Here is a 57671-nt window from a genome sequence, read left to right on the forward strand (position 1 = left end):
GTGAGCGCAGGCCTTATAAGCCACGCACGGAAGGCGAGAAGCCTTTTGAGCGGAAGAGCTTCGGGTCGGATACCGGAGAGAGACGTCCTTACAAGCCGAGGACGGAAGGCAGCGGTGCAGGCAGCCGTCCACCGTTCCGCAAGAGCGGCAGCGACTCGGGCCCCCGGAAGAGCTTTGGTGCAGGAGCTGGCGAGCGCAGGCCATATAAGCCACGCACGGAAGGCGAGAAGCCTTTTGAGCGGAAGAGCTTCGGCTCGGATAGCGGCGAGAGACGTCCTTACAAGCCGAGAACAGAAGGCAGCGGCCCAGGCAGCCGTCCGCCATTCCGCAAGAGCGGCAGCGACTCCGGCCCCCGCAAGAGCTTTGGTGCAGGAGCTGGCGAGCGCAGGCCTTATAAGCCACGCACGGAAGGCGAGAAGCCTTTTGAGCGGAAGAGCTTCGGGTCGGATACCGGAGAGAGACGTCCTTACAAGCCGAGGACGGAAGGCAGCGGTGCAGGCAGCCGTCCACCGTTCCGCAAGAGCGGCAGCGACTTCGGCCCCCGGAAGAGCTTTGGTGCAGGAGCTGGCGAGCGCAGGCCATATAAGCCACGCACGGAAGGCGAGAAGCCTTTTGAGCGGAAGAGCTTCGGCTCGGATAGCGGCGAGAGACGTCCTTACAAGCCGAGGACAGAAGGCAGCGGTGCAGGCAGCCGTCCCCCCTTCCGCAAGAGCGGCAGCGACTCCGGCCCCCGCAAGAGCTTTGGTGCAGGAGCTGGCGAGCGCAGGCCGTATAAGCCGCGCACGGAAGGCTCCGCGCCCCGCCGAGAGGGATCCGGCGAACGTCCCGCGAGCCGTGGAGGTTTCGGCAGCAAGCCGGGCTTTAAGTCGGCAGGTTCGCGACCAGCCTTCAGGTCCGGTTCGCGTCCGGCGGGCTCCAGAAGCGGATCGCCGACTCGCAGCGGCGGCTTCTCCAAGCGTCCGGGTGGCGCATTCAAAAAGAGCCCCGGCGGCGGCTTTAAGCGCAAACCCCGTGAGGATAAGGGCGAGTGAGTGCGCAGCAGGAAACTGCTTTGTCAGGATCGGGCCGTCGGCTCATCGTAGCTATCGACGGCCCGGCGGGCGCAGGCAAGAGCACTGTTGCCTCGCGTATCGCCCGTCGCTTTGGCCTGCTGAACCTTGAAACCGGGGCCATGTATCGGGCTCTGGCCTTCAAGGCGCTGACTCATAAACTTCCTCTGGATGATGCCCATGCGCTTGAATCGCTGACGACAGATACGGTTATCCGCCTTGAGCCGGGTGGCGATGGCAACCGGGTGTTGCTGGACGGACAGGACGTGACCACGACGTTGCGCCAGCCTGAGATTACGGAGGCGGCTTCGAGGGTAAGCGTTCATCCGGTGATCCGTCGCTGGATGGTGGAGCAGCAACGGTCGCTCGGCGCCGAGGGTGGAGTGGTGATGGAGGGACGCGATATCGGTACAGCGGTCTTTCCGGACGCCCAGGTGAAGATTTTCCTCGATGCGACACCAGAGGCGCGCAGCGAGCGGCGGGCCAGCCAGACGGGCGCGGCCTCCGCAACCCAGACGCTCGAAGAAATTCGCCGCCGGGATGAGCGCGATCGCACCCGGGCGGAATCTCCTTTGAAGCCTGCCCCGGATGCAGTGGTGATCGATTCGACGTTTCTGCCGCTCGAAGAGGTATTGGCGCGGATCGAGGCTGTGGTCCAGCGGCGTTTAGACACGAGCTTGTAGGGAAGTACAAACTTACTGATAACCAATCAGTACTTTCTATCGATTTTATTCCCCGGCGTTCCCTGCCGTTAGGAATCCCTCCCGTTATCCACTGCATCCACATCATTAATCAGGAGTGGTATTTAAGCGGATATTTTCCCAGGGCCCCTCAAGTCCGCCTAGTTATTAGTTGTTCAATAAAAATACTGAATAGCCCTCAGCTGCTCCTGATTATTTGTAATGGGAGGCAGTACCTACAATGAAATATCCCTCGCTGCGCGCGACTCTGTGCGCATCCTCGCTGGCTTTTGTCTTTATCTTTACTTTCTTATCTCTTCCACAAGCTCATGCGCAGGCGGTTTTCGGCACCATCGTGGGAACGGTGACAGACTCAACCGGCGCAGTCATTCCTAACGCCACGGTGACCGTGACGGACGTCGCCAAGGGCATCACCCAGACAGTCCAGACGAACGCCAGCGGCAACTACTCCGTCAGCCGCCTCATCCCCGATACCTATGAGGTGAAGGCTACCTCTCAGAGCTTCGCACCGGCGGAGGCCAAGAATGTGGTGGTCACAGCGGACAGCTCCCCGCAGGTGAACTTGACCCTGCAGGCGGGTGGTGGGGCGCAGACAGTTACGGTAACGACGGCGGCTCCGCCGCTTAATACGGATCGACCCGAGGTAGCGCAGTCGCTCGATCAGCGCCAGGTGCAGAACCTGCCCAATCTCAACCGGAATCTTACCCAGTTCACCCTGCTAACGCCGGGCGCCCAGCGGTCTTCGTTCAGCATTGCGCCGACGGAGAACCCGCAGGGGACGATCGGCACCGAGATCAACGGCAGCAACTACGGAACCCAGGGCTTTGAACTGGATGGAACAGACAATCGCGAGCCGGTACTGGGAATCGTGGTGATCAACCCGACGCTCGACTCAGTAAGCGACATGAAGATCATTTCGCAGGATTATCCGGCGGAGTTCGGCGGCGCAGTTGGCGGCTTTATCGTGGCGCAGACGCGGTCAGGGAGCAACGCCTTCCACGGGGATGCGTTCGAGTATCGTCGCAGTGACGCGCAGCAGGCGCGCGACCCGTTTACGCAGTTCCAGCCCGATGCGGTTACAGGGCGGTATATTCCCAGTTCGCTTTATAACCAGTTTGGCGGATCATTGGGTGGCCCGATCCTCAAGGACCGAGCCTTCTTCTTCATGGACTACCAGGGGCAGCGTCAGCGGATCGGCACTTCGCTGCAGCAGAATGTTCCTTCGCTTACGGTTCGCAATACCTGCCTGAGCGGAACGGGCACCTGCGACCTGAGTCAGTATGCCTCGACCATCTATGACCCGACGACGAAGACGACTTATGCAGCCAACGCCGTCCCGGCCTCTGCGCTCACTCCGCAAGGCATCAACCTGCTCAAGGGGCTGCCTGTCCCGAACACTACCGGCACCAACAACGGCACGGTGAACAACTATGTCACCTCTGGCAATGGCACGGACAACGGCGATCAGGCGGACCTGCGGCTGGATGCGCAGGTAACGCAGCGCATGCATGCCTTCGGGCGCTATGACTATTCTCTCTTCCGGCTCTTTGGCGCGCCGGTGTTCGGCGCAGCGGGTGGAACGGGCTTTGGTCTGGGCAACACTACCGGCAACGATGAAGGACAGAATCAGAGCGTCGCGGCTGGATTCGATTATGCGATTAACCCCAACCTGCTGACAGATTTCCGGTTTGGATTTCTGGACTATCACATCTCTGAAAACAAGTTCGACGTAGGCACAACACCTGCTCTTGCGGCGGGTATTCCGAATCTGAATACGAGCCGCGCCGACACCAGCGGTTCGCCCACCTATAACGTAGAAGACGGCAGCATCAGCAACTTCGGCAACCAGGGTTGCAACTGCCCTCTGCTCGAGAGCGAGCAGGTCTTCCAGATCGCAAACAACTGGACGAAGAATGTTGGCAACCACAGCATCCGGTTTGGGGCTGACCTGCGCTATGCCATGAACCTGCGTAACGCAAGCGACTACAACCGTGCAGGGCAGCTGAGCTTTGGCAATGGCAGCACGGGCTCCGGCATCGCCTCAGTGCTGCTGGGCGCTGTCGATACCTTTCAGCGCTTCGATGTCTACAGCCAGACGGCAGCCGACAGGCAGAAACGCGGGGCGCTGTATGCGCAGGATACCTGGCGCATCACGCCCAAGCTGACACTCGAGTATGGGCTGCGATGGGACCTCGTCTTCCCGGAAACGGTCAACAGCCCGGGACAGGGAGGCTTTACCGACCTGAACACCGGCCTTGTTCGCGTGGCGGGCGTGGGTGGCATTGGAACGAATGCCAATGCCAATCTGGACATGACGGATCTGGGTGGCAGGCTTGGGCTTTCCTATCAGCTCACCGACAAGACGGTGCTGCGGGCGGCTGCCGCACAGATGTATGACGATGATGGTTTTTTCGGCACCATCTTCGGTAGCGTGCTGGTGCACAACATTCCCGTGTACAACACGGAAGATGTGACCTCCGGCAACGCAACGGGCCAGTACAGCTACACCTATAATTCGCTCCCTGGCCGTCCTGCTGCTTATGTCATACCGGCCAATGGACTGATTCCGCTGCCCAATGGCGTGAATACTGAGGTTCGCCCGAACACGCTGATTCTGCCCCGGGTTGACCAGTACAACGTCAGCCTGCAGCAGCAGATAACCAACGACACGACCTTTACCCTGGCGTATGTCGGCAACCTGGCGGAGCGAATCTATCCGGGTGAGACTTATGGCTTCAACGTGAACGAGCCCTTCCTGCCGGCACCTACGACCAACCCCGGACAGCAGGCCTTCGAGCTCTCACAGCGCAATCAGCGACGGCCGTATTACAACCGCTTTACCCACCTCTACAACGGTGGCGTTGTGCAGTGCTGCAACCAGGACATCACTTCGACTGCTCCTGCTGCACGTGCAAACTACAACGCGCTCCAGGCGACCCTTGAGAAGAGATTCTCAAGCGGATTGCAGTTCACCGCCAACTACACCTGGTCGAAGGCAATGAACTACAACGGCACCTACTTTGCGCACAATCCGCGGGTGGAGTACGGGCCGAACGATACCAATCGGACGAATGTGTTTGTGATGAACGCCGTCTATGACCTTCCATTCGGCAAAGGCAAGATGCTGATGAGCAATGCGAACCGGTGGGTAAACTATGCGATCGGCGGCTGGCAATTGGCGGGGGACACGACATGGGAGAGCGGCCTGCCGTTCACGCCTACCTATGCCGAGTGCGGCAGCGATCAGGACATAGACTCGAACTTCGGCAGCCCGGGAACATCGAGCGATTGCCGCCCGAATGCGCTCGTAGGCGGAAAGACCTTCGCGATGGGAACCGGCTCCTTCGATGCGGCGAGTCACAGCATCCGCTATTTCTCTCCGGTAGGTGCGCTGACCACGCAGGGCGCGGTGTCCGGGCCATTCCAGCGGCCGCAGTTCGGCTCCATCGGGAACATCGGGCGCAACGTCTTCCGCGGGCCTTCTGACTATTTTGCAGACGCGTCGCTGTTCAAGAACTTCGCGATCACTGAGCGGCTGCAGGGGCAGTTCCAGTTTCAAGCCTTTAACGTGTTTAACCACACGCCCCTTGGCCTGCCGAACTCGACCAACTCCCGCTGCGTTGATTGCAGCAACGGTGGCTTGATTACTGGCGTAGATGGCGCGGTGCAGGGCGCGGGAATGCCCTACATGCGCCAGCTGCAGTTCGGAGCGAAGCTGAGCTTCTAGCTCGCAGCAGCGCAGGGAAAAGCAACCAAACTCCCATGTGGCACCTCACCCATACGCAGTGTTTCGCGAAGGGCGAGGTGCCGTCTTTTTTAGGCTGATTGGATTGCCCGGGTGATGGTCTGGTAGGTCTCTTCCGGCAGCGGCGGCATAGCGCCAGGTTGAGAGGCTACCCATGAGCCCCAGCGATTGCCTGCTTCATTGAGCGCCGCGAGCGGAGCGCCCTGGAGGTAGTAGCAGACCAGCGCGGCCGTAAAGGCGTCGCCTGCCCCGACCGTATCGGCTACCTTCGCGGCAACGCCGTGATGACGGTGATGCTCGCGTGGAGTAACAAGCAGGCTGCCATGCGCACCCATGGTGACGCAGACCATGCGCAGGGGGAATGCCGCCAGCAGCAGGCGAGCCCCTGCCAGCAGCGCGGCTTCATCCATGCGCGTCTCGTTGCTCAGGCCAGTCAGCGCGAGAACCTGCGGCATCTCAGCATCGTTAAGCTTGACGAGCGTTGCGAGTCGGAGAGAGTCCCGCAGCACACTCGCCGAGAAGAATGGCTTGCGTAGATTGACGTCGAAGACGCGCACGCAGCTTTCACCTGTCGCGGCAACGAAGCTGCGAATAGTCTCCCGGGCCCTCTCGGAGCGCTGGGCAAGCGTGCCGAAGCACACGGCATCCGTACTGCCCGCAAGAGTGCGCCATTCAGGGGTCAGTTCAAGAAAGTCCCATGCGGCCGGCTCGTGGATGACATATTCAGGCTGACCATCCTCGATGGTGACCGACACGCTCCCAGTGGGATAATCAGCGTCAGTCTGCAGGAAAGTGGAGTCGACGGGCGTTGTCTGCAACAGAAGGCGAGCCGCATTGCCTAATTCATCGGCGCCGATGCGGCTTGCAACTACGCCGCGGTTGCCGAGCCGCGCCGACATGACGGTGAAGTTAGCTGGAGCGCCCCCCAGCTGGCGTCCCTCATGGAGCAGATCCCAGAGCAGCTCGCCAATGCCTACGATCAGCTTCCTACTCATTTCGCTCCTCGCGTCTCTGCCAGTAGATGTTCCATCTCAAGATAGGCTGCGTTGGTCCAGCCAAAGCCGACGACGTTTGTCTTGTAGCCGGTCGCTACCTCGACATGCGATGAGCTGTTGGCTACGTCATACTTCTCGCGAATGGTGTGATCTCGGGCGAAGTTTTCCCGGATGGTTTGCGTAAACTCCTGGGAGATCATGCGGGCGTCGGCTACGTCGCCGCTGGCAAGCAGACCTGCGGTGGTGATCCACATGGGGGGCGCCCAGCCGAAGGGCAGATCCCACTGAACGCCTGACTCGTAGGTGCTCATCGCCATGCCGCCGGGATGGTTGAATACATGCACATTACCATGCAGCCCCTTGATCTGCTGCTCGTTTGCCACACCCGCCCATAGCGGAAAGAAGGTCGTCAGATACTTGTAGGTCGAGCGTCGATGCGCGACGTAGTCGTAGTCGTAGTACATGCCATCGGCGGCGTTCCACAGATACTTGTTAATGGCGGCCTTGCGAGCGGCTGCTTCCTGTTTCCAGCGCGCCGTCTCTGCCGGCTTGCCAAGCTTCTCCGCCATCCAGGCGAGATCCAGTTCGTACTTGTAGAGCAGGCTGTTAAGGCAGACGGGAGCGTAGTGATGCGTGGAGCCGTCGAACGGCCCGAAGCGGAAGCTCGGATCGTAGCCGGACTCGCGCATGGCGCGGTCGCCCTTGTAGAAGTCATGCGAGAGCCAGTGTCCATCCACATGGGCACGTGCACAGACCGCAGAGATGCGCGGGTTGCAACTGATGATTGCGAGTTTCGCCTGCGCGGCGGCGTTCGGCTGATCGGGAGCGCTCACGAGATACTCCGGATGATCGCGCGGGTGCTTGAGCAGCCAGCGGATCACGTCAGAGTAATAGGTTGTGTCGTCATCCTCCTCCGGTACCGGACCATTGCCGATGTCGTAGTAGCGCGCCAGGCCCGTGTCTCCTGCCCGGTGGATATCGCTGGTCCAGAGCGCATGATCGCGCTGTGCGAAAGAATAGCTGCGAGCCAGCCACTGCTGGGCTGCCTTCGGGTCGCGCTGCAGCTGAGCCTCGTAGACATCGCGGATCATGGAGGAGAGAAACGGAGGCTGGGAACGGGTGAAGTAGTAGGTGCGATTGGCGTTCAGAATGCCGCCATAGTGCTCAATCTCAAAGAAGAAATTCTCTACCATGCCTTGCGCCAAGTCGACGTGGCCATCCCGCAGCAGCCCGAGGATGATGAAGTAGCTGTCCCATCCGTACATCTCATTGAATCGTCCGCCGGGTACGACATACTTGTTGGGCAGATAGAGGAGCCCCGCGACAGGCACATCCGTAAGCTTTAACTCGCCGAAATGGGTGACGACGCGAGGCAACCGCTCCACATCGACCTTGCACTGGGAGCTGAGCGCCTGCACGCTGGCGGGCATAGGCAGATCCTTGGGCAGATAGAGGACCGGCTCCGTTGTGAGCTTGGGATCGGTCAGCGAGTGGCAGTCGGTCATGGAACGTGACAGAGTGCCCCAGGCCTCATGGATGTACTGGTCGATATTGGCTGCAGGCGGTTTAGAAGGAGGAGGCGTGTTGATGGGGTTCTGCCCAACAGCCGCCGTCGCGACCAGCAGAGTGAAGACGATCGACGAAGAACGCAAAAAATCAAGTCGTAGCATGGAATTAGCCCTGAGCAGGAATCCTAAACCAACGCAGGGGCGAAAAGCTGCCTCTAAGTTACGGTTACCTCGGAGTCACGAGATTGTCTTGCTCTGCTCCCGGCACCGCAAAGGTAGATCCCTCGCTTTCCATGGAAAGATAAGAGGTTGGAGTACTTGGCATCGGAAGAAGAAATGGCGCTTGCACTGCGGGGTGGTGGTAACGGAAAGCCGCCGCGCTGGATGATCTGGACAGGTCTATCATTGGCTATTCTGGCTATTGCAGCCCTTGTCGGGGCCGACATCATGATGCGCCGTGCAGAACCTCTTCTCAAAAGCCGCCTGATCGATACGCTGGAAACGCGCTTCGACAGCCGTGTGGAACTCGACAAATTCGATGTATCGGTAATGCATGGTTTTGAAGTATCTGGCAGCGGCCTGCGCCTTTATCCCCGGTATCTGGATCGGGATGAACCCAACTACTCCGTCGCGCAGTTCTCCTTTCGGACGCCGTGGATGCAGCTGCTTCGAACGCCCATGCACATCAACCGCATTTTCGTTTCAGGGCTGAAGATCAGCATTCCTCCCAAGAGCGTCCGCAGGCGCGCTCCCAAACACAACGTTGATCGAAAGCACAATCGCATCAAGATCGCTTTCGGCGAGATGTTGATCGAAGACATGACCCTGCTGATCGAGACTGAAAAGCCTGGCCATAAGCCGCTAGACTTCGACATCCAGCATGTGCAGCTGACCACAACCGGACCGGGAAAGCCGCTCAAGTTTGAGGCTATGCTTGTGAATGCCAAGCCTGTGGGGAACATTGTTTCCAAAGGCTATTTTGGGCCGTTCAATGCGGATTATCCAGGGGAGACGCCGGTGCAGGGTGACTATGCCTTTCGCGATGCGGACCTGAGCACCACCAAAGGCATTGCCGGCATTCTCTCTTCAAACGGAAGCTATCGCGGCTGGCTCAACAACATCACCGTTGATGGCGAGACGGATACGCCGGACTTCCGTCTCGATACGAGCAACCACCCGGTTCACCTCAAGACGCAGTTCCATGCGATCGTGGATGGAACCAATGGCGATACCTACCTGGAGCCCGTCACGGCACAGTTTCGCAATACGCATCTCACCGCAAGCGGCAAGATCGTCCGCGCGCAAGATCAACCCGGCCATCACATCACGCTCGATGTCGTACTCGACCATGCCCGTATAGAAGATCTGCTGATGCTGGGCGTGAAGACGACTCCGCCGGTAATGAACGGAGCGGTGCGCATGCGCACGTCGCTGGACCTGCCCCCGGGCAAGATTCCGGTTTCAGAGAAGATCAGGCTTAAAGGTCATTTCGACATCAGCGACGCGTTGTTTTCCAGCGAGAAAATTCAGAGCCGTATCGATGAGCTGAGCCTGCGGAGCCAAGGCAAACCGAAGCTGGCCAAGCTCGATGAAGGCGCGGATATTCGAGCCGATATCTCCGGCTCGTTCGCGCTGGCAGCGCGAAAGCTATCCCTGCACGACCTGGCTTTTCGCGTTCCCGGAACGGACGTGAGCCTGGATGGCACCTATTCGCTGGATGGCAAGGAATTCGACTTTCACGGCCGGGCCCGTCTGCAGGCGAAGGCCTCTCACATGGTGACAGGCTGGAAGGCGCTGATGCTGAAGCCGGTCGATCCATTTCTGTCGAAAGATGGCGCAGGGACAGTCGTTCCCATCAAGATCACAGGAACTAATTCAGCACCGAAGATCGGTCTTGATTTCGGACATAAGGATAGCGACTGATTCACCCTGGGCTTGAGAATGTGTTAGTTTCGCTGGCGGAGCCTTAGATAGATGTACCCGTACTTTTTCAGGGAGGGATTTAAAAAAATGACACAACTTACAAAGCGTGCATCCATGGCGCTGGCTGCAATGTTGCTAGCGACCGGCCTGCTCGGCGCGCCGCAACTTTTCGCGCAGACGCATGCTGTCGCCACCACCGCGACCCAGAATGCTGAGCCATGGTGGAAGCACGCCGTTATTTACGAGGTGTATCCGCGCAGTTTCCAGGACACGAATAACGACGGTATTGGGGATCTCAACGGAATTACGCAGCACCTCGACTACCTGAAAGTACTGGGCGTGGATGCGATCTGGCTTACGCCTATCTATCCTTCGCCGCAGGTCGACTTCGGCTACGACATCTCGAACTATGAGGCCGTTGATCCTCAGTACGGCACGATGAAGGATTTCGACCACCTGGTTGCGGAAGCGAAGAAGCGCAACATCCGCATCATCATGGACCTGGTGCTCAACCACACGTCAGACAAGAGTCCATGGTTCATCGAATCGCGCAGTTCAAAGACAAACCCGAAGCGCAACTGGTACATGTGGCACGACGGCACCGCGCCTGGCCCGGGTCATCCGCCTAACAACTGGCAATCTGACTTCGGGCACTCCGCATGGGAATACGATGCGAAGACCGGCCAGTACTACTACCATAAGTTTTATATTCAACAGCCGGACCTGAACTGGAACAACCCGCAGGTGCGTAAGGCGATGTACGGCGTCGAGCGCTTCTGGATCAATCGCGGCGTGGATGGCTTCCGCCTCGATGCCATCACGACCCTCTTTGAAGATCCGAAGATGCGCGACGATCTGCCCGTGCTCGATGCGAACGGAAAGCAGAAGATCAACGAGTTTGGCGATCCGCAGCTCAACGATACGATGACCAACAACCTGCCGGAGGTGCATGACGTGTTGCGCGAGCTGCGCAAGGTGAGCGACAGCTACAAGGGCCGTAACGTTGTGCTCATCGGAGAGACATATCTGAACAACATTGGCGATCTCAAGAAGATGTACGGCGCCAATGACGATGAACTGAACCTGCCGATGGATATGCAGATCGGCTTCATCAACAAGCTCGATGTGGGGCTCTTCCGCCAGCGCATCAACGAGGCGCAGACTGAAATCGACGGCAACCTGCCGCTGATCGTTTTCGACAACCACGATAATGAGCGCTGGGATCGCTATGGCGACGGCACCCACAACCAGGATATTGGCCGCGTGCTTGCGACCATTCTCTTCGCTACCCGCGATACGGCAATGATGTATTACGGCGATGAGATAGCCATGGTCACCACTCCTCCCACGCGCAAGGAGGACGTGAAGGACCCGGTGGGCATTACCGGGTGGCCTAAGAACAAGGGCCGCGATGGCGAACGCACGCCGATGCAGTGGAATGATGGACCGAATGCCGGTTTTACAGGGCCGAATGTGAAGCCCTGGCTGCCGATCCCTCCGAGCTACAAGCAGAGCAATGTCAAGACCGAGGTTGCTGACTTCGACTCGATGCTCAACTGGTACAAGGAGCTCATCACCCTGCGCCGCGATAATCCTGCCATTAAAGACGGCAAGAACATCATGCTGAACACCAGCGATAACAACGTCCTGTCGTGGTTGCGCCAGGCTCCTGGCCAGCCAGCGGTCGTGGTGGCCTGCAACTTTACCGCGCAGCCGCAGAAGGTCAGCTTCGACCTGTCCTCGCAGGGCATCACCAGCAAGCAGGCCAAGACGCTGATGAAGACGCCGGGCTCAAGCGATCCGGCCTCACTCGACAGCGTTAACCTGCCGCCGTTCGGTGTTTATATCGGTCAAGTACAGTAATCGCCAGATGAGAACGGGTGCCCCACTTAAGCGCAGCTTCTCGGCGTTAGAGTGGGGTTTCCCGGCTCAGGGCTAGTTCAGCGCCGGCATTGCAGCGCTGCTCAAGCAGGCGGCGAAGCTCTTCCTTCTGATCCTGGGTGAGCCCTCTCTTGGGAATGACATGCATCGTGCGCTGCGGTCCCTTCAGCACGAAGACCAGATCACCCTCCCGCCACTTTTTGTAGCCGCTCCACGGACGAAAATCCATCCGTCTCTCGCGGTTTTCAAAGCGGACTCCATCGCTGTCGACTGACAGGACCCGTGGTGAGCGCTCGATCTTTTTTCTCATAGCCGGCTTGTGCAGCCCGGGCCGCAAAGAAGATACGGTAGCCGAAGACAGCCGCCAGTGCGGCAAAAAGCAGCCACTGGGCATGCCCTTGAAGCCGCGGATCGGCCGCGATGGCTGACAGCACTATGACGGCAGAGACGGCCTGGATTGCGAGCCTTCCCTTGGACGGATGCAGCGTCTGCCTGAGCCGCGCACGGACGCTGCCGCGGAGCAGCCTGGGGACGAAGAGAGTATTGGATTCCTGCAGTTCCTCGACCGTAACCGGTCCCTGGATTTCCATGCCAGAAACCATAGCACAGCCAATGGCGAAGGCCATCGGCTGTGCTATGGTGCGCCGACCTTATCCAGCCGGAAAGCTGCCGCCTGGAAGTCGCCGCGCAGGCTGAGAGCAATGCCGTGATTCATCCAGTAGGCGCCGCTTGCTGTCTCGGGAAGCGGTGCTGCCATCATGCGCGCTGCAGCGCCATCTGGTTGAGAGCTGATCCAGTGAATGCGGTATTGAGCACCAGGGTCGAGGCCGTGGAGGAAGATGGAGGGAAAGGGATAGCCGAACTGGCTGGAGTGAAGGAGTGCGAAGACCACGGCCTGGCTGCCATTCTGCGCGACCGATTCCGTCACGGAGTGCTCGCTGTCCTGCTGTGGAGAGATCAGGCGGTAGAGCCTTCCGTGCTGCACGGTTTCGCGAATTTCCTTGTACTCGCCGATCAGTTGCTTTGCTGTTGCGAAATCTTCCGGCTGCCACTTGTTCAGGTTCGCGCCCACGCCCAGCGAACCCTGCATCGACGAGAGAAACCGGTACTCAACAGAGGTGGTACGGTTGTTGACCCAGTTGGGCGAGTCCGTCACCCACGCCATCATTACGCCAGGGGTGTAGGCGTAGGTGAAGCCGTCCTGAATACTGAGCCGGTCGAATGGATCCGTATTGTCCGAAGGCCATACTTCATCGGTGTAGCGCAGAATGCCGAGATCGACACGTCCACCGCCGCCTGAGCAGGATTCGATCTCAAGCCCGGGATGTTTTGCACGCAGCTCCTGAAGAATGGAGTAGAGGTTCTGGGTGTATTTCACATAGACCTGCTGCTCGTCCTCCGCACCTGCCGCGGGCCATCCCGGCTCTGACCAATTGCGGTTGTAGTCCCATTTAAGAAAGGCAATATCGTTTTCGTTGAGCAGCTTGTCGAGGAAGCCGTAGACGTAGTCGCGCACATCCTGCCGCGCCAGGTTGAGCACCAGCTGGTTGCGGCCCTGCGTGCGCGGGCGTCCGGGAAAGTTGAGCACCCAGTCAGGGTGTTTGCGATAGAGATCGCTATCGGGGTTGACCATCTCGGGCTCGACCCACAGGCCAAAGTCCATGCCGAGAGAGTGGACCTTGTCAATGAGGGGCTTCAGTCCGTGGGGAAACTTCTGCGGGTTTACGTACCAGTCGCCCAGTCCGGCGTGGTCGTCTTTGCGCTGGCCAAACCAGCCGTCGTCCATTACGAAGCGCTCCACGCCGATGGAGGCGGCCTTCTCGGCGAGCGCCTCCTGGCCCGCTTCGTTTACGTCAAAGCCTGTCGCCTCCCACGAGTTGTAGAGTACGGGGCGGGGGCGTGGATGGGGCGCCTGCGGCAGGATCTTCGTGAGCTCAAACCGATGCAGCAGCCGGGACGCTCCACCCACGCCATGTTGCGTGAAGCCGCCATAGAAGACCGGCGACACCAGCTTCTCGCCCGGCGCCAGCCTGTAGCTGAAGTCGAAGGGGTTGTAGCCGCCGGTGACGCGCACCTGGTTGAGCGCGTCCTGCTCGACAGTGATGCGCCAGGAGCCGCTCCAGGCGAGCGCGCCAAACCATACATCCCCGGTTTCTTCATTGCCGGTGCTGCCGCGCTCGATGGCGAACCAGGGGTTGTTCTGGTGGCCAGTCGAACCGCGTCGGCTCTCCAGCACACGCGCGCCGGGATGCACGGCCTCGTGCTGGACGTGGTCCTCTCCTGCCCAGCGGCCTGTCAGGTAGTAGAGCGAATAATCTGTGCCCTGCGGCAGAGCCCAGGTGGCTGCCGCCGCCTGCATGATGGTCAGGGGCTGCCGGGTCCGGTTCTCAATCTCGGCAGAGCGGCCAAGGATTCCAGTGGACGGATCGATTTCGTAGTGAAGGGTTACGAACACGTCGCGCTCAACATCCTTGAGAACCAGCGTCAATGAGTCGCCGTCAATGTGGTGTGAGACGTAGTGCAGCACCAGGTCCCGATTGCCGTCGGGGAAGGTTATCTTGAGTGCCGGCTCATAGTAGAGCCCGGCGCCCCATCCTGCGAACTCCTGCGGAGTTGTGCTTGTCGGCATGTCAAACGAGGCGACGCCCGAGTTGGTGTGCGCGGCCGGCAGGGGATCGCCTTTGGCAAGCTGCGCTCCCCAGTAGAGAGGCTGGACCTCGTCGAGATCGTTGACTCCGAAGGCGTAGGTGATGCCGCCCCCGTCGAGGCGGAAGACGCGCGTCTGCGCGTCATAGCTGATCTGGTTCCGGGCTGGCTGGGCGAAGGCCGCGCCGGAGGCGAGGGTCATAAGCAGGAGGGTGTTGCAGAGTCCGCGCAATTGCATAGGGTGCCATCTTACCGCGTGCGGAGTTACATTGTTCAAGCGGAGAATATTGACCATGCGATTTGCGTTTCGTTTGCTGCTCACCCTTCTTGTCCTGATCCCGGCCTCGCTGATCTTTGCTGCGAGCGCACCCATGAGCGGACCTTTGACGGTCTATTTCATCGATGTTGAGGGCGGCCAGTCGACGCTCTTCGTTACCCCGGACAAGCACTCCCTGCTGGTCGATACGGGGTGGCCGGACCACAGCGACCGCGATGCCGACCGCATCGTGGCGGCAGCGAAGGACGCGGGTCTGGAGCACATCGACTATGTACTGATCACCCACTTCCACGTGGACCACGTGGGCGGCGTGCCTCAGCTCGCGTCGAAGATCAAGATTGGCACCTTCATCGACCATGGGGTCAACCGCGAAACATCAGACGCTGCGACGGAGAAGGGTTACGAGGCCTACAAGGCGCTCCTCGCGACCGGAAAGTACAAGCGCATCACTCCCAAGCTCGGCGACACGCTGCCGATTCCGGGACTGCATGCTGTCGTAGTCAGCGAAGACGGCAATCTGATCCAGAAGCCGCTGCCTGGCGGAGGAGAAGCGAACCAGTACTGCGCCAGTTCGCCGGAAAAGCCGGCCGACCAGACCGAGAATGCCCGCTCGCTCGGTATCGCGATGACCTATGGCAAGCTGCGCATGATCGACCTTGGCGACCTGACCTGGGACAAGGAGCGGTCGCTCGTCTGCCCAGCGAACAAGCTGGGACACGTGGACATCTACATCGTTTCGCACCACGGCTGGGACCATTCGAGCAGCCCCGCTTTTGTCGATGGCCTTGCTCCTCGCGTTGCCATCATGGATAACGGCGAGACGAAGGGCGGGTCGGCTTCGACGCTTGATATTATCCGCAAGTCGCCCCGTCTGGAAACTCTGTGGCAGCTGCATGCCTCAGCCGAAGGGGGAGCAGCGCACAACACGCCGGACCAGTACATTGCCAACCTGATGGGGCCGCCCGATGTTGGGAACTATCTCAAGCTCACGGCCATGCAGAATGGCAGCTTCTCCGTCTACAACCCGCGTACCAGGGCAACGAAGGACTACGCGGCGAAGTAAACTGGAGACTCAGGAGAGTCTCCCCATGATCCGGAGCTATCAGGGCCACACGCCCGTCATTCCCGCGAGTTGCTACGTCGATGTATCGGCACAGGTTTTGGGCGACGTGACCCTCGGCGAACACTCGAGCCTGTGGATGAATACAGTCCTGCGCGGCGATGTACATTCGATCCGCGTCGGTGCGCACTCCAATGTGCAGGACTGCGCCGTGCTGCATGGCATGCGCAACACTTATCCGGTCATCGTGGGGGACTGGGTGACGATTGGCCACAATGCCACAGTGCACGGCTGCGTCATCGAGGATGCCTGCCTCATCGGAATGGGAGCGCGGGTGCTGAACAACGCACGCATTGGCGAGGGCTCGATTATTGCGGCGGGAGCGGTTGTGCCGGAAAACACAATCGTTCCGCCCAACACCCTTTGGGCGGGAGTGCCCGCAAAGCAGCGCAAAACGCTGACCTCCGACGACCGCGAAATGATCCTCAAGTACGCGCGGAACTATCTCGACTACACGAAGATCTACCTGGAAGAGCGAAAAGCCTGGTTGTAAGTCTCAAGCCCAGGCATCTACCGTGACGAAGCGGACGCCCTGCGCCTTAGCTTCAGGAACGAGAGCCGCTGTTGCGGCGACCGTGTGGCTGCGGTCCAGACCCAGCCCCGCCTGGCCTCCGTCGTGGAGCAGCAGGTTCGAGCCAGCCCCATGCCCCCGATTCTTGCGGATGCCCGCTTGCAGATGTGTTTGGATCGTCGATGCGGTCGCGCTTCTGCGCCAGTCGTAGCCCATCGCGTTCCACAGCACCGGCGCAAGGCCGAGCTCACGCGCAGCGCGGAGCACATCGGGACGTCGCGCCCCATGGGGCGGACGGAAGTAGCGCACCGGCGCTCCCAGCGTATCTTCAAGAGCAGCGTTGCAGTCGATCAGCTCCTGCTTTGCTCGCCGGGGTGAGCGAAACAGCAGCGCGGGATGGGTCATCGTGTGGTTGCCCACGAGATGGCCCGCGTCGAGAACCGCCCGCGCGATCTTGGGACGCTGGCGAACAAAGCGTCCAATCAGGAAAAACGTCGCACGCACCTGGTGCTTCGCAAGCACATCGAGGAGTTGCTGGGTATAAATCTCATTCGGACCGTCGTCGTAGGTCAGGGCGAACTCCTGCGGATCGCGCCCGGCCACGATAACCCTGCCGAAGAGCTGAGAAGTCGGCCACATGGCAGCGTAGGCATAACCGCCCGCAGCCAGAAAGGCCGTGGCGGCGCCGGTCGCTTCAAGTGCAGGATGCATTGTGTTTAGTGTAGCTTGGCCGCTGGTTATGCTTCAGGGGCAGGCGGAGCTCCCGCAAGGATCACGTTGTCGATCAGGCGCGTGGTTCCCACGAAGGCGGCGACGGTAAGCAGGATGCCGTTGCCAAGCTCGCTGGCCGGCAGCAGGGTATCCGGATCGACGGCGGCCAGATAGTCGAGGCGCACGGCCGGCTCCTGATCCAGAATGGCGTGGGCTTCGGCCAGGAGCACTGCAGGGTCGTGAACGCCTGCAGCCGCCTGCCGCTCCGCTGCGTGGAGTGCGCGGCTGAGCGCGAGCGCCTGCTGCCTTTCGGCGGCAGAGAGATAGCGGTTGCGCGAGCTCATCGCCAGCCCATCCGGGTCACGGGAGGTGGGGCAAACGATCAGCTCGAGGTTGAAGTTCAGGTCGCGCACCATCTGGCGCAGCACCGCCACCTGGGCTGCATCCTTCTGCCCGAAGAAAGCTTTGTCCGGCGCGACGATGTTGAAGAGTTTCGCGACCACGGTGGCGACTCCGCGAAAATGCCCTGGGCGTGAGGCTCCGTCGAGCCTGTCGCTCAGTCCCGCAACTTCTACAAAGGTGATCGCGCCGGGCGGATAAATCTCCTCGACCTGCGGCGCAAAGACCCAGTCAACCCCTTCGCTCTCCAGGAGTTCGCAGTCAGCCGCAAAGGTGCGCGGATATTTGGAGAAGTCTTCATTCGGTCCAAACTGTGTGGGATTTACGAAGATGGAGACGGTGACTGCATCGCAGCCTGCGCGTGCGGCGCGAACCAGCGAGAGATGTCCCTCATGCAGTGCGCCCATTGTCGGCACGAAGCCCAGTGTCTTCCGCGCGGCACGCAGTTCCCTGCCTGCGGCGCGAACTTCCGCGAGGGTGGTGAAGATACGCATCAGGCTTTGCGCCTGCCGTTGCTCTGTTCGAGAGCCGAGGCCGCTTCCTTGCTCAGGTGGTAGCTCTCAGCGTCGGACGGAAAGGTGCGTGTCTCGACGTCGCGGACATAGCCTTCGATGGCTGTGCGGAAGAGCCCTGCGGCGTCTCCATACTGGCGGACAAACTTGGCGGGCTTGGCAAAGCTCAGGTTGACGAGATCATGGAAGACGAGAATTTGTCCGTCGCAATCCGGCCCTGCGCCGATGCCGATGGTCGGTACGTCTAGCCTCGCGGTGATGTGGCTGGCTGCTTCGCGGGGAATGCCCTCGAGCACGATCGCCACCGCGCCTGCGGCCTCGAGTGCCAATGCATCTTCGAGCAGATCGTCAGCCGCAGCCGCGGTCTTTCCCTGCACCTTGTAGCCACCCATGTGGTGGACCGACTGCGGCGTCAGCCCAAGATGGCCAACGACCGGTATCTCCGCCTCGGTAAGCCGCTGCACGAGCGCTGCACGATTGGCGCCGCCCTCGATCTTCACTGCCTCCGCACCTGCTTCCTTGATAAAGCGGACGGCATTCTCCACGGCGGTGTCGATGCTCATATGGTAGGAACCGAAGGGCATGTCGGCGACCAGCACGGCGCGCTTGACGGCTCTGCGTACTGCACGGGTGTGGTGGAGCATCTCGTCGACCGTGACCGGCAGTGTGGTGTCATAGCCGAGCACCACCATGGCAAGCGAATCGCCAACCAGCACCAGGTCGATGCCGGCTTCATCGGCAATCCGCGCCGTGGAATAGTCATAGGCGGTTAGCGCAGCAATGGGCTGGCGGTTGCGCTTCTTTTCAGAGAGCGCAGGGAAAGTGACTTTGGCAGGTGTAGTTTCGCGGAAGCTGCTAACGCTCATGGTTTTCTCCAGTGCAGCTCCCCGGCGTGGAGGATGCTGCCCGTATCCAACCCCAGACTATACGCCTCCCGCGGCGGCGAGTCACATCAGGCGGCGGGGATGGGGAGGAGGTATGGCGCCAGGCAGCCGCCGGTCCAGTTCGCAGCGGACCTGGTTGAGGCCATACATGCAGTTCTCAAAATTGTCGGCAAGCCTGGCGAAGAGCGGTGCTTCACTGGCGTATTCGAAGAGGTCGAACTTGGAGACGATGTAGTAGCTTTCTTTGCCGGTGCGCACCATCTCAATGAGGCCCGGGTTTGCCTCGGGAAACATGCCCGAGCAGAAAAGCGAGAAGTCACCAATATGTTTGCGCACGGCCCGCTCCGCGTCGAATGACGGCGCTGTTCCGTGGATGGGGTCGGCGGCGACGACCATCTCCGCCACATCTTTGACCGGACGGCCCTGCGCATCGCGGATCGAGTAGAGTTTTTCCGCAGCACAGAATTCGGTCAGCAGATCAGCAACATAAGAAGTAACCTCGGTGTCCTCCATCGCGAGGTGTTCGCTGTAGCAGTCAAAGACGACATCGTGGAAAAGCTGCCGGAGAGAGCTTCCATCGGGAACCATGATTGCCTCCTCCCATTGTTACAACTCTATGAACCCAGACTCTAGCCGATTTGTTGCAGGCCGGATAGTTAAAAGATCGGCACCTGCCGCATTTCTTTAGCAGTCAGTCCTTTTGTCTGCGAGCAGATTTCCTCATCTGTTATTCACGAGTGCCAAATAGGATTCTCGGCAGTCTATTTTGTCAGGAACAGGAGACCGTGCTCATGCCCAGTCATCCGCGCAGGAAGGCCATCCGCGCACCACGCGCAACCGCTGCAGCGCAGCCCGTCTTTGGCCAGCCGCAGTTGAGTCCCGATCCGTCTTCCTTCGTAAAGCCTCATCCTTCTGACTCCGGCCTCTACCGCCGCACCAATAACAAGCTGGTGCAGCCTGTGCCCGAGCCGCGCAGCGCGGGCAGCGGCACAACCGTAGAGCCGGTGCTTACGCTGGCCGAGGTTTATGGCGACGCGGGGCCCGCGAAAGTTGCCGCGATCGAGAAGGCTGGGCAGGTTGTTTTTCACTGCGTGGGAGACACGGGCAGCGTCAAGGGCCCGGAGACGCAGTCCCTGGTGGCCGACAAGATGGTCTCGGACTTCAATGAAGTGAACCGGGCCAACGTGCCGTCGTTCTTCTTTCATCTTGGCGATGTGGTCTACAGCTTCGGTGAGGGCAAGTACTACTACGACCAGTTCTACGAACCTTACCGCGACTACCCGGGTCCGATCATCGCAATTCCCGGCAACCATGATGGGCTGGTCTACGGCGGCGACTCCGCGCCCACGCTCGACGCCTTTCTGCGCAACTTCTGCGCGCCCGCGCCGGTGCGTACGGCGGAGGCTGGCGGTCTGCTGCGCACGGCGATGATCGCGCCCAGCGTCTACTTCACGCTGGAGTCGCCCTTTGTCCGCATTCTAGGGCTCTACAGCAACGTGCTCGAAGACCCGGGCATCATCTCCAGCGAGGGCGGCACGCGGCCACAGTTGGACGATCGCCAGTTGAACTACCTGACGGCTGCACTCAAGCGGTGCAAACAGGAGAAATATGCAGGCGCAGTGATTCTCGCCGTACATCATCCGCCCTTCACCGGCGGGGTGAACCACAGCGGCAGCCCCCGCATGCTTGAGGAGATGGATAAATGTTGCGAGGCGGCGGGATTCTGGCCCCATGCCGTGGTGTCAGGGCATGCACACAACTACCAGCGGTATACGCGAAGCGTAGCCGGGTTGCAGGTGCCGTATCTCGTTGCAGGAGATGGGGGCCACGGATTGGCTCGCATCCGGACGGATGTCTACGGGCAGCCGGTACGGACGCCCTATCCGGTGACCAGCACGCTCAGCTTTGACAGTTATGACGACACGAAATATGGCTATCTGAGGGTCATCGTCAACGCGCAGAAGATACGGATTGAGTATCACACTGCCGCCGACGGCACCACGATGAAGACTCCAGACGACCAGATAACCGTGGATCTGAAGACCCGGGTCCTGAGTTAGAGAAGGTCAGTGTCCGGGGTTTTCCCCGGCCAGCAGGGCAAGGGCGTGCGGCAATAGTGGAAGGATAGCCTGCAGCGAGGTTACGGCGCCGCGGGGGCTTCCGGGCAGGTTGACGATCAAGACAGCGCCTCTGGTGCCGCAGACCCCGCGGCTCAGAGCTGCAAATGGTGTCTCACGCAGTCCGGCAGCACGCATCTGCTCGGCCAGACCTTCTACCATCCGCTCGCAGACGGCGCGGGTAGCCTCAGGGGTAACGTCGCGTGGGGCCAATCCGGTCCCTCCCGTGGTCACGACCAGGGCTGCCTCGCCCGCGGCGGCTCGGAGGGCGTCTTCAATCTGCGGCTGCTCGTCAGGCACGGTCACAAGACGCAGCACATGCAGCCCCGCCGCCTCCAGCGCGGCCTTCACAGCCGGGCCTGAGCCGTCCACCCGGGTGCCGTTAAAGCATGAATCGCTTACTGTTATCGCCACTGCGTCACGCATTTTGCTGATTGTAACCCTGAGGCTCCGTTAGGGGCCGTCCGGGATATATTGTGGATAATCGCGTTAAGGATGAGAGAATAGGCCAGAACGTCCGTCAAAGCTTAGAGGCCAACGCAGCTGGATCAGGCGTTAACAAGTTTTAAGAATGCCCATCACCGAACTTCCACCCACCTCACCGGGCACGCCACCCGAGCGACTTCGCAGGTCGCGTCGCCGGCCACGGTATGAAGAACTCGAGCCGCACGACCTTCTCCACGTCATCGACGATCTTGAAGACGAGCGGGCACGGGCGCGTATTCGCGAAATGGTATGGATTTCGCTGCTCGCCCACCTGTTGTTTTTCTGGTATCTGGCTTATGGGCCTCGTTATTTCCGCCATGTTATGGTGCGCGACCCCTCCGTAATTCTCAAGCAGCGCGAGAAGGAACTGACCTATCTCGATATGCCTCCGGATGCGTTGAAGCAGATCAGGCCGAAGAAGCAGGCGCCGCTTTCAGACAAGAACCGCCAGGCGCAGACGCAGCATCCGACGCTCGATAAGAAGACTCTGCAGGAGCTCGAAGCGATGCGCAGGGCAGGGCCACCCGTGCCGCAGTTGCCCCCGGGTCCCAAGCCGGCGCCGAAACAGGAACAGGCGCAGCCACAGCCGGCGCAGCAGATGGCTCAGGCTCAACCTCAGCCGCAACCGCAACCCAAGCAGCCGCCCACGCAGCCGCTGCAGCAGTCGCAGCAGAGCCAGCTGGAGGCTCCCAAGCCGGCTCCGACGAAGCCCGACTTCAACACCGGCCCTGCTACCGCCGGAGATGCAATCAAGCAGGCCATGAAACAAGCCCAGCAGCCCGGCGTCTTTAACGGGGGTGGTGGGGGCGATATGGGCCGCAATGCGCCCTCGTCGCACGGCGGGATGAACGGCGCCGTCGATATCCTCAGCGATACGCTGGGGGTGGATTTCGGCCCATACATGCAGCGGGTGATCTATGACACGAAGCGGGCCTGGTATCCCATCATTCCCGTGTCCGCGCAGCCTCCGCTCAACCGGCAGGGAAAGGTCGCCATCCGCTTCAAGATCATGCCGGATGGCTCCGTTAAGAGCATGACGCTGGAGCTTCCCTCTGGCGATGTATCTCTCGATCGCGCGGCCTGGGGCGGCATCACGGGCGCTTCGCCCTATCCCCCCTTGCCGAAGAACTTCAAGGGGCCGTTCCTGGAGCTGCGTTTCTACTTCCTCTATAACATCCGTCCCGGGGATGAATAAGCAGGGATGAGCAGTCAGGTTCACCAGCAGCTTCGCCGCCGTCAGATCGCAGGTCTGCTGCTGGTGGCCGGGGTGATTTTAGCGGTGGCGCTGTTGCGTGCCGATCCCCATGTACTCTTTGCGCCGGGGTGGTGGCGTGTCTGGTAGCCTGCCGTTGCTGGTTGTGCTGCTGGGGCCGACAGCAAGCGGCAAAACCGGGTTGGCAGTCGATCTAGCTACGCGCTTCAACGGAGAAGTCGTAAGCTGCGACTCGGTGGCTGTCTACCGCGGTATGGACATCGGCTCGGCCAAACCCTCTGCGCAGGAGCGCAAACAGGTTCCCCACCATCTGATCGACGTGGTTGACCTGGATGAGCACTACACCGCCGGGGACTACAGCCGGCACGCCCGCGCCGCTCTCACTGAGATCGCCGGCCGTGGCCATCTGCCGATTGTCACCGGCGGCACGGGGCTCTATCTGCGCGCGCTCATCGAGGGACTCTTTCCAGGGCCTGAGCGCTCCGAGCAGGTACGCGTGCGACTTCGGAGAAGCAACGAGAGGCACTCTCCGGGCTGGCTTCACCGGATCCTGACCCGCCTCGATCCTGCGCTTGCTGCGCGAATCCATGCGAACGATACACCCAAGCTTATTCGCGCCATCGAGGTTTGCCTGAGCGCGCGCAAGCCGATGTCGCAGGCGTGGGAGGCCGGCCGCCTGCCGCTTCGTGGCTTTCGCATCCTGCGCATTGGGCTCGACCCTTCTCGGCAGGCGCTCTACCAGCGCATCAATGCGCGGGCGGCGGCCATGTTCGAGCAGGGGCTGGTCGAAGAGACCAGGAATCTTGTTGCGCGGTATGGCGAGGCTCCCCGCGCCCTCGATTCGCTTGGTTATCGCCAAGCCCGTGCTGCGCTGCGCGGTGAGGTGCCGCTGGCCGAAGCGATCCACGCGGCTCAGCAGGGGCATCGTAACTATGCCAAGCGCCAGCTCACTTGGTTTCGCCGCGAGCCGGAGGTGAACTGGCTCAAAGGCTTCGGCGATGATGCCGCCATTGCAGCGCAATCTGCAGAAATCATTGAGCGCCTATAAACCTGCACGAGCTGACGTGTAACGCGAATTCGCCCTGATGCTTTCGCGATGCCCCGATCAGGCTGGCTCCATCTCGATCTGACGCAGAAATCCAGCAAGCTCTTCGGGCAATGGCGCGCTCAGGTGCAGCACCTCGCCGGTGCGTGGGTGGGTGAATGCGAGCTCCGCCGCATGCAGAAAATTCCGCTCCAGCCTGATGGGCTTGGCCTGGTTCGGAGGCTGCACCAGGCGCGCAGGCGCGCCGTAGAGAGTGTCGCCCACCACCGCGTGGCCGATCGACGAGAGGTGGACGCGAATCTGGTGGGTTCGGCCCGTTTCGATACGGACCCTCACCAACGTAAACGCGCCATAACGCGACTGTATCCGGCGCTCCACCGTGTAGTGAGAGAGCGCTGCGCGCGGGCCGCCCGGGGTTCCCGGCGATCCGCTCCGGCGGGTTGTCATCCGCGTCCGGCGAATCGCATCACGGCTGATGGCGAGGTCAATGCTGCCCACGCTCTTCTTTATCTCGCCGTGGACAAGCGCGACATAGGTCTTCTTCATCAGGCGGTGTGCAAACATCTCCGAGAGCTGCCGGTGGATCTGGTCGTTACGCGCGACCACGATCAGTCCGCTGGTCTGCTTATCGAGGCGATGAACGATGCCCGGACGCGTGGGACCTCCAACAGTGGAAAGCTGACCATAGTGATGCAGCAGAGCGTTGACCAGTGTGCCCCGGTTGCGATCTTCATCGGTCCCGCCCGCGCCTGCATGCACCATCATTCCGGCAGGCTTGTTGATGACCGAAAGGTCGGCATCTTCATAGACGATGTTGAGCGGGATATCTTCTGAGATGGCACGCAGCGGCGGTGGCTCGGGCTCACCCAGGATGGCGATCGATTCGCCACCACGCAGCTTGAGAGAAGCTTTCGCGGCTTTGCCGTTCACCTGTACCTGCTCCTGCGAGAGCATCAGCTGCACGCGGGCGCGGCTCACGCCCGTCAGCTGGGCAGTGAGCCATGCATCGAGCCGGAGCCCGCTCGCATCGGGTGGTACGACGAGGGACGAATGTTGCGTCATGCAGATTGCATCCTAGCGGCACAGAATGCCCGGCGTATCTCTTTGCCGGGGTGAGCGTCCTCTTAGTGTTCGCGATAGTTCATTGCTTCGGCAGCGGCGATCCACATGTTCAACAGGCCAAGGCCTGAAGCGACTCCGCGCACCACGCCGCTCAACGCGACCGTCGACAGATAGGGAATATAGCTCAGCAGATGGTTGTCGTCCCAGATGTGGGTCCACGGCAGCACCACAAGCAGCATGCCGATGTAGAGACGTACGATGACTCGTACAAACAGGTCAGAACGCCTGAGCCATGGCGAACTGCCAGATTTTCTGGGGGGTGCTTCGGGTGTATGCGGCAATGGTGTCATGCGAAAGAAAGAAGCGGGCCAATGCAGTATGCAAGGCCCGCCGGTCTGTGACTCATCTTCAAACTAACATAGCAACCGCTGTTTAGTCGGCACTGGTCTGGCGGCGCGGACGACGGTTGGCCTGTAGTACCTTCTTGCGCAGGCGCAACGACTTCGGCGTGACCTCGACCAGTTCGTCCTCGGCGATAAACTCGATTGCCTGCTCCAGGTTCATCGCCTTGTGGGGCACCAGCCGCAGTGCATCGTCTGCGGAAGAGGCGCGCATATTTGTCAGCTTCTTTTCGCGGACGACATTGACGTCGAGGTCATTATCACGCGAGTGTTCGCCGACGATCATGCCCTCGTAAACCTCGACACCGGAGGTTACAAAGAGAACGCCACGATCCTGCAGGCCGTTGAGGGCATAGGTAGTGGTTGGGCCGGAGCGGTCGGAGATCAGCGCGCCGGTCGGCCGCTGCGGGATATCGCCCTGGTGCGGCATGTAGCCGTCGAAGAGCGAGTTCATGATGATGGTGCCGCGGGTTTCGGTGAGCAGCTCGCTGCGCAGGCCAATCAGGCCGCGGCTGGGCACGCGGAACTCAAGGCGTACGCGGCCGTAGCCGTGGTTGTGCATCTTGACCATCTCGCCCTTGCGGGGCCCGAGGCGTTCAATGACGGTTCCGACGAAGTTCTCAGGGATATCGATCGTCAGGTGCTCGACTGGCTCCATCAGCTTGCCGTCAATGGTGCGGGTGACGATCTCGGGCCGTCCCACCATCAACTCAAAGCCTTCGCGGCGCATCATTTCGATCAGAATTGCGAGCTGCAGTTCGCCGCGGCCGAGCACCTTGAAGCTGTCCGGGCTGCCCGTATCCTCAACGCGGATGGAAACGTTGGTGAGCAGTTCCTTGTCGAGGCGCTCGCGAAGATTGCGTGAGGTGACGTACTGGCCTTCGCGGCCTGCCATCGGCGAGTTGTTGACCGACATCTGCATGGCGATCGTCGGCTCATCGATCACAATCGGAGGCAGCGGCGCCGGGTTGTCGATGCCGGTGATGGTTTCACCGATGGTGATGCCGGTGACCCCGGCAATGGCTACGATGTCGCCGAGTTCGGTCACTTCGATATCTGTACGCTTGAGACCGCTGAAGCTGAACAGCTTGGTGATTTTGGTCTTCTCAAGCTTGCCGTCAAGCTTGGAGATGTAGACCTCTTCGCCGGAGCGCAGCGTGCCGTTGAAGACGCGCGCGATGGCAAGGCGCCCGAGATAGTCGGAGTAGTCGAGGTTGGTGACCAGAATCTGCATCGCGCCGTTGGCATCGCCTTTGGCAGGTGGCACGGTCTTGACGATGGTCTCGAAAAGGGGCTGAAGGTCGGTTCCCGGAACAGCAAGGTCGGTCGTTGCAATGCCAAGCTTGCCGTTGGTGTAGAGCACGGGAAACTCGAGCTGCTCTTCCGAAGCGTCGAGATCGATGAAAAGGTCATAGACCTCGTTCAACACTTCCTGGGGACGCGCATCGGGACGGTCAATCTTGTTGACTGTCAGGATGACGGGCAGCTTCGCTTCGAGCGCCTTGGAGAGCACATAACGGGTCTGCGGCAGCGGGCCTTCGGATGCGTCCACCAGCAGCATGACCGCGTCGACCATCTTCAGTGCGCGCTCGACCTCGCCGCCGAAATCAGCGTGGCCCGGCGTATCGACGATGTTGATCTTGAGGTCGTGGTAAAAGATCGCGGTATTTTTGGCGAGAATCGTGATGCCGCGCTCGCGCTCGAGGTCGTTGGAGTCCATCACGCGGTCGGCGACGGCCTCGTTGGCGCGGAAGGTTCCGCTCTGCTTCAGCATGGCGTCTACCAGGGTCGTCTTACCGTGGTCGACGTGGGCGATGATGGCGATATTACGGATTACGGTGCTCACAGGCGCGGTTTTTCCTTGTCGGCTGTTGGCGGAGCTTCGCACTCACTGGGAGTAGCTGAAGTTCCGCTTATTATTTATGAGGAGTATCAAGTGAAGGCTGCCGGGCTGGCTCATCCAGAGGCTGGCAGCAGAGTCTCTCGTGTTCCCTTTACCAGTTTAGCAGCCGCAAGGCAACGTCGCCTTATGGCGAAGCGTCTGGAAAGAGTGGATGCACTTAAGTAAGGGTCAACTGCATCGTGAGAGGAACGACAATGAAATGGATTATCTGCGCCGCTGCCGCAGCTTTTTGCGCTCTGCCAGCGGCTTCCTTTGCCCAGGAAACCACCACCCATGTAATTCAGATGACAGCGGCCTCGGGCGTGCTTACCAAGACACTCGACGCTAAGAAGACGAAGCAGGACGACCCGGTCATGATCAAGCTCGATAAGGAAGTGAAGCTGGATGGCGGCGCAACGCTGCCCAAGGATACACTGCTTGCCGGCAAGGTCGATCAGGTGCAGATGTCTGAAAACAAAGGCCAATCAACCATTGAAATCACCCTGGACCACGCCCAGATGAAGGACGGTAAAACCGTACCCGTCAAGGCGACGGTCGTCCAGATCGCCCGCCCCCTCAACGTGATGGGCATATCCCAGCAGGGCAACAATCCCAACAGCGCAGGACCCATGCCTGCTCCATCGCCGTCAGGCGCTGGCCCCGGGAATGCCCAGCCCGGCGCCATGCCGAACCCTGGCGCTATGCCCGTTCAAGTGAAGGATGAGAGCGGTTACCACGGTGTCACGCTGAAATCAGATATTCACGATAAAACTTCGGGAACCTTCAGCGATCAGAAGCGGAACGTCCACCTGTCCTCCGGCACCCGGCTGGAGCTGGCCATCGCGCCAGCCCTGCCAGACTCCTCGCAATAGTAGAGCAGTAGCTGGATCGATGTGCAGAAAAGCCCATGCCTCTTTTTTAGAGACATGGGCTTTTTCTTTTGACCCCTCACCTCGCTCAACCGCCCAGCGCGGTGGAGACTGAGGAACCCTTTGGTGAGCCGAGGCCGGTGCATGCATCCCAGCCGGAGCCGGCTGAGAAGCTGCCGTTGTTGCCCTGCGTTATGTCATGAAAGGCATTAGGGTTCTGGTAGAGCGTCGGATTCGTGAAGCCCACCGGCGAGCCCTTCTGCTGGTTGATAAGCGCGATCAAGGCAGCCCAGAGCGGAGCTACCGCGCTCGTCCCGCCGACGACCTGCTGCTGACCCTGGAAGTAGATGTTGTAGCCGGTCGACGGCGCCGCATCGCCTGCTACATCAGGAACGCCGCGTCTGCCACTGCCTGACGGCGCGGGCACTCCTGCATTCGCCTGCCAGGAGGGCAACGCAAAAACTCCGCTCACTCCGCCGCCGGTTGCTCCACCGCCGCTGGCCTGATCGTTCCAGACCACCTCAGCGGCAATGCTGCTGCCGCTGGCGGTGAGCTGGGTTCCGCCGCAGGCCAGAACGTGCGGGCTCGATGCCGGGAAGTCGACAGTATCGCTCCCGGTGCCGTCGGTCGATCCATTATCGCCGGAGGCCACTGTGATGGTTACGCCCAGCGCTCCGGCAGACTGGCAGGCATCATCCAGCGCCGTCAGTGAGGATTGTGACCAGCTCGACTCGGGGCCACCCCAGCTGATTGAGATTACCGAAGGCTTGTTGGTCGTGTCGTGAACGGCCGTCGTGATCGCGTCGGTAAATCCCTGATCTGTATTGGGGGTGAAGTAGACGGCGATCTTCGCTCCCGGAGCGATGGCGCCGGCCACCTCAATGTCCAGGGCGACCTCACCGTCGGCCTGGCCGCCGGGCGCATTGGTGCCGCCGTCCACCGAGACGGACGTGACCGTGGGAGTCGCGAGGCCGACAGAGCCGAAGTACGTCTGCAGGTCGCTGGCGCTGTAGCCCCCGCCCAGCTCGATGATGCCTATGCACTGACCGCTGCCGTCCACGCCTGTGGGGTAGCTATAGAGCTTCGCCACCTGCATCGGCGTAAAGCTCCGGGCCGCAGCGGCCTGCCTAGGGTCCAGGATACGCATGTGGGAGCGGGCCACCGGCCGCGCGTCGAGACCCAGCACAGCCTGAATGATTTCCGCATGGGCGCTGGGCAGGTGGATCGTTCCCCGATAGGCGTGGAAATGTTCCTTTCGTTCGTGGCCTTCATATTCTTCGAGTTGGACGCCAAAGGCCTTTTCCATCGCCTCCACGGTGCCCCGCAGCACAATCGTGCGTCGCGGAAGACTGCTGGCAGCCTCATCCACCGAAAGGCCGTTACGCTCGGCAAAGGCACGGATTTCGGCAAACTCCTCCGGATCGGCTCCGTAATCGCGGTTGAATTCCTCATGAGAAAGGATGCGGCCACCCAGCGAAGGCAGGTCGAGCGGCTTTCGGCGACGGACGATGACGGAGACGCTCATCATCTTCTCGGGAGACATGCGGCCTACCATGTGGGCAGCCAACGGTGCTTCGTGCAGTGTTTTAGGCAGGGTAACGCGGGAGGAGTTTTCATCGGCGGGAAGAGTCATCGGGTTTACCTCACTCATTCTGAGACGCAATTCAGGCGAAATGGATTGATTCCTGTTTTGGATGCAGTATGAATGCTGCACTGGCTCACTTTGCATCCCAAAAGCGCAGGAGGCGGGAAAGATGAACAGAAAAGCCGCAGGATCGGCCATGACAAAGACGCTGGCAGCGCTCGGCGCGGGGGCGCTGGTGTTGCAGGGAGTTCGCCTCGGCATGGAGGTTTTCGGTCCATCGCGACCCTATCACCTGGAAAGCTGCGAACTGCCTCCGATCGATTCGCCGGAGTTTTTAGGGCGCATGGCCTGCGTTACCGACGCGGCGCTCGATCGCGATGGCCGCTTTACCGTTTTGCGGAATGGCGCCATCTTCTATCCGGCTGAGCTGGCCGCAATCGATCAGGCAAAGCACGCAATCAACCTGCAGGCTTACGAATTCCAGGAAGGAGACTTTACCCGCGAACTCCTACGGCGCCTCACCGCCTGCGCCCGCCGCGGGATTCAGGTGCGGGTGTTGATCGACTTTATCGGCAGCTACAAACTGGGCAGGGACTACTTCCGTGGACTGACAGAAGCTGGGGGGCACTTCGCCTGGTATCACCCGATTGACCTTAAGCAATGGCCGTATTTCGACCATCGCAGTCATCGTAAGTTGCTGACGATCGACGGGAGCACAGGCTTCATTGGCGGAGCCGACTACGCCGATCACTGGATTGAATGCGAGCAAGGCAAGCTCCCGTGGCGGGACACCGTATTCAAGGTGGAGGGCGGTCTTGTGAGCGCTCTCAACGCGACCTTTTCCCAGAACTGGGTCGAGTCGACGGGCGAAATACTTTTCAGTAGCGATCATTTCCCGGCCGGGGCCTCTGCGGGCGAGACCACCGGCATGGTCGTGATGGGCCGTCCCGGTTATGGCACGTCCAGCGTGCGGGTGCTCTTCCAGGCGCTGCTTGACTCTGCCCGGTCGAGCATAAAGATAACTACGCCATATTTCCTTCCTGACCGCAGTGCCCGCCATGCCTTGATGCGCGCTGCCGGGCGCGGAGTGAATGTGGAGATCCTCACCGCAGGCCGCGATACGGATCATGCCTCGGTGCGCAGATTGAGCGAGGCGATGAGCGTCAAGCTGATTCGCTCCGGCGTCGCGATCTATGAGTACCAGCCCTCCATGATCCATGCGAAGCTGATGACCGTCGATGGAGTGTGGTCCATCTGCGGATCAACAAATTTCGATCACAGGTCATTCTCTCTGAACGACGAGGTGAACCTGGCCATCCGCGACCGTGCAATTACCGAGACGCTCGAAGAGCAGTTCCAGGAAGATCTCGCACGAAGCAGGCGAGTCACACGGGAGACCCTCCGCAGGCAAGGCATAAGCGGGAAGATATTTGCCGATGTCGGATGGGTGCTGCGGCGGGAAGAGTGAACATTCTCTCTTCCCGCTGCCTGCTCGAGGCTACTTCAGGCGAAAAGTGCGAAGCATCTGCTCATAGGTGGGCCGCAGAGCTGGAAAGTCCCGGGAGGGGGCGACGAAAACCAGATAGCTCAGGGAGCCGTCCGGCCGTTTCACTGTTACCAGCCAATCGTGCTCGGCACTCCCGTTTACAGGAGAGCCGGTAGGGTTTTCGAGCTCGACGCTCTTGCCCGCTACCTGGTTGATCAGTACGTCTTCTACTGATCCTGCTGGTTTCATTCCCTGGTTCTGCTGCTCGAGTGTAGCCACCAGTTGATCGGTTGCGCTAGCGAGGTCGGCGCCCTGCTTCGGCTGGTAGAGATCGACAATCGCTCCGTAGGCCACATTGCCGTTCACCAAGCCATCCTGGGGTGCAACCGTCACTCCATTTCCGGGGCCGTCGAAGATGCGCCAGTTATCAGGATAGGAAACTGAAAAGGCGGTATCGCTCAGGCTCTTCCACGCGCCGCTTGGCTTGAAGTCGATGGGCTGCAACTGCTGCTGCGCCTGTGGCTGGCCAGGACTCTGCTTTTTCCATACTCCGGAAGCGATATCCTTGGCCGAATAGCCATGCATGGGGCTGACAAGCTTCGAGATCCTCTTGAACTGCGCTGATGTCTTGACATAGGTCGTTCGCGGCGGCAGGCTCGCTATCTCCTGATCGACATACTCGGTGCGGTTACCCGGATTAGGGTGATCGCTCAGGAACTGGGATCCGCCATTGCCGTATTTAGCCTGGATCGTCTCAAAGAACTGCGGCAACCCGCGCGGATCGTAGCCTGCGTCGTAGAGGATGTCTACCCCCAGCAGGTCAGCCTGCTTCTCGTCTTCCCTCGACATCTTGAGATAAGTAAGGCCCGCGATTGCGCCGATACCCTGCTGGGCCAGCGCTCCGGCATAGCCGGGCGCCAGAATGCCAGCCCCTAGCTGTGCGAGGCCCCACCATACCGCCCGGCCACGCTGCTTGGTGATGTTGCAGGTGGAGTGACGCAGCACGACGTGAGAGATTTCGTGCGCCATGACGCCAGCGAGCTGCGCCTCCGTATTTGCCGCCTGAATGGTTCCCAGGTTGATGAAGACAGGGCCGCCCGGCAAGGCAAAGGCGTTGATGTCAGAAGCATTGACCACGTGGAACTGAAACGGCCACTTGTAGCCGGGAGCAAATTTGACGAGCCTGGCGCCGAGCTGCTGGACGTACTGCGAAACAGGACTCGCATCCGGCAGCACAGGCATTGTCTTATAGACCTGCGCCATCGCCTTTCTGCCTTCGGCGATCTCCTGTTCCTGACTGAAGGAGTTCTTGCAGGGCTCAGGTGGCTGAAAGCGGGCAAAGGCGGGCGCAGTTGCACCCAGCAACAGAAGCAGAAAGAGAATCGGGGAAAGGCGTTTCATTTTTGGAGCCACTCTATTCATGGGGTTCAGTGCCGCTACTCCTGCCGTGCAATGACGCCAAGATCGGTGAGGCCGTTGACGAAGAACTGCATGGCAAGCGCGACCAGCAGGAGACCCATGATGCGGACAAGAATCCTGATGCCGGTTTCGCCCAGCAGCCGGCGCAGCCTGTCTGCGCCATTCAGTACGCCATAGCTGGCAAAGGCAGTGAGCGCGATGGAGCCGAGAATCGCAAACATCTGCCAGTGATTGGGCGCCTGCCCCACCAGCACCATCACGCTTGAGATAGCGCCCGGCCCGGCCAGCATCGGAATACCGAGGGGTACGATGCCTGCATCCTCTTTCGCGGCAGCTTCCTCGGTTTCATCGGTCGACTCCTGCGTGGGCGAGCGCTTTGCCTCAAGCATGTCAATGCCGATCAGCAAAAGGATGAGGCCGCCCGCAATCTCAAACGCCGGCAGCGTGATGCCGAACATGCGAAAGATAAGTCTCCCGGCCAGCGCAAACGAGCTGAGCACGATGAAACAGGTCAGGGAGGCCTTGCGGGCCATGCGCTTACGGCGCTGCGCGTCTGCGCCGGAGGTGATCGCGATGAAGGAGGGAATAGCGGCGAAGGGATCGACAAGAAAGAATATCGAACTCAACGCCAGCACGGAGAACCGCACATAAGTCGAGTGCAGTCCATGCAAGGCGGCGCTGGCAGGCGAGATCATGTGTTCTTACTTATCGCATTCCCCACTTGAGCGGTCAAACGGATATGTTTGCGGAGCATAACCTGTTCTCTTTCAGCAGATTAATGCCGTTTGACACAAGCCTCAGTGTCAAAATTTCGCCGTGGAAGGAAAACACTTCCCGATGAGAAATGGTTGCCTCAGTACATGCCATCTAACTCCTTTACTATCTTGATCTTACATATTTCATCAGTTTGGTCTGCCGTGTGCTTTTCCTTACTTCCGTGGCGCGTGACAGTTCGCTTTCGGTTGAGTCGTGCGCCCCGAAAGGATTTGGTTCATACACATGCGCGCCGGAATGTCGAATGAGAAGTCATCGCAAACTAAGGTGGTTCTCGGCAGTGACAATAGACTCGCGAGTGCAATCGCCAACGTGCTGGAAGACGCCGGATACAGCGTAGATGTGGTGGCAGACTATGAAGAAGCTGCAAGGCTTTGGCAGCGCGAACGCCACCACCTGGTTCTCCTCGAGATATCGCACCATCAATCGCTGGAACGGGCAGTGAACATAGCCTTGCGGGTCAAGCAGCAGGATGCGACTCAGTTTGTTGGTTACCTCACCGATAGAAATTTACACACGAGCAGTCTGGCCGGGGATGTAGTGCTGCCCCGCGATGCGGCTAGTCTTACCCTTGCCCTTAAGACCCTGCGGGCGCTCACTTTTAGCGGTGCAAGGGGCTGACGAAAGAAGCCAGCCTCGCAGCAGTGCGGATATACTGGTGGGTTGTTAAGCATAAGGAGTTACCAACCGCATGCCCATTCAGCCCACCAGTAAAATCTGGCACAACGGCAATTTAATCCCCTGGGAAAAAGCCACTATTCACGTTATGAGCCATGTCGTTCACTATGGCTCGTCTGTCTTCGAGGGCATCCGGTGCTATGGCCAGCCGCAGGGCGCGGCCGTCTTCAGGCTGCCTGAGCACATGCAGCGGCTCATCGACTCAGCAAAGATTTACCGGATGACACTGCCCTACTCCCTTGAGCAGCTCTGCTCTGCCACGGTGGACCTCATCGAGGCGAACGGCATTGCTCCCTGCTATATCCGGCCCATTGCTATCCGGGGTTATGGTGAGATTGGAGTCAATCCCAAGGGTTCGCCGACGGAAGTTTATATCTCAAATTTTCCATGGGGTAAGTATGTACCCGGCGATCAGGGAGCGGATGTCTGCATCTCGTCCTGGAATCGCCTCGCACCCAACACCATGCCATCGCTCGCGAAGGCTGGCGCCAACTACATGAACTCGCAGCTTATCCGCATGGAGGCTGACATCAATGGTTACGCTGAAGGCATCGCTCTCGATGTGAATGGCTATCTCTCTGAGGGCTCGGGCGAGAATCTCTTCATCGTGCGCAATGGCGTGCTCTATACCTCGCCTCTTGCGAATTCTGTGCTTTCGGGCATTACGCGTGACTCTGTACTCACCCTGGCGCGCCACTTCGGAATTCCGGTGGTCGAGCAGGCAATGCCGCGCGAGCTCCTGTACATCGCGGATGAGGCATTCTTTACAGGAACCGCCGCTGAAGTGACTCCTATCCGTTCAGTCGATCGCATTATGGTCGCCGATGGCAATCCGGGCCCCTTGACGAAACAGCTTGCCGATGAATTCTTCGGCATCGCGAACGGACTCAGACCTGATCGCTTTGGATGGTTGACGCCCGTGAAGGTGAATGCAGAGCAGCCAGTCACGGTCTAGCTGGAACGATCTGCGAGGGGGATTCAGCGACAACTGAATCCCCTTTATTTTTGGCGGTTGAACTACGAGGAGAAAGAAAGAATGAGCGCAGTCCGAACCATAGCTTCTTTAGTTGACGACATCGATCAACGGATCGCCCGGCAGCACCTGCTTTCGCATCCGTTTTACCAGGCATGGTCGCGGGGTGAACTCTCCCGCGCTGCCCTCAGCGATTACGCCGCCCAGTACTACCATCATGTTGCAGCCTTTCCGACCTATCTGTCGGCGGTACATGCGCAGACTACCGATCCTCTCGTCCGGCGCCAGATCCTGAGCAATCTGATCGACGAAGAAGCCGGAGATCCCAATCACCCCGAACTCTGGCTGCGCTTTGCCGAGAGCCTTGGGCTCGATGCGGCAAGTGTCCAGGCGGGCGACATGTGGCCTGCGACAAAGTCGCTCATCGAGCGCTTTCGCGTCTGCTGCAGCGAACGCGGCACTACTGCAGGCCTGGCTGCGCTCTATGCCTACGAGAGCCAGATTCCCGCTGTGTCAGAGAAAAAGATCGACGGGCTCAAGCAGTTCTACGGCTTCAAGGATCCTGCCGATTACCAGTATTTCTCCGTGCATATTGAAGCTGACCAGGAACATGCCGCGGTCGAACGGCAGCAGCTTGAACGCATAGCGAGCGAGCAGGATGTTGCAGCAGTGCACCAGTCTGCGCAGGAAGTGCTCGATGGTCTCTATGGACTCTTGAGCGCGGTTTGCGAGAGGCATTCCATCCAGTAATCTTCAGCACCCACACTTGCGTATCCGGTGTGGGTGCATCCGCTCTCCCGCATACAACGGTGATTACGCTCTCTTCGCGGGAGTCTCACTGGCAGAGCCTGCTCCGCTCCTGGTGTCGCCTGACGCAGGCTTATTTTCTTTTACTGGCGGGGCGACGCCGCTTTGCCTACTCCAGCCGGGCAGCACCTCATTGCCGGTAATGAGGCGAGCGCCGCGCTTGAAGAAGAAATAATTCCACCCCCAGGAAAACATCACGGCGATCCGGTTGCGAAATCCAATCAGGAAAAAAATGTGAATTGTGAGCCACGTTAACCAGGCCGGGAAGCCGCCCCAGTGCGCCTTGAAGGGCCATTTAATCTGCGCTACCGCAGACATGCGTCCGATGGTTGCCATGTCGCCTTTATCGAAGTAGCGGAAGGCAGTGCGCCTGCGCCCATCCAGATCTGCGCGAACCATTCGGCCTACGTGGTCGCCCATTTGCATGGCAGGCTGCGCGACACCCGGCACCTGTTTGCCGTCCTGGGTGAAATGGGCAAGATCCCCACAGACAAAAATCTCCGGATGCCCCGCTGGATTCAGCGTTTCGTTCACCATGACACAGCCACGCCTGTCAGTCTCGACCCCCAGCAGTTTGCCCAGCGGCGAGGCCTGCACTCCCGCGCCCCAGAGGGTCACGACGGAATCGATGCGCTGCTCCCCGATCATGACGTACCCGGGTTTCACATCTGAGACCTGCATCCCGGTGTGGACCTCGACGCCAAGCCGCGTCAGTTCCTCCATTGCCTTTAGGGAAAGATCATCCGGGTAGGAGGGCAGGATGCGCGGGCCGCCCTCAAGCAACAGCACCCGGGCCTTGGTTGGGTCAATGTGGCGGAAATCGTGGCGCATGTAAATGCGTGAAATATCAGCAATCGCACCAGCCAGTTCGACTCCCGTTGGGCCGCCTCCGATCACCACGAAGTTGAGTGGAGGATGAGTGCCCGTCTCCAGCATCTGCCGTTCGGCCAGCTCGAAGGCGAGCAGCACGCGGCGGCGAATCTCCGTCGCATCTTCCACTGTCTTGAGCCCCGGAGCTGCCTCCTCCCAATCATTGTGGCCGAAGTAGGAATGCGTAGAGCCAGTAGCCAGCACCAGATAGTCGTAGTCCATCGCAGCGCCGCTCTTGAAGAAGACGCGATGCTCCTCGAGATTGAAGTTGATGGCCTCATCCATCAACACCTCTACATTGCTCTTGCCGCTGAAGATGGTCCGAATCGGCGTAGCGATATCAGCCGGAGAGAGTACGGCCAGCGCAACCTGGTAGAGAAGCGGCTGAAAGGTGTGGTGGTTGCGGCGATCAATGATGCTGATGTCGACAGGAAGGTCCAGGAGCCCCTTCACCGCATGGATACCGGCGAAACCGCCTCCCAGCACAACCACGCGCGGCCGCCGGCCTGCTTCAATCGCCGGAATTCTTACTGCGCCATTGCCTGTTGCCGCCATCGAGTCTTCTCCTCTGAAAATCTCTGCCGAATCCGCACTTTGCGCGTGGCGCTACAACGAGAGATGCACATTGCCGTCCTGAGGTTCAGGGATGTTGGTCAATCTGGATCAACATCGTCGCAACATTTCCGGTGACGGCGAGCACATCAAGACGTGTGGGCTGCCTTGTGCCGGTGATGCGACCGGATAGAGCCGGTTGAGTGCAGCCACATCGTCGGTGCGCAGCCGGTTGGCGTCCGGCATGCACGAGCTCAGCATGGAGGTGCACAGCCGCTCGATGGGGTGCATTAGCGGCCAGCCTGCGAGGCCATCCTCAGTGATGCTGCCGCTCGCGAACATCTGCTCGTTGGCCTGCGACCAGTCGAGGCCAAGAATTCGGCCAAAGCCGCGAATCATCTTGTACTGGAGGGTCGGAAGCTCATCCACCGTCTGCGCGCAGAGGCCATTCACCAGCATCAGAGCGTGCACGATGCTTCCATTGGTGGCTATTTTGTCGATCTGGGTGAGGACGGCGGACTTCGCGCATCCGGAAGGTAAGCTTGCGCCCGTGCCGTATATCGCATTGATAACTGAGCCATCCGCATCATAGATCACGCCGGCCGGCGCTGATTCATGAGAAGAAACTAAGACACGAAAATCCCGTGGTTCCAGTGCGGGAAGCGGTGAATACGGCTTCCCGTTTCGGGAACGGAAACATTAGAAAATTCTTGGCGTAAAGATTTGCTAAATCTCAGGGAAGAAATCAAAAAATGCATCGATGCTCTGCTTCAGCTGCGCCTCTATCTGCTCGCGGCTGCCTTCGAGAAGGTGCATGGTCACACGTGCGGAGTTGCCGTTCTTCAGTTCAATGGGGGCTTCGCCGACTGCTGCGATCTCATCCGAGGGCAACAGTCGCAATCCGTAAACAAGAGTCAGGTTTGCCATGGCCAACATCTTATCCCTGTCGGAGCGGGTAGCGTGCAGCGTCCGGCCATTTACAATCGAAAGCGAACGCTCTTATGTCAGAAACTATTCGCGATACCGTCATTCTAGGCTCCGGCTGTGCGGGGCTTACGGCAGCCATCTACTCGGCTCGTGCCAACCTGAACCCGCTGGTCCTGGAAGGCCATGAACCGGGTGGACAGCTCTCCATCACGACCCTGGTGGAGAACTTTCCCGGTTGGCCGGAAGGCATTCAAGGTCCGCAGCTTATTGAAAACATGAAGCTGCAGGCGGCTCGCTTTGGCGCCGAATACAAGATGGCGCACCTGGTTTCGGTTGATCTCTCCAAGCGGCCTTTTGCTCTGAACCTGGGCCGGGAAACGGTCCATACCCGGACGCTGATTATCGCCACCGGGGCATCGGCTCGCTGGCTGGGCTTGCCTTCCGAGCAGGCGCTGATTGGCCACGGTGTGAGTTCCTGCGCGACCTGCGACGGGTTTTTCTTCTCCGGCAAGGAGATAGCCGTCGTCGGCGGCGGCGATTCCGCGATGGAAGAGGCGCTGTTTCTCACGCGCTTCGCTACCAAGGTGACCATCATCCATCGCAGCGGTCAGTTCCGCGCCTCCAAGATCATGCTCGAACGCGCGATGGCGCATGCCAGCATCCAGTTCCTGACCAACACGATCGTTGAGGAAGTGCTGGGCGTCGAGCAGAAGGAAGTCAGCGGTCTGCGGCTTCGCGACCGCATCAATGGAGTGGAGTCGGTGCTGCCGGTGAGCGGGCTTTTCCTCGGCATCGGTCACGAGCCGAACGCGAAGATGTTCACCGGCCAGATTGACCTCGATGACGATGGCTATGTGAAGACCCACGATTACGTCTTCACCCGCGTCCCCGGCGTCTTCGCCTGCGGGGACGTGCAGGACCGCCGCTACCGTCAGGCGATTACCGCGGCCGGCTCCGGCTGCGCCGCGGCACTTGAAGTTGAGAAGTACCTGGAAGAGCACGGCCGATAACGACAGAGTTCATCTCGCCTCGCCGCGTCAGCGACGAGGCGGGATGATCCAAGTCATTCGTTCTCGCCGTCTGCCTCGATAAATTCCCACCATAGCTCCGTCACCTGCGCACCGAGTCCATTGGTGATGCGGTTGGTGGCGTCTTCGACCTGCTTCATCAAGCCGGAAAGATAATCGCGCGAGCGCGAAATGGCGACGACGCCGAGTGTTGCGGACTGCCAGGTAACAGCCTCATCCATTTCCGCAATGGAGATGTTGAAGCCGTGGCCCAGCTTTTCCTTCAGGCTGCGCACTACTTGGCGGCGATCTTTCAAGGACGCCGCATTCTCGATGCGCAGTTCAATGGTCATGGCGGCAATGGGCATCTACGAACCAGCCGTGATCTTGTCTGTCTCCTTGGACATCTTTGCGGTGCGCTCCAGCTTGTCCCAGGCGAAGGGGCGCCCATCGATAGCGCGCTTGATCGTCTTGAAAAGCACCAGCGAGAAGAGCTGCCGGTAGGCAAAGCGCTGCAGCCAGATGTGAAAGAGCAGCCAGCCGTCACCTTTGTTGGCAGGGTGCCTGCGCTCCAGGGAGAAGGCGAGCGTGGATGTAACGAAGTCGATGACCAGGAATGCAAGGAAGTAGGTCAGCAGCTTCTCAAAGCTGGCGGCGCTGGCTGCTTCCGGGTGGAAGTGACGATCCCAGAGATACTGCACCGTGCCTGCTATAAACATCAGGTCGATGAAAGGCGAGACGAGCGGCAGCAGTATCTGGAAGATGAGAATATTCGGCAGTGCGAACAGGCCCATTGCGCGGTTTGTCCTGAAGGCATGCTTGTGCTTGAAGACAGCCTGCAGAATGCCGAAGGACCAGCGGAAGCGCTGGCGCATGAGACCATTTGCCGTGACAGGAGCCTCGGTAAAGGCCAGGGCGCGATCTTCATAGATGACCTTGTATCCCTGCTCGAGCAGGTTCATGGTCAGATCAGCATCTTCGGCGACCGTGTTGATCGGGTAGCATCCACCCTTCACCACGGCTGATGTGCGCCATGCGCCGATCGCGCCTGGCACAACCGTGACGATGTTGAAGAGGTCGAGCGCGCGCCGTTCAAAGTTCTGGCTGGTGATGTATTCGAGCGCCTGCCAGCGTGTCCACAGGTTGACCTTGTTGCCCACCTTGGCGTTGCCTGCGACAGCTCCGATCTTTGGATCGGCGAAGTGGCAGACGAGCTTCGAGATTGCGTCCGGAGCGATGACGGTATCGGCATCGATGCCGACGTAGAACTCTTCCTCAAGCTGGCGAACAGCGTAATTGAGCGCCTCGGCCTTGCCTGCATTCTGCTTGCTCAGAACGGTGACGTAGCCGGAGGCAATCTCCGCAGCGTATGCCTCGCGCGCAACCGCGACGGTACGATCTTTTGAGCCGTCATCGATGACGATGATGCGGAGATTTTTGTAGTCCGAGTTCATCACCGAGCGCACCGTACGCACGATGACCTTCTCTTCGTTATAGGCAGGAATGAGCACGGCCACCCGCGGTTCAAACTTGCCGGGGAGGATTTTTCTCCTGCGCAGGCGGTCGATCAGCGCGAAGATGCCGACGAGGATCAGTCGCGCGCTCATCAGTACATCGCCGATGTAGAAAATATCGACGACGAAATTTCTGAAGAACGAAATCACGAAGAAGGCGACTGCATCGACGCGCGCCGGCCAGCGCATTCTGGGCGAGATCGGCGGCATGACCTCGGCAGTTGTCTTACCCATCAGCTCTGAGACGGGCACAATCTGGTAGCCCTTGGATCGCAGCGTGGTGATGAGCATCGGCAGCGCAGCCACGGTTGCAGAGCGGTCGCCACCGCCGTCGTGCATCAGGATGATGCTGCCGCGCTTCCACGAGGCATTTGGATCCTGCATTGCGGCGAGCGAGCTGAGAACCGCGTTGGTGATCTCCTGCGGCGATTTGCGCGGATGCTCGTTCCAGTCGTCGGTGTCGATCTTGTTGCCGATGATGGTGTAGCCCATCTGCTGAATGCGATAGGCAGGCGCGGCCTGGTCGTTAGTGTCAGGCTCCTGGTCGATCGAGTAAGGAGGCCGGAAATAGAGTGGCTGCAGGCCGAGTTCGGCGGCAAAGAGCCGCTCCGTCAGGTTTAGCTCCAGCTCCAGCTGGCGCTGCGAGATTTCACTGATGTCCGGATGCGTGAAGGTGTGATTGCCGATCTCGTGGCCTTCACGCACATAACGCTTGAGCAGTCCAATGTTGTCTTCTGCCTGCGACCCGATGACCATGAACGTGGCCTTGACGTCGTACTTCTTCAATACATCAAGAATTTTCGGAGTCCACGTCGGGTCCGGACCATCGTCAAAGCTCAGCGCTACCTTCTTCGGACTGTAGCCATACTGGCGAATGGAATACGACGCCGGGAGCGCCGTCATGTGTTCGTCAGTGATGGTGAAGTTATCCGAGTCCATGTCCACAGTGCGGGAGCCCGAATGAGGCTTCGACACGATGCGCAGGATGTCGCCCTCACCATCCGTATTTACATCGTTGCCGGGCGGCACATTTTTGAGCAGCTGCGGCGCGTCCTTGCTGCCCGGGTGATCCCAGACAGACCAGAGCGAGCCATCCTCTTCGCCCAGACGCCAGAGCGCAAAGGTACGCAGGCCCATCTGCCGTGCGGCGCGCAGTTCGTTGAGCGCTGTAACGCCGTCGAGGAACCACACCTGGTGGCGCACATGCGCGTCTTCATCGTCATAGGCGAAGTGAGCGTTCAGCTCATCACCCTCAAGGTGTACATCCGCATCCGAGTCCGCCGCCCGCTGCCATGCCTCCTGCACGGTAAGGTCGTCGACATCGAGCGCCTTCTGTGAGGCGGGTTTGCCTTTCTCCGGCAGTGGCACGGACCAGTCATAGCCATAGTTGCCGATGGCGCAGATCAGCTTCTCTTTCGGAACAACTGTCAGTACACGGGTCAGGTTGCCCTCGAACCAGTCCTCGGCTGCGATGGGGCCCGGACCGCTCGACTCCTCATGCTGGTCATAGTTCATGAGGATGATGCCGTCGCTGTTATTCGCAATGGCCCTCAGGGTCGCATCCTCGGCGCTCACCTGCATGTTTACGTAGAGGCGCAGATTCTTTGCATGGAAGTCGTGGTAGATCTCGCCGATCCACTCTGCGTAGAGCTTCTGGTCCTTGTCCGGCACTTCTTCAAAATCGAGCGCGATGCCACGGTAGCTGGGAGAAGCGTAGAGAAACTTGTCGAGCTGATGGTGCAGTGCCTCTCGCGCTTGCCGGTCTTCGAGCATCCTGCCGATCACATCTCCGTTCCACGTGCCGGAGACAGTGTCGTAGTCATTGAGCATGGGAAAGATCTCGGTGCTTTCCTTGGCCGCTTCAATGACGTGATGTACGCGATTCTGGGGATCGATGCCGTGGACGCCATTCTGATCGACCACATCGTAGAACTGCACAGGGGCAAGGGAAGTTGCAGCCCGCAGTTTGCCGTCAGGCGAGATGACGTGCAGCCAGTCCGGAAAGAGCATATCGATCTGGTGGATATGCGCCTTCAAGGAAGAATAGCTGGGCTCATCGTTGACATAGAAAGCGGCGCGGACGCCCTCATCCTGATTCAGAACAATATCGGACGGCCTGCGGCGGCCACGGCGCGAGGTCTGCCGCGCGAGGCTCTTCTTCAGGTCCGTCTGTCTCTCACGCAGCGCGCGGTAGTTGCGCTTCTGCGATGGCAGCAGCAACTCCGGCAGCGTCTGCTTCTTCACAACACTGAAAAAGAAAACGACCAGCACAATTGTCGATACGACGGCCGTCACGTCAAAAATGCGCCTCAGACGCTTCCAGCGCTTTCGCTGCGGATCGTAGAAAACCTGCTTCATTTGCCCCCGGGCACCTTGATTAAACCCTATGAATAGGGTACTAGACGGCCACTTTGAAGTCGCCTTGATATGATTCATTTCCATGCGGGAGCGGCTTTCACATAAGGGTTGGACAGTCTTGCTCCTGGCAATGGCCGTCGGAGCGGCCTTGCGGCTCTGGTTCATCCACGCCTATCCCGAGGTGCAGGGCGACCCCCTGGTCTACGGCGATATTGCCAAAAACTGGCTGCTGCATGGCGTTTATGGTCTCAGCAGTGGAGGCCAGGTGCGGCCTACGCTCATACGCCTGCCGGGCTATCCCTTTTTTCTTGTGGGCTGCTTCCGCCTCTTCGGCGTCGAGCACTACCGCGCGGTGATGTTCGTGCAGACAGTGGTCGACCTCGCGAGCTGCCTGCTCATCGCGGATTTTGCCCGCCGCATCGTCTCAGAACGGGCAGGATGGATCGCCCTCTGGCTCGCCGTGGTGTGTCCTTTCACCGCCAACTACGCCGCTGTGCCGCTCACTGAAACGCTGGAGCTGTTTACGATTGCGCTGGCCTTCGACCTCTTCGCGCAATGGATGGAGAAGCCGCGTTGGGGCACGCTGCTGGGGATCGCGCTGGCGTGGAGCTACGCCGCCCTGCTGCGGCCTGACGGTGCTCTGCTCGCTATCACGCTTTGCCCGGCCATGGTCTGGTATGGCCACAGGCGCTGGGGTGCTGGCCGCGTTGTACGGCTTGCCGCCGTCGCGGGCGCGATCTCCATTCTTCCTTTTATCCCGTGGACCATCCGCAACTGGCGGACCTTTCGAGTCTTTGAACCTCTCGCCCCCCGCTATGCGATGGATCCGGGCGAGTTTACCGATCCGGGCTTCAACCGCTGGACAAAGAGTGTCTGTGTCGATCTGACCTGCACCTGGGAGATCTACTGGAACGCGAACAGCGACGTGCTGCAGCTGTCGGACCTGCCTTCGCGAGCCTTTGATACGCCTGAGGAATATCGGCAGACCAGGCAACTGCTCGACGACTACAACACCAGGACAACGCTGACCCCGGCGCTCGATGCGCGCTTTGCAGAGCTTGCCGCAGCACGCATTGAGCGTCATCCCTTGCGCTACTACATCGCACTTCCCCTGGCGAGGCTGGCCGATATGTGGCTGCGGCCGCGAACGGAGCTGCTGTGGATCGAGCTGCGCTGGTGGGAGTACAGCCATCACCATGCGGAGACAGTGTTTGCCCTGGCCTATGCGGGGCTCAACCTGGCCTACCTGGTGCTGGGGTTGATTGGACTCTTCCGATGGCCGCGCTTTGCCGGGGCGATGCTGTTTTTTGTGCTGCTAAGGTGTGCGCTGCTCGCGACGATCGAAGCGCCCGAGCCCCGCTATACGCTTGAGTGCTTTCCGCTGGTGATCGCGCTGGCAGGTGCGGCTTTCGAGCGGCAGCGAACTGCGCGCCTCCCCCACTGACACCTGTCTGATAAGGTCGGATGCTTCAGCGCCATTTACACTTCCTCTTTACACTCCTGATGGTTGAAGGAAGCTGAATGAATCCACTCTATGCCGCAGTGATCGGCGCCATTGTGCTCGCGCTGCTGACGGTTTCCCTTACCCGTGCCGGCAAAGTCAAAACCAAGGCCGACTATCTGCTCGCGGGCCGCTCCCTGCCTGCCTTCGTCCTGGTGTTCACGCTGCTTTCCTCGTGGATCGGCTCCGGCTCGCTGCTTGGCGGCGCGGAGAATGCCTATAAAAACGGACTCGTGGCGCTATGGCAGGCGGCAGGCGGCTGGGCCGGACTGCTGCTGATCTACTTCATCGCACCGCGCGCGCGGAAGTTTGCGCAGTTCACCATTCCTGACCTGCTTGAGGCACGCTACAACCAGACGGCGCGCGTGCTGGGAGTAATTGCCATCCTCTTCGCTTACACCGCCATTGCGAGCTATCAGCTCATCGGGGGTGGCGACATACTGAATCTGATCTTCCCGACGGTCATCTCGCCCGACCTGGGCAAGTACATCATCGCCGCCTTCGTCATTGTCTTCACCGCCATTGCCGGCATGGCCTCGGTGGCCTACATGGATGTTGTTATCGGCATGCTGGCGACCATCACCATGCTGGTTGCGCTGCCCGTACTGATGCACTCCGTGGGCGGCTGGAGCAGCTTTCATCATGCGCTCCCGGCGTCCCATTTTCAGCCGATCGGCAACTATGGCCTGCTCCCCGCCATGGAGCTTTTTCTACCTACCTGCCTGCTGATGCTAGGCAACCAGGCGATGTACCAGAAATTTTTCTCTGCCAAGTCTGAGCGCGATGCGAGACGCGCCGTCGTGGGCTGGATCGTCGGTACCGTAATTCTTGAGACGGTAATCGTGCTGCTCGCGATGCTGGGCCACGTCTTCGCGCTGCGCAATCACCAGACGCCCTTCCCGCGGGAGATTATTTCCTTCACCGCTCTTCACGATCTCCCTTCGATACTCGGCGCGCTGCTGATGGGCGCGGTCTTCGCGAAGATTCTTTCCACCGCCAACAACTTCCTCTTTTCACCCGCTACCAATTTGGTCAACGATATCTTCGCCCGCTATATAGCGCCGAATGCGTCCAATAAGCGGATATTGATTGTGTCGCGACTGATGGTGGCGCTGCTGGGCATCTGGGCGCTTTACCAGGCGCTGCACACCGGCTCTGTCCTTCAAAAGACGCTCTATGCCTACACGATTTATGCTGCTGCGCTGACCCCGGTCATTCTTGCAGCGTTCTATTCTCGCCGCGCCAACTCGGCGGGCGCCGTGAGCGCGATTGCCGCAGGCACCGTCATCACGGTTTTCTGGGATACAGATCTAGTGCACCGGCATCTGCCCCCCATCATTGCCCAGCGGGACGCCATTTTCCCCGCGCTTTTGGCTGCGCTGCTCTGCCTGATTGTGGTGAGTGCTCTTACCAGGCCTCCACGCCCGGAGCAGGTAGCACGCTTCCTGCCGTGATCGGGGGAACTACACTGGATTGGAAGCCCCGCATCTGACATGGAGAAGGAACCGCTGTTGAGTCTGCATCCTTTCGACGATCAACCTCAAAAGGCAGCGGCAAGCCACAAGGGACGGTCCCTCTGGCTTTGGAGTCTGGTGACGGTTACCGTGTTGCTGATCGTCGCCGACCTGTTTTTCCGGATTGTGTTTGGAGCGGGCAACCCGGTGATGGCGATCGCCGATGTTCCGAGTGGCTACATCCTTAAACCGGACCAGGAGATACACAGGTTTGGTGACAAGCTAATCTCCATCAACAGCTATGGAATGCGTGCCGATCCCGTGCCGGCACAAAAGCCGCTGGGTACGGAGAGGATTTTCTTTATCGGGGATTCGGTGACCTATGGTTCGACACGGGTCGATCAGAACGAAATCTTCTCCGAGCGGATTCATCACGAGCTTCCCGCCGTGATTCATCGTCCAGTGCAGGTATTGAACGGCTCGGCCAGTGCATGGGCAATCGGCAATGAGCTGGGTTACCTCTCCTCCCGTGGAACCTTCAACTCTGATCTCGTCATACTCGTGCTGAACAGCGGCGACATCATGGAACCATTTGCCACGCTCAGTGACGTGGGGGAGGGTGTCATGACCGTGAAGCCGTGGAGCGCACTGGACGAGATATATGTTCGGATCATCAAGGGACGCCTGCTCCACCTGGTGCGCATTCAGGATCGCGGCACCATACCTGAAGAGATTGGGCCGAACCAGATTCCGAACAACCTCGCCCTGCTCACGCAGTTCCATAATTTCGTAGAGGCCCACGGTGCCAGGATGGCCATTGTCTTCATTCCCTTTCGCGGATTCACCCCTTCTAACTCGTCTTCTTCCGCGCCCGCTGCTCTGACGGAGTGGAGCGAACGCCATGGGGTGCCGCTGCTGGATACGACCGCAGTGCTTACCTCGGAGCCGGTTTCGTCGGTCAGCTTCGACGGCTTTCACCTGACGTCGCTGGGGCACAGGCTGGTCGCGCAGGACATGGAATCGCATTGGGCGCAGATTGATCGGAATATTAAAAACCCGGCTCCGTCGAACTGAATCTTAGTCTGTATGCCTACTTTGACTCACAATGCAGCAGACAGCGGGACCTTCACCCTGGGTGGAGACCTGAAGATTCACAGACTCGGCTACGGCGCCATGCGCATCACCGGCGACGGCATCTGGGGCGAACCTAAAGATGCCGCTGAGAGCAAAAGAGTTCTGCAGCGCGCCGTCGATGCTGGAGTGACCTTCATCGACACCGCAGATGCCTATGGGCCTGAAGTCAGCGAGCGCCTTATCGCAGAAGCGCTTCATCCCTATCCACAGAATCTGGTGATCGCCACCAAGGGCGGCCTGACACGCTACGGGCCGAACAAATGGGAGCCTCTAGGTCGGCCTGAGTATCTTCGTCAGTGTGTCGAGATGAGTCTGCGCCGCTTGAAAGTAGAACGCATCGACCTCTGGCAGCTCCATCGCATTGATCCCAAGGTACCTGTCGAGGAGTCCCTGGGCGTTATCAAGGACATGCAGCAGCAGGGCAAGATTCGCCACGTCGGCCTCTCTGAAGTGAAGCCCCACGAGATAGACCAGGCGCGCAAGGTTACTGATATCGTCAGCGTACAGAATCTCTTCAACCTGGGAGACCAGAAGCACGCCGACACGCTGGAGTACTGTGAAAAGAACCACCTGGGCTTCATCCCGTGGTTCCCGGTCGCTGCCGGTAAGCTCACGAAGGAAGGTGGTCCGCTCGACGCAGCCGCCAAGCGGCATAACGCAACCATCACGCAGCTGGCGCTTGCGTGGCTGCTGCACCGGTCCCCGGTCATGCTGCCGATTCCTGGAACCTCTTCCGTGAAGCACCTTGAGGAGAATATTGGCGCCGCCTCCGTCAAGCTGAGCGATCAGGAGTGGAAGTCGCTCGAAGAGGAAGCCGCCAAGGCGGTCTGAACCGGAAGCCCCGCGTCTCTGCTAGGGAGGCGTGGGGCTCGCCCGCTAGGAAGGATCAGGAAATCCGCTCCATCAAGCCGCCTTCTGTAAGCCTATAAATTTTTCCGCGCCACAGAATCGTGCTGCTCGTGTAGCTGGCCGCCCAGAAGAAGAAGCCCATGAGATCACGCAGCGGGTAGAGCAGGCATGTCCGGAGGATGTGCCGCTCCTGCAGCACCATGCTGCTGAGGACCGCCGCCATCAATGAGCGGGCGCAGAGGCTGAAGAGCAGCAATCCGGTGCCGAGCAGCGGCTTCTGCATCGCTGCAGCGGCAGCAAAAGCCAGCAGACCAAAGGGCACGGCAAACGTAAGTGCCGTGCCGAAGTGTCCCTTGGGGCGTGAAAAGCGGGTGGACTTCATCCATCGCGCCTGGTGTTTCATTGACGCTGCAAAGCTGTGGTTGAGAATCACATGGTCGATGACATGGCCGGAGAGAACGACCGTCGCCGTCTTCGCGATTTCATTGCCCAGCAGGAAGTCGTCGGAGCAATAGGGTCCGAGTATTCCGAAACCGCCCATCCGCTCCACGCTTTCGCGGCGCGCGGCCATCGTTGGCCCCAGCATGAAGAGCATTCCCTCCAGCAGATTTGCCACCAGCACGCCGGAGGTCATCTCGACGGACATTCCGACTGCTTCCAGCTTTGCCCACAGGCCCTGCTCCGCAGCGCCCCGATAGAGGCAGGTCACGCCACCGACATTTTTATCCGCAAACGGCGCAACCACCTCGCGTAGATAGTCGCGGCTTACGCGCACATCGCTGTCGCTGATGATGAAGATGTCCGAGGTCGCTGCCGCTGCCATTCGCTCGAGCGAAGAAACCTTCGCATTGATGTAGGTCGCCTCACCGGTACTCAGAAACTGAACGGGAATATGCGGATAGCGCGAGGCCACCTGGCGGGCAATCGCGAGCCCGGCGTCGTCTTCGCGGCGCGCGCAGAAAAGAATCTCATACGCTGGATAGTCCTGCGTGAAAAAGCTCTCAAGGTGAGCTGCGAGTCCGGGCTCAGCTCCATGCAGTGGTTTCAGCAGGCTTACCGGAGGTTGAAAGCCCGCAGCCCGCCGCTGGGCACGCGCGTCATGCCGGAAGCGGCGAACTCCGGCAAAGACCAGACCCATGAAAACAGTAGAAGTGAGAAGGCCGAAGATACCCAGGCCTAAAAGAATACGCAGGAAAAGCAGCATGCAGGCGGACGAGTCAGGCTCCCCGCTTGCCGCGTGGCTGAGTGCCTACCGTGAAGGGACGCCGCAGCGGGACAATTGCCCCCTCCTGCTGCGGGAAGCCCTGCTGCATGCGGCTCAGCATCTCTGTGCGGACATAGTCGACGAAGCTCTGCATCTGCCGGTTCATCTCCTCCATGCGCTCGCGCATCTGCAGGATGATGGCGATGCCGGATATGTTCACGCCGAGGTCGCGCGCGAGGTTCAGGATAAATTCCAGCCTCTCCAGGTCTTCGTCTGTATAGAGGCGTGTGTTGCCTTCCGTGCGGGAGGGCTTCAGCAGACCCTCGCGCTCATAGAGACGCAGGGTCTGCGGATGGATATCGTACATCTCGGCCACGGCCGAGATCATGTATGCGCCCTTGGACTTACGTTTCGTTGGCATAGCTTGCCTGCACAGATTCTAATGCACTTTGCCCGCGCTGGTTCCCGCTAACTGATCTCGAAGATATTCTCAGCCTTGCCAGAGATAGCCATAGCGCGCTCTGCGATCTGCCGTGCGACCGAATAAAAGTGCGCAACCCGCGGCGATTCCGGCCCAGCCAGAGCCAGCGGCATACCGGTGTCTCCGCCCCGGCGAATCTCCGGGTCAAGCTCGACCGAGCCGAGAAAGGGCAGGTTGAACTGCGCCGCCGTACGCTCCGCTCCGCCTTTGGAGAAAATGTCGATCTCCTGGTGGCAGTGCGGACAGGTGAAATGGCTCATATTCTCGACAATGCCCAGCACTTCTACATTGACCTGATGAAACATCTCCAGAGCCTTACGAGCATCCTGCAGCGAGACGTCTGACGGGGTCGAAACGACCACCGCCCCGGTCAGCGGCACGGTCTGGACCAGGGAAATCACCACATCGCCCGTACCCGGCGGCAGATCGACCAGCAGGAAGTCCAGCTCTCCCCACTCCACCTGCTGCAGAAACTGGCGGATGATCTGGTGGAGCATCGGGCCGCGCATGACCAGCGGTTTGTCGCCGGGCGAGATCAGGCCGACTGAGATCACTTTGACCCCATGGGCGAGATTCGGCTCAATGTTGTTGTTCGGGAGCACTTTTGGCTGCCTGGTCGAGCCCATCATCAGGGGAACATTCGGGCCGTAGATGTCAGCGTCCAGCAGCCCTACCTTGTAGCCGAGCTGGGCCAGCGCCACAGCCAGGTTGACCGACAGCGTCGTCTTGCCTACGCCGCCCTTGCCTGAGCCGATTGCGACTATGTTTGCTACTCCCGGCAGCGAAGCCGGGCCCTGCGGGGCGTGTCCATGTGCCATGATTTCAATCCTTCTATCTATCTTCCTGTTATACGTTGCCGGGGCGGACCGAGCCCTTTATGGCCGCTTCCGCTGGTCTGCCCGCCCGCTTGCGCTCCAGTTCCTTCTGGCGTAATTCGCGACGGCGGCCTGCGTCAGCATAGTGACGTTTCTCTTCCTCGGTTTCAGGAGCAAGCTGGGGAACAGGTACCCGGCGGCCCTGCGAATCAACCGCTACAAACGTTAGATACGCTGAGGCCACATGCCGGTGCATTCCTGCGATGGTGTTTTCCACCCAGACCTTTACGCCCACTTCCATCGATGTGTTGAATGCCCGATTGAGCGAAGATTTAAGGATCAGCAGGTCTCCGACGTGTACCGGTGCAATGAAATCAATGTGATCCATCGATGCCGTCACTACATGGGTTCTCGAATGGCGGTAGGCTGCCATCGCGCCCACCAGATCGATGAAGTGCATCAGTCTCCCGCCAAGCAGGTTGCCCAGGGTGTTTGTATCGTTAGGCAGGATCAGCTCCGTCATCTCTGACTGCGATTCGGAGATCTTGCGAACCGGCACAGCAGGTCCAGAAAAATCCATGTTTGGTCTACCTTCAACTTTCCACTGAACTGGCGATTAGAATGAGACTCGGCGCATTTGTGCCGCTACTCTCAAAGTTGCAGGATGCATGAGAGTTTTGCAAGCCGGAAGGAATAAAGGCAGCGACAGATGGACAAAATCGCAATGTTGAATGAGATTCTAGCCGCCCAGCCCGGCGATGCCTTTGCCCGCTACGGATTGGCCATGGAACACGCCAGCCAGGGCAATGTCGACACTTCACTTGCCGAGTTCTCCCGCCTTCTTGCCGAGCACCCTGATTACACGGCCGGCTACTTTATGGCAGCGCAGACGCTCGCCAAAGCTGGCCGGACAGACGAGGCAAAGCAGCGCCTTCATGAAGGGATTGCCAGCGCCCGCGCGACCGGCAACGCCCATGCGCTCAGTGAAATGCAGGCCATGCTCGATGAACTTGAATAGCGCTCGGGTGCAGGCTCCGCTGTAGTGGCATGAAACGTATCTGAGCCTGCCGTCCACTTTGCGTGGTCTGAATCGCTCACCGCTTCATCAAAATGAGAATGAGAGAGTACCGCGCAGACGCAACAAAGTACGCGCATAATCACAAACTATGAAGATCCCCTTGTTTCCGCTCGATGTAGTGCTCTTTCCGGGGGCGCAGCTGCCGCTGCACATTTTCGAAGAGCGGTACAAGGAGATGGTCGAGTTCTGCCTGGCGGAGGATATGCCCTTCGGAGTCGTCCGTGCACAGCGTGAAGGCCTGGCGGTTATCGGTTGCACCGCGTCCATCACGCGCGTCCTTCATCGCTACCCTGACGGGCGGCTGGACATCATGACCCAGGGCCGCGAACGCTTCGAGATTGAGCAGCTAGACAACTCCCGTAGCTTTCTGCAGGCAGAGGTGGATTTTTTTGACGATGATGAAGGCGCTTCCTCTACCCGCGCGCAGCGCGAGGAGTGCATGGCCCTGCATTTTGAGGTGCTGGAGCTCGCCGGTGTTGAGGCGCAGGTCCTGCCCTTGAACCTCGATTGCCTCATTTCGTTTCAGCTGGCGGCAGCCCTTCCTTCGGATCTTGGTTTCAAGCAGCAGCTGCTTGGTTTGCGCTCGGATGCGGAGCGCTCTCGTCATCTGCTCGACTTCTACAACGCCATGCTGCCCAAACTGCGCCGTGGCGCGCAGGCGACAAAACGGGCAGCAGACAACGGCCATATCATGTAAGCAGAGAACCAGACGAGGAGTATCTGAATGCCCGCAAACCGTACCCAGACCCAGCCCCTGCCCCAGACGCTGGGCGAGCTTCGCACGAGCAGCTTCGCGAAAACCTCAGCTCCGTCGCGCACGGTCAAAGACGAGTTGCGCGAGAATCTGCTGGCCCGTCTTCGTCTGCATGAACCGATCTTTCCCGGCATCGTCGGATATGACGATACGGTTGTGCCGCAGATCGTCAACGCCGTGCTTTCGCGGCAGAACTTCATCCTGCTCGGGCTGCGGGGCCAGGCCAAGAGCCGCATTTTGCGCGCTCTCACCGCTCTGCTTGATGAGCAGATGCCCTACATAGCAGGCTGCGAAATCCGCGATAATCCCTTCCATCCGCTTTGCAGGCGCTGCCTCAACCTGGTCTCCGCGCGGGGAGACGCAACCCCTGTTGCCTACCTCAGCCGCCATGAGCGCTATGTCGAGAAGCTGGCTACTCCGGACGTCACCGTTGCCGATCTGGTAGGCGACCTCGACCCAATCCGCGCAGCCCGCAGCGGAGAAGACTTGTCGAGCGAGCTCACCATGCACTATGGTCTGTTGCCCCGCGCAAACCGCGGCATCTTTGCCATCAATGAACTGCCCGATCTCGCCGGCAAGATTCAGGTTGCGCTCTTCAACATCATGCAGGAGGGCGACGTTCAGATTAAGGGCTATCCGGTGCGGCTGGAGCTGGATGTTGCACTGGTCTTCAGCGCAAACCCGGAGGACTACACGGCGCGCGGCAAGATCGTCACCCCGCTCAAGGACCGCATCGGCTCCGAGATACGCACGCACTACCCCGCCACGCTTGAGGAAGGCATCGCCATCACTTCGCAGGAGGCCTGGATCGATCGTGACCATGGCAACGTGGAAGTGCCCGACTACATGCGCGAAATCGTGGAGCAGGTGGCCTTCTCCGCGCGCGAAGAAAAGCGCGTGGACAAGCGCAGCGGCGTCAGCCAGCGGCTGCCGATTTCGACCATGGAGCTGGTCGTGTCGAATGCCGAGCGGCGCGCGGTCATCAGCGGAGAGTCGCTGGTCATGCCCCGAGTCAGCGATCTTTATGCAGCCCTGCCGGGCATCACCGGCAAGATCGAACTCGAGTACGAGGGCGAGATGCGCGGGGCTGACACCGTGGTGCGCGAGATCATCCGCGGCGCCATCGGGAAGGTCTTTGACCGCTACTTCGCAGGCGCCAACACGCAGCAGATCGAGCAGTGGTTCAATCTCGGCGGCTCCATCAAGTTTGATGATGACCAGAGCAGCAAAAGCATCGCCGCTGAACTGAAGCAGATCCAGGGGCTGATGGAGAAGCTGGCTCCGCTGAAGGTCAAAGCGTCGGATGCCCCGGAGAGACTGGTAGCCGCCTCAGAGTTTCTGCTCGAAGGCATGCACGCCCATCGGCGCCTCAGCCGTACGGAAGAGCGCGGCTTCACCGCGCAGGAAAAAGCCCAACGTCGCGCGGAGCGTGCTTCTGAGGCCGGCGATGAGCGTGAGTACGACGACTGGCAGCAGCGGCGCTCCCGGCGCGGCGGGTTGAACTAGGCAGCACTATTCCTGTTTTCCGCTGCCGGTCTTCGGGTTGTCGGTATACGAGCCGGTCGCGTGCAGTCCGCCGGTGGAGGCAGGATTATGCTGCGCCTGCGGTGCGGGCCCGCTGACATTGTTCTGCAGGTGTTCCCTCTGCTCCTCATCGTGTTTGCCCTGGGTTTTGGCGCTTCGGGGTTCTGTGGACTGGACGCCGGGCGAAGGGTGCTCGGTAGTGTCGCCGCCGGCAGCTTCCTCATGGTGGCTTTTCCCGTCCTTGGGCCGAATTTTAGAGGTGATTGTCATAGTCGTCTTTCTCCCGTTCAGTGAGATGCGGCTTCCTGCTAACCTCGTCTCATGGATCACCTCTGGACCCCCTGGCGCTATCAATATGTCACCACTGCCGACGGCCCTCAGCGGCAGGGCGTTCCGCCCGAGCTGGTGGCGTGGCCAGACGATCTCCACTGTGTTTTCTGCAATATGGTCGCCTCTGCCGACTATGCCGTGGTGAACGGAATGCCCCGTGAAGAGGCGGAAAAGGCCGCGCTGATCGTCGAGCGGGGAGAGTTCTGCTTTGTCTGCCTCAATCGCTACCCCTACTCCTCGGGTCACATCATGGTGTTGCCCTATGAGCACACCAGCTCGCTCGCCGCGCTGCCCGCCTCCACGGCGCATGAGCTGATGGACACCGCGCAGCGGGCCGAGCGCGCGCTGCGCAGCCTCTACTCCCCTGAGGGGCTGAACATGGGCATCAACCTGGGTCGGGCCGCCGGAGCGGGCGTGGCCGGGCACCTGCACCTGCACGCATTGCCGCGCTGGACCGGCGACACGAACTTCCTTACCACCATCGGCGAGACGCGCATCCTGCCGGAGGAGTTGGAAGTGACATGGCAGCGGATGCGCGACGCATTCCGTGAACCCGCATAGAGATCGCAGTCATCGAATCTCCTGAAGCATCCCTGATTGAAGTAACCCCGATGCACCAAGGAGAGTTCCATGCCCAAAGCAGTCATCATCCCGCAGATAGGCGGCCCGGAAGTCCTCCGGATCGAAGATATTCCCTCGAAGCAGCCAGGCCCTGGCGAGGCGAGGATTCGTGTCGAAGCGGTCGGTCTGAATCGCGCCGAGGCCCTGTACATGCGCGGTGCTTATTTCGAACAGCCGAAACTACCCTCTCGCGTTGGCTATGAAGCCGCAGGCGTGGTGGACGCGGTGGGTGAAGGCGTCGACCCCACTTGGATTGGCAAGCGTGCCGCCTCGGTCCCCGGCTTTTCCATGAACACCAATGGCGTGATAGGTGAAGAGGCGATTGTTCCCGCCGACACTCTGGGTGAGTATCCAGCAAAGCTCACTGCCGTTGAAGGCGCAGCTGTCTGGATGCAGTACATGACCGCCTATGGCGCGCTGATTCATTACGGCAAGCTCACCGGGGGCGACTTCGTGATCATCCCCGCGGCATCCAGCAGCGTGGGGCTGGCAGCCATTCAGATCGCGCGGGCAGAGGGCGCGATTTCCATCGCCACGACTCGCAGCTCAAAGAAGAAGCAGGAACTGCTCGATCTGGGCGCACAGCATGTCATCGCCACCGAGGAAGAAGATCTCGTCGCGAAGGTCAAGGAGATCACCGGCGGCAAAGGCGCGCGACTCATCTTTGATCCTGTCGCCGGGCCATTCCTCGAGAAGCTGGCGCAGGCTGCGGCACCGGGCGGCACGATCTTCGAGTATGGCCTCCTGTCAATGCAGCCGACGCCCTTCCCGCTGATAGCCGCGATGTCCAAGGGGCTCAAGATCCAGGGGTATACGTTGATGGAGATCCGCCATGATCCAACCCTGCTTAGCAAGGCGAAGAAGTACATCTTCGATCGTCTTGAAGACGGACGCTTTCATCCGAAGATCGCGAAGACTTTCCCGCTTTCTCAGGTAGTCGAGGCCTATCAGTATCTCGAATCGAATGCCCAGGTGGGTAAGGTTGTGATTACAGTTTGAATAAATCACACCCCGGTGGAATTGACACTGGTTCCACCGGGCTCTATCATCAAAGGGTGAGTTACGCGGTGGGAACCTCGCGCAGCTCATGGTCGCAGCTCCTGCAATTCCCTACCTCGATGATGCCATCCGAATGGAGAGATTTTCTCCAGAGCTCACGCCTCGCGGGATGAGAGCAGGAACAACGGCCCCCGAATCTTTTCACGCCATTGCTGAATCATAATGGTGGCCGGAAAGAAAAACTGCGGCGCGCGAGCCTCATCCACTCCCCGTCCGCGGGAGGGAAGCACCAGATTCCCAAAAGCTGGCTGTTATGTCACACGTCTTAAATCCTGAACAAACCGAGAGCAATCCTCTGAACACCGAACTGGAAACCCCAACGCTGGAAGCAGCGACGGAGCACGCAGAGCCGTCCAACGAAACCACCCCTAACCCGGAAGCGAACGCCGCTCCCGCCGCACAGCCGACTGCTGTCGTCGAGCCCGAAACTTCGGCTGACGACTCCGACTTCAGCATGGAAGACTTTGCCGCTGCGCTCGAATCCTTCGATCGCGAACAGGCCGCAGAAGCCGCGTCGCAGTCTTTCGATGATGCCGCCATCGTGACCGGCACTGTCATCAAGCTGACGGATAAGCACGTTGTCGTCGACGTCGGACTCAAGTCCGAGGGCATGATCCCGATCGAGCAGGTTCTTGACCACACTGGCCAGCCAAAGCTGAAGGCCGGTGATCAGGTTGAGGTCGTGGTCGAGCGCGAAGAGCAGGAGGGTGGTTATCTGCTGAGCTTTGATAAAGCCCAGCGGCACCGTGTTTGGGATGTGATCGAGAAGGCTGCCAACGAGAAAACGCCGGTCAAGGGCATTGTGCTCGGCCGCGTCAAGGGTGGTTTGACTGTTGACATCGGCACCAAGGCTTTCCTGCCCGGTTCGCAGCTTGAGGTTCGCCCGGTGCGCAATCTCGACGCCTACATCGGCCAGGAGATTGAAGTTCGCGTCATCAAGCTGAACAAGAAGCGCGGCAATGTCGTCGTATCCCGCAAGGAAATCCTTGAAGAGGAGCAGACGGCCAAGCGCGGCGAAACCCTTGAGAATCTTGAAGAAGGCACCATCCTCACCGGCGTCGTTAAAAATCTGACCGACTACGGCGCATTCGTCGACCTCGGTGGCATCGACGGCCTGCTGCACATCACCGATATGTCCTGGGGCCGCCTGACTCATCCGCGAGATCTTGTGAACGTCGGCGATGAGATTCAGGTAAAGGTCTTAAAGTTCGATAAAGATAAGCAGCGCGTTTCGCTTGGCTTCAAGCAGTTGACTCCTGATCCGTGGCTGGATGCCGTTGAGCGCTATCCGATTGGCGCTCGTGTTCGCGGCCGCGTCCTCAGCGTGACTGACTACGGCTCTTTCGTAGAGCTGGAGCAGGGCATTGAAGGGCTCGTCCACGTCTCTGAGATGACCTGGTCCAAGCGGATGAAGCATCCGTCGAAGATGGTCAAGCCCGGCGACGAAGTCGAGACGGTTATCCTCGCGGTCAACCCGAGCGACCGCCGTATCTCCCTCGGCATGAAGCAGCTTCTCGAAAATCCCTGGGAGAACCTCACCGAGCGTTACCCCACGGGCACTGAGGTCGAGGGCCGCGTCCGCAATCTCACCGATTTCGGCGCGTTCATTGAAATCGAAGATGGCATCGACGGACTCGTCCACGTCTCGAACCTGAGCTGGACCAAGCGCGTCAAGCATCCTTCTGAAGTTCTCAAGAAGGGTGAAAAGGTCAAGGCTGTCGTTCTCGGCGTCGAGCCGGAGAACCGCCGCCTGTCGCTTGGCGTCAAGCAGCTCCAGCCCGATGTCTGGGAGACGTTCTTCGCCCAGCACCGCGTTGGCGATGTCGTCCACGGCAAGGTTCTGCGTTCGGCGCAGTTCGGCTCCTTCGTTGAGATCGCCGAGGGTGTTGAAGGTCTCTGCCATGTCTCGGAAGCAACCGAGGCGGACGGCACCCCAGCCAAGATGGATGTTGGTCAGGAGCACGAGTTCAAGATCATCAA

Annotated in this window: 52 protein-coding genes and 1 pseudogene (1 of these 53 running past the window's edge); 27 read left to right on the plus strand and 26 right to left on the minus strand. The window is 59.8% G+C overall.

Features of this window, described 5'->3' with window-relative positions:
• The 3 genes and pseudogenes from C7378_RS17700 to C7378_RS10580 form a co-directional block, all read left to right on the plus strand.
• Positions 1-1031 (plus strand): annotated as a pseudogene (locus tag C7378_RS17700) (hypothetical protein); the annotation flags it as partial.
• Positions 1028-1732, plus strand: coding sequence for a (d)CMP kinase (cmk, locus tag C7378_RS10575; protein ID WP_243648189.1), 705 nt, complete (start codon positions 1028-1030; stop codon positions 1730-1732). The pseudogene C7378_RS17700 and the gene cmk, both read left to right, overlap by 4 nt.
• A 238-nt stretch (positions 1733-1970) precedes the next feature.
• Positions 1971-5477, plus strand: a complete 3507-nt coding sequence (locus tag C7378_RS10580; RefSeq protein ID WP_131996050.1) for a TonB-dependent receptor — start codon at positions 1971-1973, stop codon at positions 5475-5477.
• Positions 5478-5566: 89 nt separating this feature from the next.
• On the opposite strand, the gene C7378_RS10585 is transcribed toward C7378_RS10580, so the two are convergent.
• Together C7378_RS10585 and C7378_RS10590 are read right to left on the minus strand one after the other, a co-directional pair.
• Positions 5567-6490 (minus strand): PfkB family carbohydrate kinase, encoded by a 924-nt coding sequence (locus C7378_RS10585; protein ID WP_131996053.1) that lies wholly within the window; start codon positions 6488-6490, stop codon positions 5567-5569.
• Positions 6487-8160 carry a trehalase family glycosidase gene (locus C7378_RS10590; RefSeq protein WP_131996056.1) on the minus strand — a complete coding sequence of 558 codons (1674 nt, stop codon included), beginning with the start codon at positions 8158-8160 and terminating at the stop codon, positions 6487-6489. Before C7378_RS10590 ends, C7378_RS10585 begins: the two co-directional genes overlap by 4 nt.
• Before the next feature lie 174 nt (positions 8161-8334).
• On the opposite strand from C7378_RS10590, the gene C7378_RS10595 reads away from it, so the two are divergent.
• A complete protein-coding gene (locus C7378_RS10595) occupies positions 8335-9921 on the plus strand; it encodes an AsmA-like C-terminal region-containing protein (protein ID WP_243648190.1) in 1587 nt (528 codons plus the stop codon).
• A gap of 87 nt (positions 9922-10008) precedes the next feature.
• On the plus strand, positions 10009-11784 hold the full coding sequence (locus C7378_RS10600; RefSeq protein WP_131996059.1) for a glycoside hydrolase family 13 protein: 1776 nt from the start codon (positions 10009-10011) through the stop codon (positions 11782-11784).
• Positions 11785-11830: 46 nt separating this feature from the next.
• Here the strand turns inward: C7378_RS10600 and C7378_RS10605 are convergent, their stop codons facing one another.
• Genes C7378_RS10605 through C7378_RS10610 form a run of 3 tightly spaced genes read right to left on the minus strand, consistent with a single transcriptional unit; the run spans position 11831 to position 14686 of the window.
• Complete coding sequence (locus tag C7378_RS10605) at positions 11831-12031, minus strand: YcxB family protein (RefSeq protein ID WP_243648191.1); 201 nt, start codon at positions 12029-12031, stop codon at positions 11831-11833.
• Between the two features lie 16 nt (positions 12032-12047).
• Entirely contained in the window at positions 12048-12392 is a 345-nt protein-coding gene (locus C7378_RS17705; protein WP_165876755.1) for a hypothetical protein, read from the minus strand.
• 44 nt (positions 12393-12436) lie between these two features.
• Positions 12437-14686 carry an alpha-galactosidase gene (locus C7378_RS10610; protein WP_131996065.1) on the minus strand — a complete coding sequence of 750 codons (2250 nt, stop codon included), beginning with the start codon at positions 14684-14686 and terminating at the stop codon, positions 12437-12439.
• A gap of 55 nt (positions 14687-14741) precedes the next feature.
• Between C7378_RS10610 and C7378_RS10615 the strand changes: the two genes are divergently transcribed.
• Together C7378_RS10615 and C7378_RS10620 are read left to right on the plus strand one after the other, a co-directional pair.
• Positions 14742-15788: a ComEC/Rec2 family competence protein gene (locus C7378_RS10615; RefSeq protein ID WP_131996068.1), complete on the plus strand. Its 1047-nt coding sequence runs from the start codon at positions 14742-14744 to the stop codon at positions 15786-15788.
• 25 nt (positions 15789-15813) lie between these two features.
• The gene (locus tag C7378_RS10620) at positions 15814-16338 is read left to right on the plus strand and encodes a gamma carbonic anhydrase family protein (RefSeq protein ID WP_131996071.1); all 525 of its coding nucleotides are present in this window, start codon (positions 15814-15816) and stop codon (positions 16336-16338) included.
• A 3-nt stretch (positions 16339-16341) separates the two neighbouring features.
• On the opposite strand, the gene C7378_RS10625 is transcribed toward C7378_RS10620, so the two are convergent.
• The 4 genes from C7378_RS10625 to C7378_RS10640 form a co-directional block, all read right to left on the minus strand.
• The gene (locus C7378_RS10625) at positions 16342-17067 is read right to left on the minus strand and encodes a polysaccharide deacetylase family protein (protein WP_131996074.1); all 726 of its coding nucleotides are present in this window, start codon (positions 17065-17067) and stop codon (positions 16342-16344) included.
• 26 nt (positions 17068-17093) lie between these two features.
• The gene (gene panC / locus C7378_RS10630) at positions 17094-17960 is read right to left on the minus strand and encodes a pantoate--beta-alanine ligase (protein ID WP_131996077.1); all 867 of its coding nucleotides are present in this window, start codon (positions 17958-17960) and stop codon (positions 17094-17096) included.
• Positions 17960-18844 (minus strand): 3-methyl-2-oxobutanoate hydroxymethyltransferase, encoded by an 885-nt coding sequence (gene panB, locus C7378_RS10635; RefSeq protein WP_131996080.1) that lies wholly within the window; start codon positions 18842-18844, stop codon positions 17960-17962. The genes panC and panB overlap by 1 nt, the downstream gene beginning before the upstream one ends.
• Before the next feature lie 81 nt (positions 18845-18925).
• Positions 18926-19450 carry a hypothetical protein gene (locus C7378_RS10640; protein WP_131996083.1) on the minus strand — a complete coding sequence of 175 codons (525 nt, stop codon included), beginning with the start codon at positions 19448-19450 and terminating at the stop codon, positions 18926-18928.
• Positions 19451-19653: 203 nt separating this feature from the next.
• Here C7378_RS10640 and C7378_RS10645 point away from each other — a divergent pair, with 203 nt between their 5' ends.
• Positions 19654-20922 (plus strand): metallophosphoesterase family protein, encoded by a 1269-nt coding sequence (locus tag C7378_RS10645; RefSeq protein WP_131996086.1) that lies wholly within the window; start codon positions 19654-19656, stop codon positions 20920-20922.
• A gap of 6 nt (positions 20923-20928) precedes the next feature.
• On the opposite strand, the gene C7378_RS10650 is transcribed toward C7378_RS10645, so the two are convergent.
• Positions 20929-21393 carry a MogA/MoaB family molybdenum cofactor biosynthesis protein gene (locus tag C7378_RS10650; RefSeq protein ID WP_341539142.1) on the minus strand — a complete coding sequence of 155 codons (465 nt, stop codon included), beginning with the start codon at positions 21391-21393 and terminating at the stop codon, positions 20929-20931.
• Between the two features lie 157 nt (positions 21394-21550).
• Between C7378_RS10650 and C7378_RS10655 the strand changes: the two genes are divergently transcribed.
• The 3 genes from C7378_RS10655 to miaA are packed head-to-tail and all read left to right on the plus strand — an operon-like array spanning position 21551 to position 23726.
• Positions 21551-22660, plus strand: coding sequence for an energy transducer TonB family protein (locus C7378_RS10655; protein ID WP_131996092.1), 1110 nt, complete (start codon positions 21551-21553; stop codon positions 22658-22660).
• 6 nt (positions 22661-22666) lie between these two features.
• Complete coding sequence (locus tag C7378_RS17710) at positions 22667-22807, plus strand: hypothetical protein (RefSeq protein ID WP_165876756.1); 141 nt, start codon at positions 22667-22669, stop codon at positions 22805-22807.
• Positions 22797-23726: a tRNA (adenosine(37)-N6)-dimethylallyltransferase MiaA gene (gene miaA / locus C7378_RS10660; protein WP_243648192.1), complete on the plus strand. Its 930-nt coding sequence runs from the start codon at positions 22797-22799 to the stop codon at positions 23724-23726. The genes C7378_RS17710 and miaA overlap by 11 nt, the downstream gene beginning before the upstream one ends.
• A 57-nt stretch (positions 23727-23783) precedes the next feature.
• Here the strand turns inward: miaA and C7378_RS10665 are convergent, their stop codons facing one another.
• From C7378_RS10665 to typA, 3 genes are all read right to left on the minus strand, one after another.
• Positions 23784-24785, minus strand: coding sequence for an RluA family pseudouridine synthase (locus tag C7378_RS10665; RefSeq protein WP_131996098.1), 1002 nt, complete (start codon positions 24783-24785; stop codon positions 23784-23786).
• Between the two features lie 62 nt (positions 24786-24847).
• Positions 24848-25126, minus strand: coding sequence for a hypothetical protein (locus C7378_RS10670; protein WP_131996101.1), 279 nt, complete (start codon positions 25124-25126; stop codon positions 24848-24850).
• A gap of 91 nt (positions 25127-25217) precedes the next feature.
• Positions 25218-27032 (minus strand): translational GTPase TypA, encoded by a 1815-nt coding sequence (typA, locus tag C7378_RS10675; protein ID WP_131996104.1) that lies wholly within the window; start codon positions 27030-27032, stop codon positions 25218-25220.
• A gap of 251 nt (positions 27033-27283) precedes the next feature.
• Between typA and C7378_RS10680 the strand changes: the two genes are divergently transcribed.
• Entirely contained in the window at positions 27284-27940 is a 657-nt protein-coding gene (locus C7378_RS10680; protein ID WP_131996107.1) for a hypothetical protein, read from the plus strand.
• Positions 27941-28025: 85 nt separating this feature from the next.
• On the opposite strand, the gene C7378_RS10685 is transcribed toward C7378_RS10680, so the two are convergent.
• Entirely contained in the window at positions 28026-29588 is a 1563-nt protein-coding gene (locus C7378_RS10685) for a S53 family peptidase (protein ID WP_243648193.1), read from the minus strand.
• A 103-nt stretch (positions 29589-29691) separates the two neighbouring features.
• On the opposite strand from C7378_RS10685, the gene C7378_RS10690 reads away from it, so the two are divergent.
• A complete protein-coding gene (locus C7378_RS10690) occupies positions 29692-30990 on the plus strand; it encodes a phospholipase D-like domain-containing protein (protein WP_165876757.1) in 1299 nt (432 codons plus the stop codon).
• Positions 30991-31020: 30 nt separating this feature from the next.
• On the opposite strand, the gene C7378_RS10695 is transcribed toward C7378_RS10690, so the two are convergent.
• Positions 31021-32409 (minus strand): M48 family metallopeptidase, encoded by a 1389-nt coding sequence (locus C7378_RS10695; RefSeq protein ID WP_131996113.1) that lies wholly within the window; start codon positions 32407-32409, stop codon positions 31021-31023.
• A gap of 35 nt (positions 32410-32444) precedes the next feature.
• Positions 32445-33122: a MarC family protein gene (locus tag C7378_RS10700; protein WP_131996116.1), complete on the minus strand. Its 678-nt coding sequence runs from the start codon at positions 33120-33122 to the stop codon at positions 32445-32447.
• 304 nt (positions 33123-33426) lie between these two features.
• Here C7378_RS10700 and C7378_RS10705 point away from each other — a divergent pair, with 304 nt between their 5' ends.
• From C7378_RS10705 to C7378_RS10715, 3 genes are all read left to right on the plus strand, one after another.
• Positions 33427-33822, plus strand: coding sequence for a response regulator (locus C7378_RS10705; protein ID WP_165876758.1), 396 nt, complete (start codon positions 33427-33429; stop codon positions 33820-33822).
• Between the two features lie 70 nt (positions 33823-33892).
• On the plus strand, positions 33893-34834 hold the full coding sequence (locus tag C7378_RS10710) for a branched-chain amino acid transaminase (protein WP_131996122.1): 942 nt from the start codon (positions 33893-33895) through the stop codon (positions 34832-34834).
• An 81-nt stretch (positions 34835-34915) separates the two neighbouring features.
• The gene (locus tag C7378_RS10715; RefSeq protein WP_131996125.1) at positions 34916-35602 is read left to right on the plus strand and encodes a CADD family putative folate metabolism protein; all 687 of its coding nucleotides are present in this window, start codon (positions 34916-34918) and stop codon (positions 35600-35602) included.
• Between the two features lie 63 nt (positions 35603-35665).
• On the opposite strand, the gene C7378_RS10720 is transcribed toward C7378_RS10715, so the two are convergent.
• The 3 genes from C7378_RS10720 to C7378_RS10730 all read right to left on the minus strand — a co-directional run bounded on the left by C7378_RS10720 (position 35666) and on the right by C7378_RS10730 (position 38008).
• Complete coding sequence (locus tag C7378_RS10720; RefSeq protein WP_131996128.1) at positions 35666-37084, minus strand: NAD(P)/FAD-dependent oxidoreductase; 1419 nt, start codon at positions 37082-37084, stop codon at positions 35666-35668.
• A 108-nt stretch (positions 37085-37192) separates the two neighbouring features.
• The gene (locus tag C7378_RS10725; protein WP_131996131.1) at positions 37193-37678 is read right to left on the minus strand and encodes a hypothetical protein; all 486 of its coding nucleotides are present in this window, start codon (positions 37676-37678) and stop codon (positions 37193-37195) included.
• A gap of 129 nt (positions 37679-37807) precedes the next feature.
• Positions 37808-38008: an allantoinase gene (locus C7378_RS10730; protein WP_131996134.1), complete on the minus strand. Its 201-nt coding sequence runs from the start codon at positions 38006-38008 to the stop codon at positions 37808-37810.
• A 74-nt stretch (positions 38009-38082) separates the two neighbouring features.
• On the opposite strand from C7378_RS10730, the gene trxB reads away from it, so the two are divergent.
• On the plus strand, positions 38083-39018 hold the full coding sequence (trxB, locus tag C7378_RS10735) for a thioredoxin-disulfide reductase (RefSeq protein ID WP_131996137.1): 936 nt from the start codon (positions 38083-38085) through the stop codon (positions 39016-39018).
• Between the two features lie 53 nt (positions 39019-39071).
• On the opposite strand, the gene C7378_RS10740 is transcribed toward trxB, so the two are convergent.
• A complete protein-coding gene (locus tag C7378_RS10740) occupies positions 39072-39383 on the minus strand; it encodes a DUF503 domain-containing protein (RefSeq protein WP_131996140.1) in 312 nt (103 codons plus the stop codon).
• On the minus strand, positions 39384-42887 hold the full coding sequence (locus C7378_RS10745; RefSeq protein ID WP_131996143.1) for a trifunctional glycoside hydrolase family 18/polysaccharide deacetylase/glycosyltransferase family 2 protein: 3504 nt from the start codon (positions 42885-42887) through the stop codon (positions 39384-39386).
• Positions 42888-43017: 130 nt separating this feature from the next.
• Here C7378_RS10745 and C7378_RS10750 point away from each other — a divergent pair, with 130 nt between their 5' ends.
• The 4 genes from C7378_RS10750 to C7378_RS10765 all read left to right on the plus strand — a co-directional run bounded on the left by C7378_RS10750 (position 43018) and on the right by C7378_RS10765 (position 47807).
• The gene (locus C7378_RS10750; protein WP_243648194.1) at positions 43018-44331 is read left to right on the plus strand and encodes an ArnT family glycosyltransferase; all 1314 of its coding nucleotides are present in this window, start codon (positions 43018-43020) and stop codon (positions 44329-44331) included.
• A gap of 77 nt (positions 44332-44408) precedes the next feature.
• Entirely contained in the window at positions 44409-45842 is a 1434-nt protein-coding gene (locus C7378_RS10755) for a sodium:solute symporter family protein (RefSeq protein WP_131996149.1), read from the plus strand.
• 39 nt (positions 45843-45881) lie between these two features.
• Positions 45882-46916 (plus strand): SGNH/GDSL hydrolase family protein, encoded by a 1035-nt coding sequence (locus tag C7378_RS10760; protein WP_131996152.1) that lies wholly within the window; start codon positions 45882-45884, stop codon positions 46914-46916.
• Between the two features lie 12 nt (positions 46917-46928).
• Entirely contained in the window at positions 46929-47807 is an 879-nt protein-coding gene (locus C7378_RS10765; RefSeq protein WP_131996155.1) for an aldo/keto reductase, read from the plus strand.
• A 55-nt stretch (positions 47808-47862) separates the two neighbouring features.
• Here C7378_RS10765 and C7378_RS10770 read toward each other — a convergent pair whose 3' ends face one another.
• From C7378_RS10770 to C7378_RS10785, 4 genes are read right to left on the minus strand one after another with little or no spacing between them, the layout of a single operon-like run.
• Positions 47863-49029, minus strand: coding sequence for a glycosyltransferase (locus C7378_RS10770; RefSeq protein WP_131996158.1), 1167 nt, complete (start codon positions 49027-49029; stop codon positions 47863-47865).
• Positions 49030-49042: 13 nt separating this feature from the next.
• Positions 49043-49450, minus strand: a complete 408-nt coding sequence (locus C7378_RS10775) for a MerR family transcriptional regulator (RefSeq protein ID WP_131996161.1) — start codon at positions 49448-49450, stop codon at positions 49043-49045.
• Positions 49451-49497: 47 nt separating this feature from the next.
• A complete protein-coding gene (locus C7378_RS10780) occupies positions 49498-50328 on the minus strand; it encodes an Mrp/NBP35 family ATP-binding protein (protein ID WP_131996164.1) in 831 nt (276 codons plus the stop codon).
• A gap of 28 nt (positions 50329-50356) precedes the next feature.
• On the minus strand, positions 50357-50905 hold the full coding sequence (locus tag C7378_RS10785; RefSeq protein ID WP_131996167.1) for an acyl-CoA thioesterase: 549 nt from the start codon (positions 50903-50905) through the stop codon (positions 50357-50359).
• 129 nt (positions 50906-51034) lie between these two features.
• Between C7378_RS10785 and C7378_RS10790 the strand changes: the two genes are divergently transcribed.
• From C7378_RS10790 to C7378_RS10800, 3 genes are all read left to right on the plus strand, one after another.
• Entirely contained in the window at positions 51035-51343 is a 309-nt protein-coding gene (locus tag C7378_RS10790; RefSeq protein WP_131996170.1) for a tetratricopeptide repeat protein, read from the plus strand.
• Positions 51344-51491: 148 nt separating this feature from the next.
• Positions 51492-52100: an LON peptidase substrate-binding domain-containing protein gene (locus C7378_RS10795; RefSeq protein WP_131996173.1), complete on the plus strand. Its 609-nt coding sequence runs from the start codon at positions 51492-51494 to the stop codon at positions 52098-52100.
• A 27-nt stretch (positions 52101-52127) separates the two neighbouring features.
• Entirely contained in the window at positions 52128-53663 is a 1536-nt protein-coding gene (locus tag C7378_RS10800) for a magnesium chelatase ATPase subunit I (protein ID WP_131996176.1), read from the plus strand.
• A 6-nt stretch (positions 53664-53669) separates the two neighbouring features.
• Here the strand turns inward: C7378_RS10800 and C7378_RS10805 are convergent, their stop codons facing one another.
• A complete protein-coding gene (locus tag C7378_RS10805) occupies positions 53670-53951 on the minus strand; it encodes a hypothetical protein (protein ID WP_131996179.1) in 282 nt (93 codons plus the stop codon).
• Between the two features lie 51 nt (positions 53952-54002).
• Here C7378_RS10805 and C7378_RS10810 point away from each other — a divergent pair, with 51 nt between their 5' ends.
• From C7378_RS10810 to C7378_RS10820, 3 genes are all read left to right on the plus strand, one after another.
• A complete protein-coding gene (locus C7378_RS10810) occupies positions 54003-54572 on the plus strand; it encodes an HIT family protein (RefSeq protein ID WP_131996182.1) in 570 nt (189 codons plus the stop codon).
• A gap of 69 nt (positions 54573-54641) precedes the next feature.
• Positions 54642-55631: a zinc-dependent alcohol dehydrogenase family protein gene (locus C7378_RS10815; protein WP_131996185.1), complete on the plus strand. Its 990-nt coding sequence runs from the start codon at positions 54642-54644 to the stop codon at positions 55629-55631.
• Positions 55632-55944: 313 nt separating this feature from the next.
• Positions 55945-57671: the 5' portion of a 30S ribosomal protein S1 gene (locus C7378_RS10820; RefSeq protein WP_131996188.1), read on the plus strand. 145 nt of this gene lie beyond the right edge of the window; only the first 1727 of its 1872 coding nucleotides appear in the window; the start codon lies at positions 55945-55947; its stop codon lies beyond the right edge, outside the window.

Origin of the sequence: Acidipila rosea (assembly GCF_004339725.1) — a bacterium.
GTDB classification, from domain to species: domain Bacteria; phylum Acidobacteriota; class Terriglobia; order Terriglobales; family Acidobacteriaceae; genus Acidipila; species Acidipila rosea.

Coding starts and splice junctions, on each gene's coding strand:
- C7378_RS10625 (WP_131996074.1), bottom strand. CDS start 17,067: ATGCATCCTGCACTTGAAGCGACCGGCGCCGCCACGGCCTTTCTGGCT.
- C7378_RS10730 (WP_131996134.1), bottom strand. CDS start 38,008: ATGGCAAACCTGACTCTTGTTTACGGATTGCGACTGTTGCCCTCGGAT.
- trxB (WP_131996137.1), top strand. CDS start 38,083: ATGTCAGAAACTATTCGCGATACCGTCATTCTAGGCTCCGGCTGTGCG.
- C7378_RS10580 (WP_131996050.1), top strand. CDS start 1,971: ATGAAATATCCCTCGCTGCGCGCGACTCTGTGCGCATCCTCGCTGGCT.
- C7378_RS10690 (WP_165876757.1), top strand. CDS start 29,692: ATGAACAGAAAAGCCGCAGGATCGGCCATGACAAAGACGCTGGCAGCG.
- C7378_RS10740 (WP_131996140.1), bottom strand. CDS start 39,383: ATGCCCATTGCCGCCATGACCATTGAACTGCGCATCGAGAATGCGGCG.
- C7378_RS10745 (WP_131996143.1), bottom strand. CDS start 42,887: ATGAAGCAGGTTTTCTACGATCCGCAGCGAAAGCGCTGGAAGCGTCTG.
- panC (WP_131996077.1), bottom strand. CDS start 17,960: ATGCGTATCTTCACCACCCTCGCGGAAGTTCGCGCCGCAGGCAGGGAA.
- C7378_RS10750 (WP_243648194.1), top strand. CDS start 43,018: ATGGCCGTCGGAGCGGCCTTGCGGCTCTGGTTCATCCACGCCTATCCC.
- C7378_RS10595 (WP_243648190.1), top strand. CDS start 8,335: ATGGCGCTTGCACTGCGGGGTGGTGGTAACGGAAAGCCGCCGCGCTGG.
- C7378_RS10645 (WP_131996086.1), top strand. CDS start 19,654: ATGCCCAGTCATCCGCGCAGGAAGGCCATCCGCGCACCACGCGCAACC.
- C7378_RS10815 (WP_131996185.1), top strand. CDS start 54,642: ATGCCCAAAGCAGTCATCATCCCGCAGATAGGCGGCCCGGAAGTCCTC.
- C7378_RS10615 (WP_131996068.1), top strand. CDS start 14,742: ATGCGATTTGCGTTTCGTTTGCTGCTCACCCTTCTTGTCCTGATCCCG.
- C7378_RS10695 (WP_131996113.1), bottom strand. CDS start 32,409: ATGAAACGCCTTTCCCCGATTCTCTTTCTGCTTCTGTTGCTGGGTGCA.
- C7378_RS10655 (WP_131996092.1), top strand. CDS start 21,551: ATGCCCATCACCGAACTTCCACCCACCTCACCGGGCACGCCACCCGAG.
- C7378_RS10720 (WP_131996128.1), bottom strand. CDS start 37,084: ATGGCGGCAACAGGCAATGGCGCAGTAAGAATTCCGGCGATTGAAGCA.
- C7378_RS10705 (WP_165876758.1), top strand. CDS start 33,427: ATGCGCGCCGGAATGTCGAATGAGAAGTCATCGCAAACTAAGGTGGTT.
- C7378_RS17705 (WP_165876755.1), bottom strand. CDS start 12,392: ATGGAAATCCAGGGACCGGTTACGGTCGAGGAACTGCAGGAATCCAAT.
- C7378_RS10760 (WP_131996152.1), top strand. CDS start 45,882: ATGGAGAAGGAACCGCTGTTGAGTCTGCATCCTTTCGACGATCAACCT.
- panB (WP_131996080.1), bottom strand. CDS start 18,844: ATGAGCGTTAGCAGCTTCCGCGAAACTACACCTGCCAAAGTCACTTTC.
- C7378_RS10810 (WP_131996182.1), top strand. CDS start 54,003: ATGGATCACCTCTGGACCCCCTGGCGCTATCAATATGTCACCACTGCC.
- C7378_RS10680 (WP_131996107.1), top strand. CDS start 27,284: ATGAAATGGATTATCTGCGCCGCTGCCGCAGCTTTTTGCGCTCTGCCA.
- C7378_RS10685 (WP_243648193.1), bottom strand. CDS start 29,588: ATGAGTGAGGTAAACCCGATGACTCTTCCCGCCGATGAAAACTCCTCC.
- C7378_RS10710 (WP_131996122.1), top strand. CDS start 33,893: ATGCCCATTCAGCCCACCAGTAAAATCTGGCACAACGGCAATTTAATC.
- C7378_RS10755 (WP_131996149.1), top strand. CDS start 44,409: ATGAATCCACTCTATGCCGCAGTGATCGGCGCCATTGTGCTCGCGCTG.
- C7378_RS17710 (WP_165876756.1), top strand. CDS start 22,667: ATGAGCAGTCAGGTTCACCAGCAGCTTCGCCGCCGTCAGATCGCAGGT.
- C7378_RS10700 (WP_131996116.1), bottom strand. CDS start 33,122: ATGATCTCGCCTGCCAGCGCCGCCTTGCATGGACTGCACTCGACTTAT.
- C7378_RS10590 (WP_131996056.1), bottom strand. CDS start 8,160: ATGCTACGACTTGATTTTTTGCGTTCTTCGTCGATCGTCTTCACTCTG.
- C7378_RS10775 (WP_131996161.1), bottom strand. CDS start 49,450: ATGCCAACGAAACGTAAGTCCAAGGGCGCATACATGATCTCGGCCGTG.
- C7378_RS10770 (WP_131996158.1), bottom strand. CDS start 49,029: ATGCTGCTTTTCCTGCGTATTCTTTTAGGCCTGGGTATCTTCGGCCTT.
- C7378_RS10795 (WP_131996173.1), top strand. CDS start 51,492: ATGAAGATCCCCTTGTTTCCGCTCGATGTAGTGCTCTTTCCGGGGGCG.
- C7378_RS10765 (WP_131996155.1), top strand. CDS start 46,929: ATGCCTACTTTGACTCACAATGCAGCAGACAGCGGGACCTTCACCCTG.
- C7378_RS10715 (WP_131996125.1), top strand. CDS start 34,916: ATGAGCGCAGTCCGAACCATAGCTTCTTTAGTTGACGACATCGATCAA.
- C7378_RS10600 (WP_131996059.1), top strand. CDS start 10,009: ATGACACAACTTACAAAGCGTGCATCCATGGCGCTGGCTGCAATGTTG.
- C7378_RS10610 (WP_131996065.1), bottom strand. CDS start 14,686: ATGCAATTGCGCGGACTCTGCAACACCCTCCTGCTTATGACCCTCGCC.
- C7378_RS10790 (WP_131996170.1), top strand. CDS start 51,035: ATGGACAAAATCGCAATGTTGAATGAGATTCTAGCCGCCCAGCCCGGC.
- C7378_RS10785 (WP_131996167.1), bottom strand. CDS start 50,905: ATGGATTTTTCTGGACCTGCTGTGCCGGTTCGCAAGATCTCCGAATCG.
- C7378_RS10585 (WP_131996053.1), bottom strand. CDS start 6,490: ATGAGTAGGAAGCTGATCGTAGGCATTGGCGAGCTGCTCTGGGATCTG.
- C7378_RS10805 (WP_131996179.1), bottom strand. CDS start 53,951: ATGACAATCACCTCTAAAATTCGGCCCAAGGACGGGAAAAGCCACCAT.
- C7378_RS10780 (WP_131996164.1), bottom strand. CDS start 50,328: ATGGCACATGGACACGCCCCGCAGGGCCCGGCTTCGCTGCCGGGAGTA.
- C7378_RS10665 (WP_131996098.1), bottom strand. CDS start 24,785: ATGACGCAACATTCGTCCCTCGTCGTACCACCCGATGCGAGCGGGCTC.
- C7378_RS10605 (WP_243648191.1), bottom strand. CDS start 12,031: ATGGATTTTCGTCCGTGGAGCGGCTACAAAAAGTGGCGGGAGGGTGAT.
- C7378_RS10640 (WP_131996083.1), bottom strand. CDS start 19,450: ATGGTTCCCGATGGAAGCTCTCTCCGGCAGCTTTTCCACGATGTCGTC.
- C7378_RS10620 (WP_131996071.1), top strand. CDS start 15,814: ATGATCCGGAGCTATCAGGGCCACACGCCCGTCATTCCCGCGAGTTGC.
- C7378_RS10800 (WP_131996176.1), top strand. CDS start 52,128: ATGCCCGCAAACCGTACCCAGACCCAGCCCCTGCCCCAGACGCTGGGC.